Below are 55,800 nucleotides of genomic sequence, written 5' to 3' on the forward strand. Positions count from 1 at the left end.
GGCGCGACGGGTGACGCCCTGCGCCGGCTCGCGCGCGAGGCCCCTGCCCGACTGCCGCGCCGCCGCGGCCACCGCCGCATGCGCGCGCGCCGTGGACCGTGGGCGGACTTGCGCCGCACCTTGCGCGAGAGCGTGCGCAGCGACGGCGAGGTGCTGCGGCTCGGGCGGCTGAAACGGCGCACCCGCCCGCGCAAAGTGCTGCTGCTGATCGACGTCTCCGGCTCGATGAAGGGCCGCACCGACGACAACATGAAGCTGGCGCATGCCGTGGTGCATGCGGCTCCCAACGTCGAAGTGTTCACCTTCGGCACCCGCCTTACCCGGGTATCCCGCGCGCTTCGTCTCAAGCGCCGCGAACAGGCGCTGTCGGCTGCCGCGCATCTGGTCAGCGACTGGGACGGCGGCACAAGGATCGGCGATGCGCTGCAGGCGTTCCTCGCGGTCCCCCGCTTCGGCGGTTATGCGCGCAGCGCCGCGGTCGTCATTCTCTCCGATGGTCTCGAGCGCGGCGATCCCTCAGCCTTGCGCGATGCCGTCGCAAGGCTGTCGCGGCGCGCCTGGCGGCTGAGCTGGCTGACGCCGCTGGCCTCCGGTCCTGGCTTTCAGCCGCAGACCGAAGCACTGATTGCGATCCGCCGCTTCGTGGATGATCTCGCCAGCGGCGAAACGACCGCCGCGATCGTCTCCCATGTGCTCTCGCTCGGACAAAGGAAGGCTGCGTGACCGAAATCATCGACGCCCATCATCATATCTGGCGTCAGGCCGACCTGCCGTGGCTGATCGGCCCGATGCAGCCACGCATCTTTGGCCCCTATGAGCCGATCCGCCGCGACTATCCTATTCAAGAGTATCTCGCCGACCTCGCGGGGTCCGGCGTGACGCGCTCGGTCTATGTGCAGACCAACTGGGCCAATGATCGCTTCGAGGACGAAACCGCCTGGGTGCAGGAGACGGCCAAGGACCATGGTTGGCCGCACGCCATCGTCTCCTACGCCGATTTCAACGTCGATGACGTCCGCCCGCAGCTCGACCGCCTGGCGCGCTATCCGCTGGTGCGAGGCGTACGCATGCAACTGCACTGGCACGACAATCCGCTCTATCGCTTCGCCGCGCGGCCCGATCTCTGCGCCGATCCCAAAATCCGCCGCAACGTCGCGCGGCTCGCCGATTATGGTTTCAGCTTCGACCTGCAGGTGTTTGCGCCGCAGATGGAAGGTGCCGCCGGCCTGGCCGAATCCTGTCCCGATGTCACCTTCATCCTGCAGCACGCCGGCATGCTGGAAGACCTGTCACCGCAGGGCCGCTCCGCGTGGCGCCGCGGAATGATGCGGCTGGCCGCCTGCCCGAACGTCGTCTCAAAATTGTCCGGCCTCGGCACCTTCATCCACCGCAACGATCCCGCGCATGTATCCGAGATCCTTGCCGATACGGTGGCGATCTTCGGCGCCGATCGCTGCCTGTTCGGCTCGAATTTCCCGATCGAAAAGCTCTGGACGACCTACCGCGAACTGATCGACGCCTATCTCGCCGCCACGGCGCCGCTTGCTGCGGATCAGCGCGACGCCGTTCTGCGAACGACTGCCTTGCGCGTCTACCGGTTGGACCGATGACGACGCGAACCGACAATTAAAAGAATATGGGAGGGAACAGATGCCGCTTGAGATCAAGATCCTAGACTATGGGGATATCGAACTGGAATCGAGCTTCCTCGTGCTCGGCCGCGATTGCGGCCGCACCCGCCGTGTCCTGACGCTCGGCTTTTTGATCGTCGGTGGCCCCTATCCTGTTGTCGTCGACACCGGCTATCGCTCTAACCAGATCATGGAAACGCTGGGCATGCGCGGCCTGCAATTCCACGAAAACATGATCGAGAACCAGCTCGCGCGCCACGGCGTGCGCATGGGCGACGTCCGTTTTGTCTGCCACACCCACCTGCATATCGATCACGCTGGCAAGGACGATCTGTTCCCGATGAACACGACGGTCGTGCTCAACCGCAAGGAGCTGGAATATTCCGTCTCCGGCCTGATGCATCCGCAATATCCGGCGCCGGACATCAAGCATCTGATCGACCGCCTGCACACCAAGAGCGCGCTGCGCTTCCTCGATCTCGAGATAACCGGCCCGATCGAATTGATGCCGGGCGTCTATTGCGATGCCGCCAACGCCCACACCGAAGGTTCGATGAACATCCATGTCCACACCGCCGACGGCATCGCCACCATTTGCGGCGACGTGATCTACGACTTCAACGACCAGATCGTGAACCCCTTCCACGAAATCCACGACTGGGAGCCACGCACCACCGGCAACCACGGCACCAGCAAACGCGCCGAAAAGGCGGCGATCAAGAAGCTGCTGAGCAGCTCGCGCTATCTGCTGCCGGTGCACGACCGGCCGGCCAAGATCGAAGGCGGCAATGTGGTCGGCCGCCTGCACGACCAGGTGCCCGGCCCGATCGTTCAGAGCCTGCCGCAGCGCCACTGGTTTCCGGCGTGAAGCCCTAGGAAAGACCGAACGATGACGCATGTCACGCTGCGCCCGGACTTCGAAACGCTGATCGATCCCTATGCGCCGGTCGGCCAGGTCGGCACCGGTTTCGATTTTACCGAGGGTCCGATCTGGCATCCGGTCCATCATTTCCTGTTGTTCTCGGATATGCCGGCCGACGTGCGCCGGCGATGGGATGCCAAGCGCGGCGTGGTCGAGGTCAAGCGCCCTTCGAACAAATGCAACGGCATGACCTATGATGCCGAGCTGAACCTGATCGTCTGCGAGCATGCCACGTCGTCCTTGATTCGCGAGCGTCCCGACGGAAGGCGCGAGGTGATCGCCTCGCATTTCGAGAACCAGGAACTCAACAGCCCGAACGACGTCTGTGTCCATTCCAGCGGCGCGATTTATTTCTCTGACCCCTGGTATGGCCGCATGCCGGTCTATGGCGTCGAGCGGCCGCGCCAGCTCGGCTTCCAGGGCGTCTATCGTGTTCCGCCCGGCGGCGGCCCGCCAAAGCTCGTGGTCGACCGACACCTGTTCGACCAACCGAACGGGCTCTGCTTCTCGCCCGACGAGCGCCTGCTCTATGTCAACGACACCGTGCAAGCGCTGATCCGCGTCTTCGATGTCGAGGCCGATGGCTCGCTCGCCAACGCGCGCGTCTTCGCCAGCGGCATCCGGTCCGAGCTCGAGCCCGGCCTGCCCGACGGCATGAAGTGCGACCAGCGCGGCAATGTCTGGGTCACGGCACCCAGCGGCGTCTGGGTCTATTCGCCGGCGGGCGATTTGCTGGGCAAGGTGCGCGTTCCCGAACTCGTCGCCAATCTCGCCTGGGGCGGCCCTGATTTCCGCACACTCTATCTCACCGCAACCCACTCGGTCTATGCGATCCCGGTCAAGGCCGGGCCGCGTCACGAACCCTATATGAGCGGACGGATCTCGACTGAGCCCACGACCGGCTCCGCTCCGGCCGCCCCGCCGCAGCTTGCGAGCGGCGACATCCAGCTCGATCCCCGGCGCTGCGCCATGATCATCCAGGATTTGCAGAACGACGTCATCATGGAAGGCGGCGCATTCGCCGATTCCGGCTCGCCCGGCCATGCGCGCCAGCAGCGCGTGGTCGACAATGTCCGCCGCCTCGCGGAGGCTGCCCGCGCCCGCGGCGTGGTCATCATTCATGTCTGGTTCGTCGTCGAGCCCGGCGCGCCCGGCGTGACGCTCAATGCGCCGCTGTTCGAGGGCCTCGTCGACAGTGGCGCGATGGTGCGTGGAAGCTGGGGCGCCGCACCCGTGCCGGGGCTCGAGCCGCGTGCTGGCGATTTCGTCGTCGAGAAGATGCGGATGAGCGCTTGGGAAGGCACAAGGCTGGAGACCATCCTGAAGGCGACGGGCCGCGACATGATCATCAATACCGGCGCCTGGACCAACATGTCGGTCGAGCACACCGCGCGCACCGGCGCCGACAAAGGCTATTTCATGATCGTGCCTGAGGACTGCTGCTCGACCATGAACGCCGACTGGCACAACGCCTCCATCAAATTTGCGATGCAGAACGTTGCCGTCGTCACCAACGCCGATGCCGTCATCAGGGGGCTGGGATGATCAGGGCTTGGCCGTGCCAAAACTCTTTCACCTGAGTTGCTCGCCGCGCACGGATGCCGAATCTTCCGCCGGCGCCCGGGTCTTCATCGAGCGCTTCCGCGAGGCGCGGCCGGATTGGGATATCGACGTCATGAATCTCTGGAAGGACCACCTTCCGGAATTCGAGGGCTATGTCCTGGAGGCAAAATATGCCCGCATCGGCGGGCACGCTTTCACCGATTCGCAGCGCGATGCCTTTGCGGTCGCCGAGCGCATCGCGCTACGCTTCGCGCTTGCAGACCGCGTGCTGATCTCGACGCCGATGTGGAATTTCGGCATTCCCTACAAGCTGAAGCAATGGATCGACGTGATCACGCAGCCCGGGCTGACGTTCCGGTTCGATCCCGCGCTGGGCTATCTGCCGCTCGTCAAGGATCGGCCGACGATCGTCATCCTGGCGAGCGGCAGCGATTTCGTCACCGGCATGAACCGCGGCCGCATCGACATGGCGACGCCCTATTTGCGGGAGGCGCTGCGCTTCATCGGCGTCCGCAACGTCCGCTTCGTGCCGATCGGCCCGACGACCGGACCGGCTGAGCCGATCCGCGCCGCGCGTGAAAGCGCGCATCGGCGGCTGGCCGAGATGGCTGCGAGATTCTAGCCGGGCGTGCTGGCAGCATCGGAACCTTTGCGGCAATATGCGCTTACGATTGCGAAGGAGATTTCCGTTGAAATCTTATGAGCTGCAGGGACCGGGCGGAATCGACGGGCTCGCTCTGTTGGACAAGCCTATGCCGGAGCCCGGCGACGGCCAGGTGCTGGTACGGCTGAAAGCCGCCACGCTGAACTATCGCGACCTCCTCACCGTCAAAGGCGGCTACGGCTCGCGTCAGAAATTTCCGCTGGTGCCGGTCTCTGATGGTGCCGGTGTGGTCGAACGGGTCGGCCCGGGCGTCAAGGAATTCGCTACAGGCGACCGCGTCATCGGCAGCTTCTTCGAAAGCTGGCTTAGCGGCGGACCCAGCACAGCCAAGATGCGTGCAGCGCTCGGCGGGTCCGTTGACGGCGTATTGACGGAGTACCGGATATTTCCGGAGCATGCGCTGGTCAGAACGCCGGAGCACCTCAGTGATGTCGAAGCCGCCGCGCTCCCCTGCGCCGGCGTCACGGCCTGGAGCGCCGTCGTCAAGCTCGGTGGCATCAAGCCGGGCCAGACCGTTCTGACGCAAGGCACCGGCGGCGTATCGCTGTTCGCCCTGCAATTTGCGAAGATGTGCGGCGCGCGCGTCATCGCGACTTCCTCCAGCGACGCCAAGATCGAACGCCTCAAGCAGCTCGGCGCCGACCACACCTTGAACTATAGGGCGACGCCCGATTGGGGAAAGAAAGCGCGCGAATGGAGCGGGCAAGGCGTCGATCTCGTCGTCGAAGTCGGCGGGGTCGGCACGCTGAACGAATCGATCCGCGCTGTCAGGATCGGCGGCACCATCGCCTTCATCGGCGTGCTCGCCGGGCCGCCAGCGTCGGACCTGCGGCTCCCCTTGATGGTGATGCAGCAACAGCGGTTGCAGGGCGTCACCGTCGGATCGGTCGAGGATCTCCAGGCGATGGCGGATGCCATTGCGCTTCACCGGACGAAGCCGGTGATCGACAAGACTTTTCCGTTCGATCAGGCGAAGCAGGCGTTTTTCCACATGGAGAGCGGCGCGCATTTCGGGAAAGTGGCGATCGCGATCGGCTGAGTGCGCGGGGTGGCCGGTTCCTCTGCAACAATTTGCCCGGTTTTGAGTGCATTCTTGGCCGATGTGTTTCCTGAGCAAGACAGTCTTGCTGCCAATGGCCACAACTGGCAGCACCAACGCTGCAACTCTTGCTAGTTCCAGCGATTGCCTCCGTCACCTTTAGGCTTTAAATTCGTGTCATTCGCCTCGCCGATGAACGGGCGCCGTCTGGCGCTCGCGAGAGCTGAACGGGATCTGCAACCGAGCGGGGATGCTGCCTTGGGCGCCGGGGGCTGCCCCGTTCTGTAGCGAGACATGTAGACCGGCTGTGAGTGGGGACCGCCAGCGCGAGAATGATGCCGTTCGCGCAGGGGCTGCAGCGAGCCGCCGGATGGAAATGAGCAATGACCAAAGACAAGAGCGAACTCTTGAGATCGCTGACCATCGATCGCAGCGCCGGCAAGGCGGAACGACCCGGCCGTCGCTGGGTGCCAATCGCCATAACGGCTGCCGTCTGCGTCGTTGTCGCATTCGCCGCCTTTGGCGCCTACGAGTTCAGCCGTCAGGACGCGCCCAAGGAGACCGCATCGCAGAGCACGCCTCAGCCCGCCGCGCAGCCGCAGACACCACCGCAGCAGCAGGCCGCAGCGAATAACAAGGCCGCCGGCAGCCTCGCCGCCTCCGGCTATGTGGTGGCGCGCCGCAAGGCGACCGTGGCCGCCGAGATCACCGGCAAGGTCGTCGAGGTCTTCATCGACGAAGGCATGACCGTGACCGAAGGCCAGGTCGTCGCGCGGCTCGACAGCGTGCTCGCCGAAAAGGACTATGAACTGTCCCGGTCGCGGGTCGAAACGGCCGATGCCGCGATCGCGGCAATCACGGCCGATCTCGAAGACGCGACCCGCATCATGACGCGCATACAGACGCTCTCGCAAAAGAATTTTGCGACCGAGGCCGACCTGACCAAGGCGCAGGCCCGCGTCGGCGTGCTCAGCGCGCAACTGCGCCAGGCACAGTCGCAATTCGAGACCGCAAAGATCGACGCCAAGCGCTCGGGCTCGATGCTCGAAAAGCACCAGATCAAGGCGCCGTTTTCCGGCGTCGTCATCGACCGCAGCGCCCAGCCCGGCGAGATGATTTCGCCGATGTCGGTCGGCGGCTACACCCGCACCGGCATCTGCACCATCGTCGACATGGATTCGATCGAAATCGAGGTCGACGTCAACGAGGCCTTCATCGGCCGCGTTGTCCCAGGCGGCCCCGTCAACGCGGTGCTGGACGCCTACCCAGACTGGACCATTCCCGCCTCGGTGATAGCCATCGTGCCAACCGCGAACCGCGAGAAAGCCACGGTGAAGGTTCGCATCCGCTTCGAGAAGAAGGATCCGCGCATCCTGCCCGACATGGCGGTGAAAGTGAACTTCATGCGCGAAGCCAGGGCGAATGGCACCGCTGAAGCCACTGCCGCGAACTAACTCCCCGCCGATATGGAAGAGGACACACACGTGACAGCCGAACATCCGATGGTTCGCCTTGCCGGCGTAGACAAGCGTTTCACCAAGGGGAAAGAAACGATTTCGATCTTCGATCATCTCGACCTGGCGATCCCCCGCGGTGATTTCATCGCCGTGATGGGCCCGTCGGGTTCGGGCAAGACGACGCTGCTCAACCTGCTCGGCGGCATCGACCGCGCTGACGCTGGTGAGATTTCTGTCGCCGACCAGCGCATCGACGGCCTTTCCGAAGGCGAACTGGCGGCCTGGCGTGCGGCCAATATCGGCTTCATTTTCCAGTTCTACAATCTGATGCCGATGTTGACCGCGGCGCAGAATGTCGAGCTGCCGCTATTGCTCACCAAACTGCGCAGCAAAGAGCGCGCGGCGCGTGTCGAGACCGCGCTTTCCGTAGTGGGCCTTGCCGACCGCATGAAGCATCGGCCGCGCGAGATGTCCGGCGGCCAGCAGCAGCGCGTGGCGATTGCGCGCGCCATCGTTTCCGATCCGAATCTCCTGCTTTGCGACGAGCCGACCGGTGACCTCGACAGGCAATCCGCCGACGAGATTCTATCTATCCTGCAACTGCTCAATAGCGATCTCGGCAAGACCATCGTGATGGTGACGCACGATCCTGCGGCGGCGAACTACGCCAAGCGCGTGCTGCATCTCGACAAGGGCCGCTTCGTCGAACGGGAGCTTGCCGCGTGAACGGCTTCGACCTGGTACGGAAGAACCTGTTCCGCCGCAAATTGCGAGCGAGCCTGATGATCGTGTCGATCCTGATCGCCTTCATGATCTTCGGCGTGCTCGCTGGATTCCACCGCGCCTTCACCCTCGGCGAGGATCGCGCCGCCGCGGATCGCATGATCACGGTCAACAAGATCAACTTCACCCAGCCGATGCCGATCGCCTACTTCAACCGCGTCAAGGCGGTGGAAGGGGTACGGCAGGTGACCTTCGCCAACTGGTTCGGCGGCTATTATCAGGACCCGAAGAATTTCGTGATGGCGCTCGCGATCGAGCCCAGCACCTACTTCGATGTCTATCGCAGCGAATTCGATGTTCCGCCCGAGCAGCTACAGGCCTTTGCTCGCGACCGCAGCAGCGCGCTGGTCGGCGAGAAACTGGCGCAGAAATGGGGCTGGAAGATCGGCGATCGCATTCCCATTCAGAGCAACATCTTCAGCCAGAAGAGCGGCGGCCACACCTGGGACCTCACCATCGCCGGCATCGTCAAGGGCAAGCTCGAGCATGTCGACACCAACTTCCTCCTGTTCCAGTACGCCTATTTCGACGAGACCCGCAGCTTCGGCAAGGACACCATCGGCTGGATGATCCTGCAGACCACCTCGCCCGAAAACAACGATCGCGTCGCCAAGTCGATCGACGCCATGTTTGCCAATTCCACCGCGGAAACCTCGACCGATACCGAGAAGGCGTTCGGCAAGGCCTTCGTGGCGCAGTTCGGCAACATCGCGCTGATCGTGCTCCTGGTGGTGGGCGCCGCCTTCGTGACGATCCTGATGATCGTCGGCAATACCATGGCGCTGTCGATCCGGGAGCGCACCCGCGAGATCGGCGTGCTGAAGACGCTCGGCTTTTCAGGCCCGCGGATTTTGGCAATGGTGCTTGGCGAATCCGTGTTGCTGGCGCTGCTCGGCGGAATTCCTGGATTGGCAATTGCGGCGCTGATCGCCATGGCGCTGCGCGCGAGCCTTACCAACGTCGCGCCGGCTTTTGCCGTATCGCCGACCATCGTGCTGCAAGGGCTGGCGCTGATGATCGCGCTCGGATTGATCACCGGGATCATTCCGGCACTCAACGCCATGCGGCTCAAGATCGCAACTGCACTCGGACGGGGTTAAGGCATGCGTTCGCTCTGGCTTCAAGTGGCTGCGGTCACTTCGATTAATCTCAAAAGCATTACGCAGCGGCGCTGGCTCTCGCTCTCAACGGTGATCGCGATCGCGCTGGTGGTGATCGTGCTGCTTGCCTTCCTCGCCATGGCCAATGGCTTCCAGCGCACCATCGCCGGCTCCGGCGCCGATGACATCGCGATCGTGCTGCGGGCCGGCTCGCAGGCCGAGATCAACAGCACGGTGAGCCGTGATCAGGTGCGGCTGATCGAGGACGGCCCCGGCATCGCGCGCGGCAGCGACGGCAAGCCGCTGATCTCGCCCGAGCTCTATCTTGTGGTCGACGGCATCAAGCGCACGACCAAGACCAAGGCCAATCTGCCGCTGCGCGGGATCGGCGAACAGGGTTCGGAGCTGCGCAAGGGCATCACCATCACCGCCGGCCGCATGTTCAACCGCGGCAGCAACGAGGTGGTGGTCGGCAAGGCGCTGCTGCGGGAGTTCGAAGGATTCGATATCGGCTCGACCGTATCGTTCGGCGCCACGCGCTGGAACGTCGTCGGCGTGTTCGAGGCCGGCGGCAGCGTGTTCGAATCCGAGATCTGGGCCGACCTCAACGTGGTGCAGAGCCTGTTCAACCGCAACAACATCGTTCAGACCGTGCGCGCCCGTCTCACCGGGCCGGCCGCGCTCAGTGATCTGAAGAGCTACAGCGACAACGACCCGCGGCTGAAGCTGGACGTCAAATCGGAAGCCGCCTACTTCGCCGAACAGGCGTCGCAGACCTCAGACCTGATCCAGAAACTCGGCTGGCCGCTGGCGATCGCAATGGCACTCGGCGCCGTCGCCGGCGCGCTCAACACGATGTATTCGTCCGTCGCCTCGCGGGCGACGGAGATCGCCACGCTACGCGCCATCGGCTTCGGCGGCTTTCCCGCTTTCGTCGGAACGCTCGCGGAATCGCTGCTGCTTGCCGTGATCGGCGGGCTGCTCGGCGCCGCCGCCACCTACCTGATCTTCGACGGCGTCACCGCATCGACGCTTGGCGGCAACTTCACGCAGGTGGTGTTCGACTTCAAGCTCAGTCCCTGGCTGATCGCCGAGGGCGTTGCGCTGGCGCTGATCGTCGGCTTGATCGGCGGATTGTTTCCGGCGCTGAGGGCGGCGCGACTGCCGATCGTCGAGGGCCTCTACGCGCACTGAAGGTGTTAATCTCGCAATCCCGCGCGCCACCCCATCTCCCAGAAATCAGCCTCGAGCCGGGTGGCTTCCCTGAAGATGGCGATCAGCTCCGCCTCGCGGGCCGGTGTGATATAGCGTTCGGCGAGATCATCGAGGTGCGCCCGTGCGTGCGCCGCGACCTCCTGGTATGGCGCACCGGCATATTCAGCGATCCAGACATGATAGGGATTCGCCGCAGCCATCGCTTGGGGCTTTGAGGCAAGCCGCGTGGCGATCTCCGCATAGCCGATCACGCAAGGCGCCAGTGCCACCTTGAGCGCCAGCAGATCACCGCGCATGCCTGCGTCGAGTACGTAGCGTGTGTAGGCCAGCATCTCGCTCGCCGGAGGCGCTCGTTCCAGATCATCCGGCGACAGGCCCCACCCTGCGCAGAGTTTTACGTGCAGGTTCATCTCGACATCGAGGATCGCCGACAGGCCTGCCGCCGCTTCACGCATGTCGGCGAGCTCTGGCGACTTGTAGACGGCGAGCGCGTAGGCGCGGGCAAACTCGATCAGGAACAAATAGTCCTGAACGAGGTAATGGCGAAACGCCGCCTCAGCGAGCGAGCCGTCCGCCAAGGCGTCGGTGAACGGGTGCTCGGTATAGGCCCGCCACTCCGCTGGCGCTTCATTTTTCAGACGCTCGAAGAAACTCACGGTCCCTCGCCAGATCCGCCGTCATATTTGTGCTGCTACATCAATAGTAACTCGATGTGGACTTGGCCATAGGTCCTCATGGCGCGATCTGACTATTCTCCCTTAAGGCCGGTGGCGCGGATCAGGTCGCCCCATTTACGCGTCTCGTCGTCGACGAACTTGCCGAAATCGGCAGCGGTGCCGGGCGCGCTTCCAGCCCTTGCGCCAGCAGCCTCTGCTTCACCTCGGCATCACCGAGCGCGCGGATGATCTCCTCCTGCATCCGCCCGACGATCGGCTGCGGCGCCATGAAGCCGAACCAGCCGGATGCGACCACGTTGGGAAAGCCCTGCTCGCGCAGGGTCGGCGCGTCCGGATAGATCGCGCTGCGTTCGGCCGAGGCAACGCCCAGCACGCGGAAATCACCGCTCTGGATGTGCGGCAGCGCGGTACTGATCGCCGTCAACGTCGCGTCGACGCGGCCGGCGAGCAGTTCGGTATAGGCCATCGCATCGCCGCGGTACTGCACGTTGAGCCCCTTGACGCCGGCGTCCCTCAGCCACAGCTCGGCCGCCAGATGCGGCTGCGAGCCCGCGCCCGGAGAGGCGAAGGTCAAGCCATCGGGCTGCGACTTGCCGCGCACGATTAGCTCCTGCAGGCTGGTGACGCCCGCCTTGGCGTTGGCGATCAGAAACAGCGGCGCCATCACCGCCATCGCCACCGGCTGCAGATCCTTGCGCTCGTATTTCAGTTTTCCGAACAGCGCTTCGGCGGTCGCATAGGGCGCGGCTGCGTAGAGGAAGGTGTATCCATCGGGCGCAGCACGCGCTACCATCTCATTCGCAATGCGCGTGCCCGCTCCCGGCCGGTTCTCGACGATGAACTGCTGATTGAAGCTGCGGCCAAATTGTTCGGCGAGAATACGCAGCGAAATGTCGTTGGACCCGCCGGCGCCATAGGGCGAGATCAGCCGCACCAGGCGCGACGGCCAGTCGCCTTCGGCGACAGCCTCGAAACCGGCGCTTGCGGCGAAGCCCGCGGCGATCGTTCCCAGCAGCGTTCGGCGCGTAACGTTCATGAATGCCTCCCGGGAAAGGCCCGACGTTGCCGGCGCGTCCGTCCCATTTTCATTGAGCCGCACTGCCGAGAAAGATCGTTGGGCCCTTCATTATGGGCCGCAACGATAGTGAGGCGGCTTCTATCGAACAATGTGTATTTTTTGACGGATTGATAAGCTCCCTCTATGAATGGCGAAGGAAGATCGGGAGGCGCGTGATGGCGATGGATGTGACCCTGCGGCAGCTCCGCGCCTACCTGGCCGTGCTCGACGCCGCGAGCTTCTCGGAAGCCGCCAAGGCCATGCACCTGTCGCAGGCGGCACTCTCCGGATTGATCAAGGAGCTAGAGAGCCGCGTCGGTGTGCGCCTGCTCGACCGCACCACCCGCAAGGTTGCGGCGTCCGCGGTCGGCGAGACCTTCGCGCCGATGGCGCGGCGCGTGCTGTCGAACCTCGACGAGGCGCTGGAGAATCTCACCCATCTCAAGGAGCTGCGCCGCGGATTGGTGCGCGTCGCCGCGCCCGAGACGCTGTCCTGCACGCTGCTGCCGGAGCTCATCTCCGCCTACAATGGCAGCCACCCCGGCGTGGATGTCCGGTTCGACGACGTACCGATCCACGAAGTGCTGGCGGGTCTGCAGAACGGCTCGACCGATATCGGCTTCGGGCCGGCCGGCGTCGTTCCGGATCAATCCGTCGAAGTGCACATGGTCTGCGCCGATCCGCTCTGGGTGGCGCTGCGCGGCGACGACCCTTTGGCCAAGGGCAAGTTGGTCAGTTGGAAGGAGCTGCGCGAGCGGCCGCTGCTCAATTACATGCCCAACATCTCGGTCAACGTATTGAGCCAGGTGCCGCCGCGACGTCATCCAATGCATTTGGTGCCGGTGCATCGGGTAAACACCGCGCTCTCGATGCTGCGCGTGCGGCAGGGCGCGGTGATCTGCCCGTCGATGGCGGAGCCACTGGTCCACGGCTTTGGGCTGACATTCCTGCCGCTCACGCAACCAACCGTCAAATGGAGGATCGCGATGTTCGTGCGCAATAGCGCCTCGCTTTCGCCGGCCGTGGAAAGTTTTCGTGATTTCACGCTCGATTTCAGCCCGAACTGGGCGAAAGTCGGAAGTGAACGCCGCCACCCAAGCGAGCGGCGAAAGCGCGCGTAGCAGAAGCACACACACTTTCAGCGTCGTCCCTGCGAACGCAGGGACCCATAACCACCAGCAGAGGTTTTGCGAAAGGCGTCTGCCAGGCTGCCATATTGAGAAATCACGCGGTATGGGTCCCTGCGTTCGCAGGGACGACAGAAATTTGCAAAATCGGACGCGGCAGCGCATGGCTGCTGCAATCATCCGGCGATTGCATTTGTTCTGATGACAAACTGAACACCCGGGCGTAGCCTCTCCCAAAACATAAAGCACGGGAGGAGTGGCATGCCAGACGCAGCGGTTGCAGCACGTTCTTCTGAAACGACCAACAGCGGCGCGACGCAACAGGTCGATGTCGCCGTGGTCGGTGCCGGATTTGCCGGCCTTTATCTTCTGCATCGCTTGCGCAAGGCCGGATTCTCGACTGTCGTGATCGAGGAAGCCGGCGATGTCGGCGGCACCTGGTACTGGAATCGCTATCCCGGCGCACGCTGCGACATCCAGACCATCGATTACAGCTACACCTTCGATCCCGACCTGGAGAAGGCCTGGCAATGGTCGGAGAAGTACGCGACCCAACCGGAAATCCTGCGCTATCTCGGCTTCGTCGCCGACCGCTACGATCTGCGGCGCGACATTCGCTTCGGCACCAAGGTCACATCGGCTAGTTGGAATGAAAGCACCCAGCGCTGGCAGCTCACGACCAGCAATGGCGCTGGCGTCTCCTGCCGCTATTACATCATGGCGACCGGCTGCCTCTCCGCGCCCAAGCCGCCGGAGATCGACGGCGTCAAGGATTTCAAGGGAGAGGTCTATTTCACGGGACGCTGGCCACACGAGGAAGTCAAGCTCGCCGGCAAGCGTATCGCCGTGATCGGCACGGGATCGTCGGGCATCCAGTCGATCCCGCTGCTCGCCGAGCAGGCCGCGCATCTCACCGTATTCCAGCGCACGCCGAATTTCGCGCTGCCCGCCCATAACGGCCCGGCGCCGGCGGACCGGCTCGCGATGCTTCAAGGCGACCGCGCCGTCTATCGCGAGCAGGCGCGCTGGTCGCTCGCCGGTGTTCCCTATCCGCAGCAGATGGCGGTGAGCTGGCAGCTCAGCGATGCCGAACGGCGCGAGCGCTTCGAGCAGGCGTGGGCCACCGGCGATCTCGTCTACATCCTCACCCAGCTCTGGGCCGACCAGGGCGTCGACGTCGACGGCAACAGGCTGCTCGCGGACCTGATCCGCGAGAAGATCCACGAGATCGTCAAGGACCCCGCGACGGCCGAAGCGCTGACGCCGCACGACCATCCGTTCGGTGCCAAGCGACCCTGCCTCGATACCAACTACTACGCCACCTATAATCGATCGAATGTCACGCTGGTGAATTTGCGGCAGGAGCCGATCACCGAGATCACGGCGACCGGCATCACAACCGACAAGCGCAGCTTCGACGTCGACGTCATTGTGTTCGCCACTGGCTTCGACGCCATGACCGGCGCGATCCGCGCGGTGCACCCGATCACCGGCCGTGACGGCAAGTCGCTGTCTGATGTCTGGGCCAGCGGCCCGCAGACCTATCTCGGACTCACCGTCGCCGGCTTCCCGAACCTGTTCCTGATTACCGGCCCCGGCAGCCCATCGGTGCTGTCGAACATGGCGGTTTCGATCGAGCAGCATGTCGACTGGGTGGTCGACCGCCTGGCGGCAATGCGCGAGGCCGGTTTCACCGCCATCGATGCGACCGACACGGCGCAGGCCGGCTGGGCGCAGCACATGGCCGATTGCTCGATGATGACGCTGCATCGCCTTGCCAACACCTGGTACACCGGCGCCAATGTCCCCGGCAAGGCGCAGGGCGTGATGCCCTATTGCGGCGGCGTCGGCCCCTACCGCAGCATCTGCAACGAGGTCGTCGCCCGCGGCATGCTCGGTTTCCGCATGACCGGCCCCGATGTCGCCGAGCAGTGCAATGACGGCAGAGTCGTGCATTTGCAGCCGGACGTCCGGCTGGTGCTCGGCATGCTGGCGGAGATGAACCTTCCCATCATCGAACAGCTTGGCGCGCAGGGCGCGCGCGACTTCCTGACCGAATTCAATAAGGGCCGTCCGGCCGGACGTCCGGTCGGCGAGGTCGGCGACGGCGTGCTGCACGGCGCCGAGGGTCTGCTGCCCTATCGTCTCTACAGGCCGGCAACGCCGGGGCCGCATCCAATCGTGGTCTATTTCCACGGCGGCGGCTGGGTGCTCGGCGACGAGCAATCCGACGATCCGTTCTGCCGCGATCTCTGCCGCCGCAGCGGCATGATCGTGGTCAGCGTCGGCTATCGCCACGCGCCCGAGCACCGATTCCCGGCGGCGGCCGAGGACGGCTATGCGGCGACGCGCTGGATCGCCGAGCATGCGGCCGAGCTCGGCGGCAGGCCGGGACCGGTGCTGGTCGCCGGCTGGAGCGCCGGCGGCAATATCGCCGCCGTCACCTGCCAGCTCGCGCGCGACCGCGGCGGCCCTGACATCGCGGGCCAGCTCCTGATCTGCCCGGTCACCGATTGCAGGTTCGATCGTCCCTCCTATGCCGAGAACGCCGACGGCTATTTCGTGACGCGTTCCATGATGTTCTGGTTCTGGGACATCTATTGCTCGCCCGCCGACCGCACCGATCCGCGCGCCTCTCCTCTGCGCGGTAATCTTGCTGGGCTTCCACCTGCATTCATCGCCACCTGCGAATTCGATCCGCTGCGCGACGAGGGCATCGAATATGCACAAGCGCTGGCGGCTGCCGGCAGCCCGGTCGAGCAGCTGCAGGCCCGCGGCCACATCCATACCTCGCTGATGATGGTGGACGTGGTGATCACCGGCGTCAGCGCCCGCGTGAAGATGGCGGAGGCCCTGCGCGGCTTTGCGGGTCTGCCGAAGGCGCTGGAGGAAGCCGAGCAGGACGTCTCGCCGATCACGGTGAACGCGGCGGCGGGGTAGATATGCCGCAGCCGTGTTTACCTCTCCCGCTTGCGGGGAGGTCGGCGCGTAGCGCCGGGTGGGGCTCTCTCCACTCGGGCAGTGTCGCCCGCGGAGGCACCCCCACCCCCGCCCTCCCCCGCAAGCGGGAGAGGGGGCGCACCTTCTCCGTGGTCGCGATCATTCCGCCGCAGTCGCAGAGCGCGCGGTCCGCCTCTCCCTCTCAAACACAATCCCCTCATACCCCTTCTGCGCCACCTCCGTGATCGCCGCGACATATTTGGGCGTGCCGCCGTTGTAGACGAGATAGCGGGTCTTGCCGTATTCGTGGCCAGGGACGTTCGAATTGTAGCCGGTGAACCAGGACTTGGCTTTGCGCATCAGCATGATCGCGTACATCTTGGTGACATGCGCGGTCCAGCGCGCCTGTGCCTCTGGCGTCGGCTCGGCGCGCGTGTAGCCGTGGCGCCAGATGTGCTCGAGCAGGCCCATGCACCAGCCGACGCCGTTCTCGATGCCGCGCGGGAAATTCGTCGAGGCCGAACCGCTCTGCGGCCCGGTCGGCATCAGCAAATTCGGAAAGCCGTGCGCCATCATGCCGAGAAAGGTCGAGGGACCGTCGCGCCAGTCATCCGCCAGCTTCACGCCGCCGGCGCCGGTGATATCGATCGAATCGAACGCGCCGGTGATGGCGTCGAAACCGGTGGAATAGACGAGGATATCGAGGTCGTAGTCGCGCGCGCTGGTGCGCAGGCCTTTCTCGGTGACGCGCTCGATCGGGGTCTCGCTGATATCGACGAGATGCACGTTGTTGCGGTTGTAGGCTTCGAAATAGTTGGTCTCCAGCGGGACACGCTGCACGCCGAAGCCATGGTCCTTCGGGATCAGCTTCTCGGCAGTCACCGGATCTTTCACGCGCTGCCGGATGCGACCGGCGATGTACGCTGAGAACTCGGCATTGGCCGCCTCGTCGGTGAATATCTCGCGGAAATTGCTCAGCCAGATGCCGAAGCCGGGCTCGTCATAGAGCTTGTCCCACAGTGCGATCCGCTCCTCGTGCGTGACCTCGTAGAAGCCGCGCCTGTCCGGCTCGTGCTCGAAGCCGCCGGGCGTGCGGGTGCAGGCGGCGAAGATCTCATCATAGCGCGCGCGGATGTCCGCCATCTCCTGTTCGGAGATCTCGCTGTTGTTGAGCGGCGCGCTCCAGTTCGGCCGCCGCTGGAACACGGTGAGCTCGCCGACCTCATCGGCGATCTCGCCGATGATCTGGATCGCGGTGGCGCCGGTGCCGATGATACCCACCTTCTTGCCGGCGAGTTCGACCGGCTCATGCGGCCAATAGAAGGTGTGAAACGAGCGGCCCTTGAACGTCTCCATGCCTTCCAACCGCGGCAGCGTCGGAATGGACAATAACCCCACCGCGAGAATGAGGAAGCGGCAGCTCAGCTCCTGTCCATCCTCTAGCCGGAGGCGCCAGATATGACCGGCCTCGTCGAATTCGGCCGCCTTGAGCTTGCGGCCGAAGCGCATGTATTTGCGAAGACCGAACTTGTCGGCGACGTAGTTGAGGTAGCGCAGATTCTCCGGCTGCGCCGAAAACCGCTCCTTCCAGTGCCACTCCTCGAGCAGCTCTTTCGAGAACGAATAGCCGTAGGTGTAGCTTTCGGAATCGAAGCGCGCGCCCGGATAGCGGTTCCAGTACCAGGTGCCGCCGAGATCGGGCGCGGCATCGAGCACGAGGGCATCGATGCCGCGATCGGCCAGCCGCTTGATCTGGTAGATGCCCGAGACGCCGGCGCCGACGACGACAACCTCATAATGCGGCTTGATCTCCCCGGTCATGCACGGCTTCCTCATGTGTCGTTCTTGCTGCCTGCGGTCTCTGCGCGGCCTGGCCGCACTATAGCAAGTCTCAGGTGGCGTGCACTTGTGTCAGCAAGCCGGCCTGCGTTGCGGAAACGACGGTGGGCGCATCCTACGGGGTTGCGCGGTAGGCGCACCAAACACCGGTGTCATCCTCCGCGCAGGCGGAGGATCCAGTACGCCGCGGCTCATCGGTTCAATCACTGGCGTCTCTGGGATACTGGGTCACCCGCCTGCGCGGGTGACGACAAGGGAGTGTGAGGCGGCGTTCTCGCGACATGGTTTGTCCGAGGTTTGCTGAAACTTTCCGCCCTCTCTAATAAGAGGGCGCAGGGAAGACCGGGTGCGCGCCGCACCCGCGGTCTCGTGTGCTGCTTGCGCATAACAAAAAATGCACACGAGCATACAGGTTCGGCGGGAGCATCCCGGCCTTCCCTGCGCAATGGCTCTACGGCTTACTTCGTGCTCTTCCCGGAGAACGGCTCTTTTGCCTCCGTCGCCCGCGAGATGCTTTCGCTTCTCGAAGACTTAACGCCAGCACCACGGCGCCAGAACCACACGACTTCACCGTACGCCTCAGCCACATTCGTCAGTCGTGACATCCGCGTCCATCGCATCTCCCCGCGCGTCAGTGACGATGGCCAACGCCCCTCATCCCCGCGGTGAGACGGGCGCAGTTATGCCGCTGATTTGGGGGAAAACGGAAGCGGAATATTTCTGATTTACAGAAATTCCTGGCTTGACGTGATTTCTGAAAACCGGAAGTGATTTGCCCGTCGGGCAGTCACAAGCCGGAAAAGCTTACCCTCCCCCTGGAGGGCCCTCCAGGGGGTGAGCCCTCATGCGCATCGATCACCAACGCGTCAAGCGGCCGAGTCCGCATCGATCTGTGCATGCAACGCTTCGACATACGGATCCTCGATCCCCAAGGCCTGTAGCTGCATCGCCAGTTGCACGAGGTAATCCCGGTTGGTGCCGAGAACGCCCTTCCCGCTGGCGATCATCGCGGCGGTCTCGGCGAGCGGCAGTTCGCCGACATAGCTCGGATGCGAGGTGTTCGAGGTAAACGCCAGCGCGGTGATCGGCCCCTGCGGCGTCGTCATCGGCACCATCGCCGGGGCATAGCCGCCGCGTATCATCTCGCGACGCCACAATATCGCAGTCTCGGCGTGGACGGCGTCGGCGGCGATACGAAACGCCAGGCCGTGGCAGCGGCCTGGCTGCGGCTCCAGCGATAACATCAAGGCCGGGTAATCATGCGAGCCGCGGCCGAGATTGATCTTCAGTGTGAAGCGGCGCTGATAGTTTTCGACATCGGCAAGCCGCACCTCGGCGAAATGGAATCCGGGGTCCCACATCAAGGAGCCGTAGGAGAAGATCCAGAGGTCGCGGCCATCAGGGTAATCGCCGAGCACGAGCAGCCGCGACGCTTCGATCTCATCGTCCGACAGGCGCCAGCTCGCCGGCCATCCCGCCGCCCGCGCCCGCTGCTCCCACATCGAGAACATCTCGGGTGTCAGGCGCAGCAGCGACTTCGCGGGATGAGTGACCCGCTCCCGCAAGTCCGGCAGATGAATGAATGCGTCCGCGGTCAAGCCTGCCCCCTGTTGCAGATGCTCCGTTCATCCGCAATGTGCCATCGCAGGGCCGTGGCGCCAATTTCAAACCGCGCGACTTAGCAGGTCTTTATTTCATGACCTGGCCAACATTTTTGAGGTGACCGGGGGCGCTGGCCGACGCCGGGAGATCGCGCGGCCGATCATTCGATGCTGCGTGGCGCGCCGTGACGTGGCCCGCCTCCGGATGTCTCGTCCGGCTAAGCCTCTGCCGAAAACCCCTCATGGCGGGGTGGCCCCTCTGGTCCCCCCCCGCGCTGACGTCGGCGAACAGACATTCGTAGCATGGTTTGAGATCATCATCGCAGACCTGGATGCGCCAGTCGCCGGTTTCGTTTTCCCTGTTACGCATGAGTTCCTGCGCGACGGCGTGCGCATGCGCCCGGGCAGTCGCAACATCGGAAAATTCCTGGCCTTCGCTATCCGGGTAAGTATGGGTGCCCGCTTTCAGAATGAAATAAAACAGCGGCATGATACCTCCTGTTAATGGACGTTCGGCTCTCCCATCGGAATTGTGGTTTGACTTGAATTCTGTTTTGACAAGACGACCGGCATCCTCGATGCCCGAGAACACACGCAACTTTGCCATCCCGTGCAGTCCCACAAGGAGGTCAAATTCAAAGGCTGCTTGTCGTTCCCGTTGAGGCGTAAAAGTTCTGATAGCTCGCGTTCGACAAACATACATGCCAAGGGCCGCCCGAACGGGTCAAGATCCCAGGCGCCGTGCGTCAGCCCCGGAATCAAGGGGCAGAGCCTACAGGTCAGCGAAGACAAGCGGAGCCCGATAGACGGCGCGAAGCGCAGCAATCGGGAACTTCGGTCGGTTGCGGACAGTTCATCCGCTCACGCATTTATCTTTTAGCTTATCGGTCGCCGCCGCCTGGAACAGCCGCCCATAGTTTGAGCGGACAACCTCATCGCACTCGCAGGCCCGCTTCCTTAGTTGCGCGATGTCGATGATGTGCAGCCGTCCGCGGACGTACGAAATCAATCCGTCGGCCTGCAAGGCGCCAGCCACGGTCGTAACGCTGGTGCGGCGGACGCCCATCATCCGGGCGAAGAGCTCCTGCGTCAGCGATAGATCGGGCCCGACAAGGTCGTGCATGCGCGAAAGCCATTTGCAGGTCCGCGCCTCGATGTCATGCACGGCATTGCAGGCGGCGGTCTGCTGCACCTGGGCCAGGAAGAACTGCTCGTATCTTATCAGCAGCGCCTTGAGATCCGGCAGTTCCGCAGCGAGCACACACAACCTGTCCGGGCCGATCACCGATGCCCGGCCGGCAATCTGCACCGCCACCAGGTTGAGCGAAACCTTGTCGTCAAGCGCCTGGCTCGCGCCAAACACGCCGTCATTTCCGATCATGCCGGTTTCGATGGTGGAGCCGTCAGCCAGCTCGACGATGCAGGAGAGGATGCCCGAATGCGGAAAGTAAACCCGCTGGATGCGCTGATAAGGTTCGGCTAGCACCTCTCCCGCGGCCAGCTCGATGATCGAAAGATGAGGCGCAAGGCGCGCGAGGCTCGTCTGCGCAAGGCGGCCGAGCAGGAAGTTCGAAGCGTGAGGCATTTTTTACCCCCTACGGCGCGCCAATTCGCCGTTTCCAGCGAGCCACGCACCAAGCCAACTTCCATTTCCAGAAAGATTGCGACGTGCGCAGAGCTTGCGCAAGCCAAAACTGGCCGCCCGCATACGACTTCCGAATGAGGCCCTGCGCCCGGAGCCCCTATCGGCATTGCGGGATTTCCCTTAAGAGCGGATGGAACCGCCCCTCGTCGCTGGGCCGGCGCAGCAGCAAGTCCGCTGGAGTGCTGCCGGACCCTCAAGCCACCGCACCGATAACGAGAGCAACCCGATGCGCGACCAGTTCTCCAACAATCAGCAAACCCGAAAGCCTGCCGTCAGTTCCAAAGGCGGCATCGTCGCCGCGCAATCGCGCCGGGCGGCGGAGGTCGGCGCCGAAGTGCTGGCCGCGGGCGGCGACTGCGTCGATGCGGTCATTGCAACGACGTTCGCACTCGGCGTGCTGGAGCCCTGGATGAGCGGGCCCGGCGGCGGCGGCGCGATGGTGCTCTACCGCGCGCGCGAAGACCGTTATGAGGTGATCGACTACGGCATGCGCGCGCCGGCGAGCCTCAACCTCGCGGATTATCCGCTCGCCGGCGGCGGCGCGGCTTCCGATATATTTCCGTGGCCGCGGGTGAAGGATGACCGCAACATTCACGGTCCCGGCTCGATCGCAGTGCCCGGCGTGGTCGCCGGCATGGAGGAGGCGCATCGCCGCCACGCCAAAATGCCGTGGCAGGAATTGCTGGCGCCGAGCGTCAAGCTCGCTGGCGAGGGCCTTGCGGTCGATTGGTGGACCACGGTGATGATTTCGAGCGCGGCTGCGGATCTCCGCCGCTATCCCGCGAGCGCCGCCGCCTATCTCGTCGACGGCCTGCCGCCGAACCCGCAATGGGGCGTCCGGTCGGTGATCCGCATGCCGCAGGACAAGCTCAAGGCCGCGATGGCGCAGCTCGCCAGCGCCGGCGCGCGCGACTTCTACGAAGGCGATCTGGCGAACAGCCTGGTTGCCGACATCAAGGCCGCCGGCGGTGCGCTCTCTCTCGAAGACCTCAAGCCGTTCCGCGCCACGTTGCGAGAGCCGCTGGCGATCTCCTATCGCGGCGGCAAAGTGTTCGCGACGCCTGAGCTCACCGCCGGGCCGACGCTGTCGCGCGTGCTCGGCCTGCTGCAAAAGGATTTTTCCCCGGCGCGCGGCGGGCCGGATCCCGCGGCCTACGCCGCCTATGCATCGGCGCTGCAGGCCGCGTATCGCGAACGCCTCAAGGACATGGGCGACCAGGACGGCCGGCGCTCGCTCGGCACTGAGGCGCTGGCACCGGCCTGCACCACGCATTTCTCGGCGGTCGATCGCGACGGCAACATGGCCGCGGTGACGCAGACGCTGCTCTCGACCTTCGGCTCGAAGATCGTCACGGAAGCGACCGGCATCACCATGAACAACGGCATCATGTGGTTCGACCCGACGCCGGGCATGCCGAATTCGCTCGCGCCCGGCAAGCGCTGCCTGACCAACTACACGCCGGTGCTGGCGCAGGCATCCGATCGCCGCCGCGTCGCGGTCGGTGCCTCCGGCGGCCGGCGCATCCTTCCCGCCGTCAGCCAGCTATTGTCCTTTGTAATGGATTACGGCATGGACCTCGACGCCGCGATCCATCAGCCGCGCATCGACGCCAGCGAAGGCGCCGTCGTGATCGGCGACAAGCGCCTGCCGCAGGCCACGCACGATGCACTCGCCGCGCGCTTCGACTATGAGCGCGCGGGCACGCAAACGCTGCCGATGAAATTTGCCGTGCCCAGCATCGTGATGCGCGACGGCGACACCAACAGCGGGGCCAGCGAGCCATTCCACGCCTGGAGCGAGGCGGTGGCGGAGCGGTGAGCTATTGCCCTCACCGTCATGCCCGGGCATAGCCGTCTGAAGGACGGCGTCGCTTCCGCTCGCCTATGTGCCGGGCATCCACGTTCTTGTCTCGAGTAGCAAGAAAGACGTGGATGGCCGGGACGAGCCCGGCCATGACGAGAGAGTATTTGACTTGAAGCAGGCAGACTTACCTTGTCTGCGCTTCGATCGTTACGGTGCAATCCGCGCCGCTCTGACCGGAGACCACGATCTGTCCATCCGGTGAGCCCATCGGAATCGGCGGGGTCGTCGCACCGCCGGGCACCTGGACCGTGACACTGATGGATTGCTGCTGCGCCGCGGCTCCGACCGTCTGCGGCGTGAGCTCGGTGACGTTGCCGGCGGTATCGCGCCGCATGATGCGGCACGGCGAGGCGCCACCGGCGGCAGCCGTCGTGCCGGTGTACCCGGCTGTGCCGGTGGTGCTGCCACCAGCGCTGCTGCCAGTGCCCGCCGCATGGATGCGCGAGGCGTCGCGCGGGATCTGGCTGACGATCCGGTGCGTGCGCGGCTCGACGATCACGATCTCCTCCTCGGTCGTGAAGTAATCATAGCCGCGATATTCCGGCTCGATTGACACGATGGTGTCGGGCAGCCGGTGGAACCGGACGCGATCCGGGGCTCGCTCGCCGACACGGATCGAGATGTTCAGGTTGCGCTCGGGCTCGGCCAGACGCTCGCGGGTCAGGGTCTGCGAAATCCGCACCTGCTTGTCGGTCGAGAGATTGGACTGCTGCGTGGTCTGCGTCTGGCCCGTCTGGCTCTGCGTGGTCTGGTTGGTCGAGCCGGTGGGCGCGTTCTGCGCATTGTTGGAAGGCTGCTGCCGCGTGGTATCGGTCGCGGTCGACGGCCGGTTCGCATCCTTGCCCGGTTCGGTCTTGCCCTGCTCGGCGGCATTCTTCGAGCTGTCGCGCTGGTCGCGGCCGGAATCCTTCTGAGTGTCCTTCTGCGTCGCAGCCGTGCCCTCGCGCTCCTTCTGCGCGCTAGTTCCTTCCTTGGACTTGTCGGATTCCGCGCGCGACTTTTCGCGGTCGCTGTCGCGCTTCATCTCGGCGCTGCCCTTGCCGCTATCCTTCGTGTCCTTGCCTTCTCGCGCGGTCTGATCGCGGCCGCCCTGGCGGGAATCCTGCGCGCGCTCGGTGGATTTCGCATCGTCGCCACGGCCGCGCTTGTCATCGGCTGCGGTTGCCGGACGGTCGCTCGATGGCGAGGCCTTGCCCCGCTCCTCGGTCTGGCGGGAACCGGCGCCTCTTTCCTCATGGCCCGCAGCGCCTTTTTGTTCCGCGGCATGCCCGCGTTCCTGCGCCCGCTCGGCGCCGCGTTCTTGCGATGCACCACCCTTGCCGGTATCCGCCGGCCGCATCTGTTTCTGCTCTTCGCCTCTTGCGCCCGGCGCCTGGCCATAGGAAACGGCCGGAGCCAGCATCAGGCATATGAATCCCGTCGATAACAGCAACTGCTTGCGCATATGGACCTCCTCCAGATCGGCGTTACGCAGGCGAACGTTCGCCGCTGCCGGAGGTTCCGTACAGGCCGGTTGGAATCGCAGACGAGCTCCCGCGCTGCCATCTGCCGGCGCCCGCGCTTACTGCGCCGCCTTGTTGGTCGACACGATCTCGCGCACCTTGACGCGCTGCTCCTCGATCGCGCCGGCAAACTGCGCAGAGTTGAGGATACGAACCTTGACGCCGGCCGCTTGCAACCGCGAATTGATCTCCGCATTTTTGCCAACGGTAGCGATATCGTCAGCGATCCCATCGCGGACCGCGGTTGGCAAATCGCGCCCGCCGAAGAAGCCCACCACGCCATCGAAGGTGAGTTCGGGGAATCCGGCTTCCATCGCGGTCGGCACATCAGGCGCGATCGGCGAGCGCTCCTGATTGGTGACCATCAGCAGCCGTGCTTTGCCGCTTGCCACCGCCGGCATCATGATGGGGGGCGCCGAGACCAATATCTGAATGCGGTTTTCGGCGAGGTCCTGCAGCGCCGGGGCAAACTCGCGGTACGGCACCTGCGTCAATTTCAGCCCGTTCTTCTTCTGCAGCGCCAGAAAAATATAGTGCGGCAGGCCTGCGGTGGCGGCCCAGTTGAAGCGCTCTGGCGTCGCCTGCGCCGCCGCGATGAACTTGTCGATCGATTGCACGCCGGTCTGCGCCGACACTGCGATGGCAAAGAAATTATCGATCACTGCCGCAATAGGAACGAGGTCGCGAACGGGATCGTAAGGCAGCTTGTCGTGTATCAGCGGGTTGATCGATATCGGCGCCGCGAACGAAAACAGCAGCTTTGGTCGTCGTGGGCATTCACGAAGGTTGTGACCCCTGCGATGCCGTCAGCGCCGGGGCGGTTTTCCACGACCACGGCTTGGCCCCAGCGCTGAGATAACCCCTCGGCGAACAGGCGCGCAGCCAGATCGGTGGCACCGCCGGTCGGAATCGGCGCAATGATCTTGACCGTGCGGTGCGGCCAGGCGCCGGCGGCGGCCGGCTGATAGGTGCTGACGATCATCGCGACCAACGACGTAAGAAGCAACATCGCTCTACGGGGCATGGCTCGACCTCCCTGGCGTCACGGATGATTTGACGGAACCACGCTTGCGCCGTCCGCCGCCTGGGCGCGCATGGATGCGATTGCCCTCCACCACGCGCACCAGCATCTCCAGAAACAGCTCTTTTTCCTTAGCCGTCAGCGCCGTCAGGATTCGATCGTTAGCCTGACGAATTTTTGGTCGGTAGGCGCGCCACAGCTTCCTGCCCGTCGGGGTAATATAAAGCTCGCGGGCGCGGCGATCGGCGCCATTCACTGCCCGCTTCAGAAGCCCGCGCGCTTCAAGCTTGTCGGCGATCAGGCTGACATTGTTGCGGTCGATCCCGAGCGCCTCCGACAGCGATTGCTGGCTGATGCCGGGCACGTCGTCGACGAACACCAGCAAGGCATATTCGAGCTGCACCAGGTCCGCCTCTTTCAGGACAGAGGCGATCACGCTCGCGCAGATCTGCTGAAGCCGCCGGACCAAGGGGGCCAATACGCGCCGGATGGGTACGCCGTCGGATCCGAGGATCACGACCGACCGATCGTCTCCTGAAGGGTTTTTGGCAGCGGCGCGCATGCTTTCCCCATCATCAAACTTTTGATGATCATAATTATGAGTATTTGGATTGTCAATCGGCGCTCGGCGCGCCCGGTAACAGGGTTTGATGGCGGTCCATCCGTAGTCGCTGAGCTCGCCGCGCCTGCTTCGAGGCTGCGGTTTCGGAGCTTTGAATCATGTCTGGGGTCGCGAATGACCCGAAGCCGGCTTCGTTTGCAGTACAGGTGGAAAATAGCAAAAAGTGCGATACTCTAACTTATCGCTTTCCAGTGGCAGGGGATCGCATGTTCGTTTCGCGCAGACGGTTGCTTCAGGGTTCTTTGCTTTGTGCTGTAGGATTAGTCGGGAGATCATCGCCGGCTCTTCCTCAAGAACTCGCCTCACCACCAACTTCGGCTGAGCGCAATAGATTGGCTCGGCTTGCCGCTAATTTTATGGACACTTATGATGTTCCAGGTCTTTCAGTTGCGATCTCAATCAAGGGAAAACCTGTCTTTGTCGAAGCGTTCGGTGTTGCCGATCGAGAAACCGGGGAAACATTAACGCCGCAACACAGATTTAGAATTGCAAGTGTAGCTAAGCCGATTACGTCGACCGGGATTTTTACACTGATCGAGGCAGGAAAGCTAAAGCTTGATAGTCACATTTTTGGACCAAATTCTATTCTCGGAGATGACTATCCGACCCCGCCTGATCGCTCCATTGTTGAGCAAATTACAATTGAGCATCTGCTGACTCACACGATCGGCGGCTGGGGAAACAAAGTTAGTGATCCGATGTTCTTGAACAAGGAAATGAATCATCGGGAACTCATAGCTTGGACCTTAAAACACATCACTCTGAATGATCCTGTAGGAAAGTCCTTTGCATACTCTAATTTCGGCTATTGCATCCTTGGACGCGTGATTGAAAAGCTTACTGGTCAGACGTACGAACGGTACATCAAAGACAATCTTCTAAAGCGATGCGGCATAAACGACATGCAGATCGCAGGAAATACGTTGGAGGATCGAGCGGCCAATGAGGTCAAATACTATAATCAGACTCCAGGCGATCCGTATGGAATGAACGTGACCCGGATGGATTCTCACGGCGGTTGGATCGCAACACCAAGCGATTTGACGGCGTTCTTCGTCCACATCAACGGATTCAAAGATGCCGAGCAGCTGCTTAACGACGGCACCATCCGTACAATGACCATCGCTTCCGCTGCGAATCCTAACTATGCCAAAGGTTTCTTTGTCAACGCGCAGAACAATTGGTGGCATCCCGGTCTATTGGATGGAACTCAAACCATCGCTGTACGAACGCATAGCGGTTTCTGCTGGGCGGCGTTTACTAACACGCGAGCGAAATTTCGGGATATGGGCTCCGCTCTTGATCGGCTTGTGTGGCACATGGTGCTTTCTGTGGCTGATTGGCATCCATGAGGATTGTGCCTGAGCGACCTTCCGTCTTCCCCGGTGGTGCGGCTTTTTATCTCAACTGCGGATGTCGGCCCATCGCATCATTTCGCTGCGATGCCGAATTTGATCGCTACCGGGGCATAGGGCCCTCGCGCACCGTCAGCCCGGCCGATTTATCGTTCACGGACTAAATCCCGAGCCGGTCCCGCACCCGCCCGGTCATTACGGCGGCGGTGACGCCGAGCGGCCAGAAGGCATGCAGCGCCATCGGCTTGATGCCGGTGATGGGCATATCGATGGCGGCGCTGTTTCCGCCGGCGAGGCGGCGCGCCAGTTGCGCGCCCATCGCGGTCGAGAGCGCGACGCCGCGGCCGTTGCAGCCGAGCGAGATCAACAGATTCTCCGCGGGCTCATGCACATGGGGATAGTGATCCGGCGTGATCGCGAGGCGGCTGTTCCAGCCGTGGGTCCACTTCACGCCCTTGATCTGCGGCCACAGCCGCTCGGCATAGCGGATGAGATAGGCGACATCCGCCGGCTTATCGATCCAGCGCATCGGCCCGCGGCCGCCCATCAACAGACGATTGTGCTGATCGATGCGGTAATAGACCGTGACGTGCCCGCTTTCGTAGAGCACCGGCCGCGTCGGCATGATCGATCGAGCGACATCGTCGGACAAGGGCTCGGTAGCGGTGATCGAAGAAAACACCGGCACGATCGAGCGGCGCAGGCCGGGCCACAGATTATCGGTAAAACCATTGGTCGCCAGCAGCACCTTCTCGGCGCGCACGACCGCGCGCGGCGTTTCGATGCGCCAGATAGCGCCCTCGCGGCTGAGCGACAGCGCCGGCGTCTTGCCATGCACGACGGCGCCGGCCGAGATCGCGGCGCGCACGAGGCCGCGCGCATAGCTTAGCGGATGCAGATCGCCGCCGCGACTGTCCAGCATGGCGCAGAGATAGCGGTCGGTGCCGGTCATCTCGCGCATCTGCTCGCGGTTCAACAGCGTCACCGGCATGCCGCGGCGGACGCATTGCTTGGCCGTGTTCTCGATTGCCGCGGCGCTTGCTTCATTGTAGGCCGCGCGTAACGTGCCGTTCTGCCGCGCCTCGCAGGGGATCTGGTAGCGGCGGATCAGGTCGAACGTGTAGTTGGTGGTGCCGTAAGCGAACGCGATCATGCGGCCGCCGAGATCAGTGCCGAAATCGGCCTCGATCTTATCAGGGTCGTGCTTCAGCCCCGGATTGACCTGGCCGCCATTGTTGCCCGAGGCGCCCCAGCCAGGCTCGCGCGCTTCCAGCACGGTGACGTCGATACCCTGCTCGGCCAGATGCAGCGCGGTCGACAGCCCGGTGAAGCCGCCGCCGACGATCGCGACCGCGACCTTCTTGTCGGCCGTGAGCGGCGGCGTCGGTATCGGCGCGACCGCCGTATCGGCATAGAGGCTTGGCGGCAGCGGCTGTAGGGCGGGTGTATTCATGCTTGATAACTCAGAGCGGATGCAGCACGCGCCGCAAAAAGTCCTGCGTGCGCGCATGCTGCGGCTGGTTGAGAACCGACTTCGCCGGCCCCTGCTCGACGATCACGCCGCCGTCGATGAACAGCACGCGGTCGGCAACGTCACGGGCAAATCCCATCTCGTGGGTGACGACGACCATGGTCATGCCGTCATCGGCGAGCTTTCGCATCACCGAGAGCACCTCGCCGACCAGTTCCGGGTCAAGCGCCGAGGTCGGCTCATCGAACAGGATCGCCTTCGGCTGCATGGCGAGCGCCCGCGCGATCGCAACGCGCTGCTGCTGTCCGCCGGAGAGTTGTGGCGGATAGCTATCTGCCTTCTCGGCCAGCCCGACCTGCACCAGCAGCGCCCGGCCCCGCTCCAGCGCCTCGGCGCGCGACTCCTTCTTCACATAGATCGGCCCCTCAATGACGTTCTCGAGCGCCGTGCGGTGCGGAAACAGGTTGAAACGCTGGAACACCATCGAGACCTGGGTGCGGATCGAAACGATCGACCGCGCGCTGCGATCGACGCGCGCACCCTCGACGCGGATGTCGCCGCTGTCATAGCTCTCCAGCCCGTTGATACAGCGCAGGATGGTGGATTTGCCGGAGCCCGACGGGCCGATGATGCAGACCACCTCGCTCTTCGCAACCGACGCCGTGATGCCCTTGAGCACCTCCACTTTGCCAAAACTCTTGTGGACGTTGGACAGCTCGATCATTTCTGGCCTGCGCGCTTTTCGAAATGGCGGACCAGCAGGATGAGCGGAATGCTCATGGTGAGATACATCAGCGCGACCAGCGTGAACACGCTGGTGTTCTTGAAGGTCGACGATGCAATCAGCTTGCCCTGCAGCGCCAGCTCGGCCACCGTGATAGTGGAGGCCTGCGAGGAGTCCTTCAACATCATGATCATGATGTTACCGTAGGGCGGCAACATGATCTTCACCGCCTGCGGCAGCACCACCCGCCGCATGGTGAGCCACCAGCCCATGCCGATGGTCTGCGCGGCCTCGATCTGCCCCTTGTCGATCGCCTCGATACCGGCGCGGAAATTTTCCGACTGATAGGCCGAATAAGCGATGCCAAGACCCAGAATCGAGGCCTGCAGCGCCGTCAGCGCGATGCCGAAGTCCGGCATCACGAAATACAGATAGAACAGCAGCACGATGATCGGGATGCCGCGGATCACATTGATCAGGCCGGCACTCAACCCGACCAGCACACCGATGCCGGATACCCGCATCAGCGCCCAGAAAAGCCCGAGCACGGTCGACAATGCCAGCGACCCGATGGTGACGACGATCGTCAGCCAGACGCCCTGCAACAGGATCGGCACGAACTCGACGGCGTCGCTGAAAAACTTCTGCATCGGCTCAGGTCAGGGTTGCGTCCTGCCAAGGGAATGTTGCGTCCTGCTTCAGGGCATCAGGAGGCGTCGGCCTTCTGTCCCCATTTCTCGAGAATTTTGCCGATCGCGCCGCTCTTCTTGAGCTTGGCGAGCGAGGCGTTGATCTTGGCGAGCAACTCGGTGTCGCTCTTGCGCACGCCGATCGCGACGGTACCAACAGTGACCGGCTTGTAGGAATCGACCAGACGCACCTCGGCGAAATTGCCCTGCTTGAGATTGTAGGCGAGGATCGGGTAGTCGGCGAAGCCCGCCTTGAGGCGGCCCGCATTCACATCGCGCAGGATGTCGGGAATGGTGTCGTAGACCTTGACCTCGTTGAACAGCCCGGTTTTTTTCAGTGCGTCGACAAAGGCCGTTCCCACCTGGGCGCCGACGGCCTCGCCCTTGAGGTCGTCCTGCGAGGCATAGTTCTTGGAGTCGGTCTTCGGCACCACGAGCCCCTCGCCATAGGTGTAGACGGCGTCGGAGAAATCGATCACCTCCTTGCGCGCGGCCGTTGCGAACATCGCGGCCGAAATGATGTCGATCTTGTTCGAGGTCAGCGACGGAACCAGCGCCGAGAACTGCATCGGCTCGATCTGCACCTTGAAGCCCGCGTCGTTGCCGATCTCGGTGATGAGATCGACCATGATGCCCTGGATGCTGTTGGTCTTGGTGTCGAGGAAAGTGAAGGGCACGCCGGTCGGCGTCGAGCCCACCTTCAGCACCTGCTGCGCGGATGCCGGCATCGCGGCCGAGAGAACAACAGCCGCCATCGCGGCCTGAACGTAACGCTTCAGAGCCATCGCACCACCTCCCGAATTGAACGCCGGCCGGAGCGTTTCGCCCGCGTTAGACCAAAGAGTTGCGGGACAAGCCGTTCAGGCCTATTTTCACCAATATGAAATTGTGGTCACACTTCCCCGGCCATTGCAAGCCATTTTCATGCACATGAAGGAAGCAGCCTGACGTGAGCGGCGGCAAAAGGATCAGGAAATCGGCCCCGAAAGCGCGGGTGAAGGCCGGCAAGGCAAGCACTCGGTCGAAGGCGAAGACCGCCGCCAGGCCGGCCGAGCCGGCGATGGATGTTGCGGTCGGCAGCCGCATTCGCGAGCTGCGCCGCGAGCACAGGCTGTCGCTGGAGACGATTGCCGCACGTACCGACCTCTCGATCGGATTTATCAGCCAGATCGAGCGCGGCCTCTCGTCGCCGTCGCTGCGCGTGCTGGCAACGCTCGCCGACGTGCTCGGTGTCGGCATTGCCGCGCTGTTCGGCGCTCAGCCCAGCGGCGATGCCGCGTCCGGTGGCGTGGTCACGCGCCAGTTGCAGCGCGCTGAGCTCAAGCTGTGGCGCACCGGCATCTCAAAACAATTGCTGAGCCCCGCGGGAACGGAAAGCCGCCTCAACCTGTTCCTCGTCCACATGGAGCCCGGCGGCAACACCGGCGACGAGCTCTACACCCATGATGGCGAAGAGGCTGGCCTGGTGCTGGAAGGCGAGATGACGCTGACGGTCGACGCCGAAACCTGGACGCTGAAGACCGGCGACAGTTTTCGTTTCGCCAGCCGCCGGCCGCACCGCTTTTCAAATCCGGCGGATGATGCGAAAGCTGTGGTGCTGTGGGTGAACTGCGTGACGCAGGCGGGATGAGCCGCCATCTGGAGTAATTCATGGATCAGGCCGCAGACGATTGGGTTCCGCACAGCGCCCACTGGGGCGCCTTTTCCGCGCGATGGAATGGCGCGACCCTCGACGTCACCCCTTACGCGGGCGACCCGGCACCCTCCCCGCTCCTGCAGAATTTTTCCAATGCAATGCGCCACAAGGCGCGCATCCTGCGGCCGATGGTGCGCAAGGCATGGCTGGATCGGCGCGCACGCAGCGAGCGCACGTTCGATCAGAAATTCGTCGCCTGCCCTTGGGACGAAGTGCTCGACCTGCTCGCCGGCGAATTGTCGCGCATCAAGACCGAGCATGGCGGCGCGGCGGTCTATGGCGGCTCCTACGGCTGGTCCAGCGCCGGGCGTTTTCATCATGCGCAGAGCCAGGTTCACCGCTTCCTTAACATGGCGTTCGGCGGCTATGTGCGCTCAGTCAACAGCTACAGCGCCGGCGCTTCGGCGGTGATCTTGCCGCATATCATGGGCGGCTATGAGGCCATCTCGCGCCACAACGTGACCTGGGATCAGGTCGCCGAGCATAGCGATACGGTGCTGGCCTTCGGCGGCATGGCCGTGAAGAATTCGGATGTCGCCAGCGGCGGCGTCAGCCGGCATATCGAGCGCGCCGCGATGCAACGGGCCGCGCGCCGCGGCGCCATCTTCTATAACGTTGCGCCATTACGCGACGACATGCCGGAAGAAGCCGGCGGGCGATGGGTGCCGATCAAGGTCGGCACCGATGTCGCGCTGATGCTGGCGCTGGCGCACACCCTCCTCGTCGAAAATCTCTGGGACAGCGGCTTTGTCGCGCGCTACTGCACCGGCTTCGAGATCTTCGAGCGCTATCTGCTCGGCCGCGATGATAGCATCCCAAAGGACGCGGCGTGGGCAGCCAATGTTGTCGGCCTTCCCGCGACTGCGATCGTCGACCTCGCCCGCCGGCTGCCGCGCGGGCGCACCCTGATCACGGTCTCGCATTCGCTGCAGCGCGCACAATATGGCGAGCAGCCGGTGTGGATGGGCGCGGTGCTTGCGGCGATGCTCGGCCAGATCGGCCTGCCCGGCGGCGGCTATCATTACGCGCTCGGCGCCCTCGGCCACACCGGCCGCCGGCCCAATGCCGTTCCGATCCCGACGCTGCCGCAAGGCAAGAACGGCGTCGCCGACTTCATCCCGGTCGGGCGTGTCGCCGACATGTTGCTGCATCCCGGCGAACGGTTCGACTATAACGGCCGCGCGATGCGCTACCCTGATATCAAGCTCGTCTATTGGGCTGGCGGCAACCCGTTCCACCATCACCAGGACATCAATCGGCTGCGCCGGGCTTTCAATGTCCCTCAAACCATCGTCGTGCACGAGAGCGCCTGGACGCCGATGGCGAAATTTGCCGACATCGTGCTGCCGGCGACGATGACGCTGGAGCGCGACGATATCGGCGCCGCCGCCACCGATCCGAGGCTGGTCGCGATGCGAAAGGCGGTCGATCCGATCGGCGAAGCCCGCGATGATTTCGATATCTTTGCTGACCTATCGCGGCGCTTGGGCGTCGAACAGGCTTTTACGGAAGGGCGCAGCAGCCGGCAGTGGCTGACGCATCTTTACGAGCCGACGCGGCGTGCGCTGCTCGACGCCGGCTGGGATGCCCCTGACTTCGAAGCGTTCTGGCGGCGCGGCGAACTTGAATTGCCGTCAGCGCCCGACGACGGCGGCTTTCTCAGTGCCTTCCGCAACGATCCCGTCGGCAAAAAACTGCCGACGCCAAGCGGCAAGATCGAGATCTATTCGAAAGCCATCGCGGGCTTCGGTTACGACGACTGCCCGCCCCACCCGGCATGGCTGCCCTCGACCGAACCGCCGGATGTACGCCATCCGCTGACGCTGATCGCCAACCAGCCGGCGACGCGGCTGCACAGCCAGCTCGACTTCGGCGCCTACAGCCAATCAAAGAAGATCGCCGGCCGCGAGCCGGTCCGCCTCCACCCCGCTGATGCGTCGCGTCGCGGCATCAAGAATGGCGACATCGTCCGCCTCTTCAACGATCGCGGCGCGTGCCTAGCCGCCGCCACGCTCTCGCACGACGTCATGCAAGGCGTGGTGCAACTATCCACCGGCGCTTGGTACGATCCGGAAGTCGGCGCGGCAGACCGTCCGCTCTGCGTCCACGGCAATCCGAACGTGCTCACCCGCGACATCGGCACATCGCGATTGGCGCAGGGTTGCTGTGGTCAGGTGACGGTGGTCGAGTGCGAGAAGTATCAGGGAACGCTGCCGCCGATTAGGGCCTTTGATCCGCCCGAACAAGCGTGATGCCAATGCAAGATACGCCGCATTTAGCGCCGTCATTGCGAGCGGAGCGAAGCAATCCATCGCGCCGCAAGCGGAGACATGGATTGCTTCGTCGCTTCAGCGCAAAATTGCTTTGCAATTTTGTCGCGAGCTCCTCGCAATGACGGCGGCGAGAGGTGCGTCGACCTTACCCAAACCTGGAATCGTACCGGCTCCCGCTGAGTTCGCTCACATCGATAGCCGGCTTCCGTCCCGAAAATCACATCCGCCAGCACCCGCCCCGAGCCGCAGGCCATTGGTCCAGCCGAGCGAGCCGTGGCCGGTGTTGAGATACAGATTGCTGGAGCACGTCGCGCCGAAGCTCAACGAGCGAAGGCGTTCACCACACCGGCTGTCCGGGTGCGGGGAACAACATCGAAGAATTTAGACTTACCCGAATGAAATCGACAATCCGAATTTAGGACTGTCGATTCAGACGCCGTCAATCCCTGCGACCTACGCTTGCCAGAGTTCGCATTGGTACACGAGGAGCCGAGCATGCCGAACCGAGGGAAACAGGAGAAGGCACGAGCCGCCGCCGCCGAGGAGCGTGAGGATATCATGAGCTCGGCTGCGTTAAGCGCCATGAGCGCGGGCGCTGTAAATGCCATGGCAGCGGTCGGCGCCGCCGTCATCAAGCTGCACAAAGCGACGATGGACAAGAAGCCGGAATGGTTCTGGCACCTCTTTTCGAAGTGCGAGGCCAAGGCCGCACGTATCGCCGACCAAGCCGCGCAAGCGCCTCGCTCGAATGGCGACGCCACATTCATTGAGGTCTACGCCAGGACCTTACCGGAGCTGGTGAGGAAGGCTCTAAGCGCGCACGAGCAGGCGTTACACTAAGCGAACCTGCGCGACACGCGTACGTGGAGGGTCTGCCTCACCCGTCGCTTCGCGCTGGGCATCGCCTCACCCAAACCGCTGATCATAGCGGCTCACGTTGAGCTCGCTCACATCGATATCCGGCTTCCGCCCCGAAATCAGGTCGGCCAGCACCCGTCCCGAGCCGCAGGCCATGGTCCAGCCGAGCGTGCCGTGGCCGGTGTTGAGATGCAAATTGCCATAGCGCGTCGCGCCGATCACCGGCGGTCCGTCCGGTGTCATTGGGCGCAGGCCGCTCCAGAACGTCGCCTTGCCGAGATCGCCGCCGCGCGGGAACATGTCGGTCAGCGAATGATCGAGCGTCGCGCGCCGCGCTGCGTCGAGCGTATTCGAATAGCCCGAGATTTCCGCGGTGCCGCCGACGCGGATGCGCATCCCGAGCCGGGTGATCGCGACCTTGTAGCTCTCGTCCATCACGGTCGAGACCGGCGCGCCGTCGGGATCGATGATCGGCACCGTGATGGAATAGCCCTTCACCGGATAGACCGGAACGGAAATGCCGATCGGCTTGAGCCATCGCGGCGACCAGCTTCCGAGCGCGGCGACATAGGCATCGCCCTGAAACAGCCCTTCGCTGGTAACAACGCCTGATATCTTGTCGCCGTCCGCGACCAGCCGCTCGATCGTGGTGTTGAAACTGAACTGCACGCCGAGCTTTGCCGCTTCCTGGGCCAGCGCCTGCGTAAACATGTGGCAATCGCCGGTCTCGTCCTGCGGCAGCCGCAGGCCCCCGACGAACTTGTCCTTTACGCCGGCCAGCGCTGGCTCCGCGCCGATGCAGCCGTTGCGATCGAGCACCTCATACGGCACGCCATATTGCTTGAGTACCGCGATATCGTCGCCGGTGGAATCGAGCTGCTTCTGCTTGCGGAACAGCTGCAGCGTGCCCTGGCTGCGCTCGTCATATTTGATGCCGGTCTCGGCGCGCAGCACGCGCAGGCAATCGCGGCTGTATTCGGCGATCGGAATCATCCGGCTCTTGTTGACGGCGTAGCGCTCTGTCGTGCAGTTGCGCAGCATCTTCAGGCCCCAGATCCACATGACTGGATCGAGCTTGGGCCATATCACCAGCGGGCCGTGCCGCATCAGCAGCCATTTGATCGCCTTGACCGGCACGCCAGGGCCGGCCCAGGGCGAGGAATAGCCGGGCGAGACCTCGCCGGCATTGGCAAAGCTGGTTTCCTGCGCGGGCGCAGCCTGGCGGTCGACGACGACGACTTCATGGCCGGCGCGCGCGAGATAATAGGCCGTGGTGACGCCGATCACGCCACTGCCGAGAACGATGACTTTCACAATGCCTCACAGATTTGCCGCGGCAATATTGCCGCGGCTACTGGAGTCCCGTTCCGATTAAATCGGAACAGGGCTCCAGATCTTTTTTGACGCGTTTTCTTCACGCGAACCGGGATCCACTTCGCTCGAAAACGCTATGCCTTGCCAGCAAGGATCAGGCCACCCGCTTGATCGCGTCGCCGAGGATCGAGACGATGTCGTCGATGTGGCTCTTCTCGACGATCAAGGGCGGCGACAATGCAAAGCTGTCACCGCTCATGCGCAAATAAAGCCCGTTGTTGAAGCAGTCGACCATCACGTCGTAGCCGCGCAGGCCGACGCCTTCCTTGCGCGATGCGACTTCGACCGCGCCCATCAGGCCGACATTGCGGATATCGACGACGTTCGGCAGGCCTTTAAGCGAATGCAGCCCGTCACGCCAGTAGTCGGCCATCGACGCGCCGCGGGTCAGAAGCTTTTCATCCTTGTAGATGTCGAGCGTCGCAAGGCCGGCGGCGCAGGCGGTCGGATGCGCCGAATAGGTGTAGCCATGGAACAATTCGATCGTGCCTTCCGGCCCGGTCATCAGCCCGTCATGGATCTTGCGGCTGGCGAACACCGCGCCGCAGGGCACGGTGCCGTTGGTGATGCCCTTGGCGGTCGTCATCATGTCGGGCGTGACGCCGAAATAATCGGCGGCGAACGGCGTGCCGAGACGGCCGAAGCCGGTGATGACCTCGTCGAAGATCAGGAGGATGCCGTGCTTGTCGGCGATCTCGCGCAGGCGCTTCAAATAGCCCTTCGGTGGCGGCAGCACCGCGGTCGAGCCCGGCACCGGCTCGACGATGACGGCAGCGATGGTGTCGGCGCCATGCAGCGCGACCATCCGTTCGAGATCGTCGGCGAGGTCGGCGCCATGCTCGGGCAGGTCCTTGGCGAAGGCGTTGCGGGTGAGGTCATGGGTATGGCGGATATGATCGACGCCGGGCAGATGGGTCGCAAAGGCGCGACGGTTCGCCACCATGCCGCCGACCGACATGCCGCCAAAACCGACGCCGTGATAGCCGCGCTCGCGGCCGATCAGGCGCGTGCGCGTGCCCTGCCCGATGGCACGCTGATAGGCCAGCGCGATCTTCAGCGCGGTGTCGACCGATTCAGAACCCGAATTGGTGAAGAAGACGCGATCGAGCCCCTTCGGCGCGATCTCGGCAAGCCGCTCCGCGAAATCGAACGCCAGCGGATGGCCCATGTTGAAGGAAGGCGCAAAGTCGAGTGTCATCAATTGCCGCTCGACGGCTGCGGCGATCTGGCGGCGGCCGTGGCCGGCATTGACGCACCACAGGCCCGCGGAACCGTCGATCACCTTGCGGCCGTCGACGGTGGTGTAGTGCATGCCCTCGGCGGAGGCGAACAGGCGCGGCGCTTTCTTGAACTGCCGGTTGGCCGTGAAAGGCATCCAGAACGAGTCGGTCTGCAGGGTGTTCGGCTTTTGGTGGACGGTCACGGGCTTAGCTCCTTTGCTGGCAGCTCAAGATGCCACCGGGCCATGGTCGGGAAGCCATAACAAGTCCTTTTCTTCGCTCCTGCAACTCATTGATTTTGCTAGCCTCGATGGGGCATATTTGTTCGATCCGAAACACCTGCAACAGGGATTTCCCATGAGCGTCGATATCGGCGGGCGACTCCGCTTTATCAGGGCCCGGCACAAGCTGTCGCAGCGCGAGCTGGCCAAGCGTTCCGGGGTGACCAATTCGACGATCTCGCTGATCGAATCCAACCAGATGAACCCCTCGGTCGGGGCGCTGAAGCGCATCCTCGACGGGCTGCCGATGGGGCTTGCCGAGTTCTTCGCGATCGAGCCGGAGCGGCCGCGCAGGGCGTTCTACCGCTCGGATGAGCTGACCGAGATCGGCAAGCAGCCGATCTCCTACCGCCAGGTCGGCGACAATCTGTTCGGCCGCGCTTTGCAGATCCTCAAAGAGCGCTACGAGCCCGGCAGCGACACCGGGCGGGTGCCGCTGACCCATGACGGCGAGGAAGGCGGCATCGTGGTCTCGGGCCGGCTCGAAGTCACCGTCGACGACGAGCGCCGCATCCTCGATCCCGGCGATGCCTATTATTTCGAGAGTCGACGCCCCCACCGCTTCCGCTGCGTCGGCGCCAAGCCGTGCGAGGTAATCAGCGCCTGCACGCCACCGACGTTTTGAGCGAGGATAAATTTCTACAAATCCGCTGTGGCGCCGTGATGGGGCGCTGCGCTTGCGCGGGTTGCAAAAAAGCTGAATAGTTTGCGTGATCCGACCGAGAGATCGGAAGCGTGCGGCTGCTCGCATGCAGCCGCTTGTTGGAGCTTTTTTCGCATGTCGAAGCTCACCGAGCATGGCGCCGGCCTGCTGTGGAAGCCGGAATTGGTTTGGCTGAATGTCGTTTCCGATGCCGTGGTCGCCATCGCCTTTTTTACCACAGCGTTCGTCCTGGCATTCTTTGTGTGGCGGCGCCATCGTGAACTGATGTTCCGCGGCGTATTCCTGATATTCGCGGTCTTCGTTGCGGTCTGCGGGGTGACCCGCCTGCTATCGATCTACACGATGTGGGTTCCAGCCTATGAAATCGAAGCCGTCGCCAAAGCCCTCCTGGCGCTGATCTCGGTTCCGGTCACGGCCGCGCTGCTGCTGGCGCTGCCGCGAATCCTGGTGCTGCCGACGCGCATTCAGCTCGCCCATGCCTATACCGCGCTCGAGGAAGAAGTCAGGCAGCGCCGCGAGGCCGAGGCCATGCTCAAGCGTTTTGAGGAGAAAGAGGCCACCGAAGCCAAAGTTCGGCAAGCGCAGAAGATGGAAGCGATCGGCCAGCTCACCGGCGGCGTGGCGCACGACTTCAACAATATTCTGACCGTGATCACCGGCACCATCGAAATCCTCGCCGATGCCGTCAAGGATCGCCCGCATCTCACCCAGATCACCAATCTGATGGGCGGGGCCGCAGCACGGGGGGCCGAGCTGACCAAGCATTTGCTCGCTTTCTCCCGCCGGCAGCCGCTGCAGCCGCGCAATACCGACGTCAACGCGCTGGTGATCGAAGCGGCACGTCTGCTGCGCCCGACGCTGGGCGAGCACATCGAAATCGAATCGATGCTGGCGTACGATTCCGCGCCGGCGCTGATCGATCCGAGCCAACTCTCAACCGCGATCCTGAACCTCGCCCTGAACGCGCGCGACGCCATGCCTGACGGCGGCAAGCTGACGTTGGAGACCAAGAACGTCGTGCTCGACGAGAACTATGCCCGCCAGAACAGCGAGGTCAAACCGGGCAACTACGTCATGATTGCCGTGAGCGACACCGGCGAAGGGATTCCAAGCAACTTGCTCGAAAAGGTGTTCGAACCGTTCTTCACCACCAAGGAGGCCGGGAAAGGATCGGGGCTCGGCCTCAGCATGGTATACGGCTTCGCCAGACAGTCGAATGGACACATCAAGATCTACAGCGAAGTCGGCCATGGCACGAGCGTGAAGCTATATTTGCCGCAGGCCGCGACTGTCGGCGCGGAGGAGCCCGCCAGCGCGACGGGCTCATATGCCGGCGAACATAGCGACGAGACGATCCTGATTGTCGAGGACGACCCGCTGGTCCGCCAATACGTTCTGGCGCAAATCAACCGCTTCGGATTCCGCACGCTTGCGGCCGGCAATGCCGCCGAGGCGCTGGCGCTCATCGATGGAGCTCAACGCATTGACCTGCTGTTCACGGACGTGATGCTCCCCGGCGGCGTGAACGGCCGCCAGCTCGCCACCGAGGCGGTGAAACGGCGCCCGGGCCTCAAAGTGCTGTATACCTCCGGCTATGCCGAAAACGCCCTCGTCCATCACGGCCGCCTCGACCCCGGCGTGCTGCTGCTGCCAAAACCTTACGTCAGCGCCGACCTGGCGCGGATGCTTCTGACCGCGCTGGCATCGTGAGTTCTCGTGGATAGACCCATGCGCGGCGTCGGCATCACTTCTCCAGCGCGCCCGCGAGCACCAGCTCGAGCTCCTGCCTGACATCATCGAGCGGCTGGGCGCTGCGGGCGGCGCGGCACATCGCGACCGTTCCTTCCGTCGATGCGATGACGAGCGCTGCCAGCCGCCGGGCGCGCGCCGGCGCGACGCCTTCACGCCGCAGCGCCGTGAACATGATCTGCTGCCAATCGGCGAACACGCCGTTGGCGAGATCGAGCAGATGCTCCTGCGCCGCTTCGTCCGGCTGGCCGTCCTTTTCCGTCGCGTCGTTGACATATTGCTCAACCGCAACCGCGAGCACCGGACAGCCGGCCTGAAATTTCGTCCGTTCCAGCGTCTTGCGCCACAATGCGATGAAGCTGCGCAGGCCGGCGATCGCGCCGCGCGTCTCGGTGAGGTGCCTGAGCGGCCCGCTGACCTGCTTACCGGCGAAGGCCAGTGCATCCTCGATCAGTTGCTGCTTGCCGCGCGGGAAATGATGCCCGATCGAGCCGCGCGGCGTGCCGGTGTGGCGCACCACCTCGCGCATGCTGGTGGCGTTGACGCCGCGGCGGCTCATCAGGTCGGCAGCGCCAGCCACCATCCTGGCGCGGGTATCAGATGTCATTGGGTTCCTCGTCTGCCGGATGGCGCGCATTCTAGACTATGACGCTTGACATAGCCAGCTCCATGTGAAGTTATGACGCCCGTCATAGTCGGCAGGGCCGGCACAGAAGAGGTATGAGATGACGTTTATCCACGTGATGACGCCGCAGGGGCGGCTGAATACCGACCAGCGGCGCGTGTTGGCCAAGACCTTGACCGACGCCGTGCTGGTGCCGGAAGTGGGTAAGCTCACGGCCGAAGCCCGCCGCGGCTATCAGGTCCACTTCGCCGAGCGTCCGCTCGACATGATCGCCCATGGCGGCGAGCTATTGTCGGACAAGCCAAGCGACGTCATGCTGATCGATGTCGTGGTGATGGACTGCTGCTGGACGCGCGAGGATCGCGCGGCCGTGATCCGCAACATCCATGCAGCGCTGGCGGAAGCCTGCGGGATGAAGACGCCCTCGCCGGCCTGGTGGATCAATTTCCGCATCATCGAGGAAGGAAGCTGGGGCTCGCGCGGCGGCGTGCTGTCGTTCCTCGACCTGCTCGAGCACGGACCGTCGCATTTCTCGCCGGAACGGGCCGCTGCGATCCGCACCGCGCTCGCGGTCAAATACGAGCGATAGCGCCACGACTGCATCAAGAACCATCAGGACGGAGAGGCAAGCATGAGCACCGAGGGAAAGATCCGCACCGAAACCCATGATCGCATCTTCAAGATCATCATCGACAATCCCGCCAAGAAGAATGCGTTCTCGCCGGCGATGATGGAGCAGCTGTCGGACGCGCTGACGGAACTGCACAACAACGACAGCTACTGGGTCGGCGTCGTCTGCGCCGAGGGCAAGGATTTCACCGCCGGTCTCGACATGCCGAAATTCTTCGGCCCCAACGCCGAGAAGCGCAATTTCAGGGAAGGCAATGTCGACGTGTTCGGCCTGCAGAAGCGCTGCAAAAAGCCGATCGTCACGGCCGTGCAGGGCATCGTCTTCACCATCGGCATCGAATTGATGCTGGCCGGCGACATCGTCGTCGCTGCCGACGACGCCCGCTTCTGCCAGATGGAAGCCAAGCGCGGCATCGCCCCGCTCGGCGGGGCGCATTTCCGCTTCCTGTCGCGCGCCGGCTGGGGCAATGCGATGTATCACCTGTTCCTGTGCGACGAGTTCACGGCCGCGCGCGCCCGCGAGATCGGCCTGGTGCAGGAGGTGGTGCCGGCGGGCCAGCAAATCGAGCGCGCGATGGCGCTCGCAAAAATCATCGCCGGCAATGCGCCGCTCGGCATCCAGGTCACCAAGGAAGCGGCCCTGAAATATGTCGAACAGGGCGAGCAGGCGGCGATCGCCTATATCCCAAAGGTCCGCGAGCGTGTTCTGAACAGCGCCGATGCGCGCGAGGGCATTCAATCCTTCATCGAGCGTCGCGCCGCGGTATTCCAAGGCAAGTGATCGGATCTCCCTCGCCCCGCTCTTGCGGGGAGAGGGAGACTGCTGCCTGAATCATCGGCGGCCGGCCAGTCTGCCCTCCTCACCCGGTCAGGATCGGCTTCAGCGCGTCGCGCTGCTCGACGATGTAATCGAAGAAGGCGGCGATGCGCGGCACACGGCGGATGTCCGGATGCGTGAGCAGCCGCCAGCTTCGCGTCAGCTCCGGCACCGGCCCGAGCACGCGAACCAGATCCGGCTCGGCGTCGCCGAGCGCCGTCGGCAGCGGCCCGATGCCGGCACCCGATTTCACCGCGGATACGAGGCCGAGCACGCTGTTGTTGCGCACCGGCATTTTGGCGTCGGGTGCGACCTCCTTCAGCCACTTCGCAGCGCGGTGACCCGCCAGCGTCTCATCGAAGCCGACGAGCGGATGCTGTGCCAGATCCTCGACACGGTCGGGCTTGCCGTGACGCACGACATAGTCACGGCTGGCATAGACCGCCCAAAGGGAGTCGGCAATCTTGCGCCCGATCAACTCATCGTCGGTATCGCCTGAGCGGAAGGCGACGTCGACCTCGCCCTTCGACAGGTCGAGATAGCGGTCGCTGGTGATGAACTCGACGCGCAGATGCGGGTGGCGAGCATGAAACCGCTCGATCAGGCCCGACTGCGTCATGCGGATGACGATCGGCTCGGGACAGGTGACGCGGATCGTCCCTTTCATGTCCTGCTCGGCATCGGTGGCCCGCCGCTGAAAATCCCCGACTGCGGCCTCGATGCGTTCGGCGAAGGGCAGCAGCGTCGTGCCGTATTCGGTGAGGCGATAGCCCCTGGCTTGCCGTGTCACGAGCGCCTGGCCGATCCGGCGCTCTAGTTCCTCGAGCCTGCGATGCACGGTCGACTGGCTGGTGCCAAGCGCCTTGCCGGCAGCGATCGTGCTGCCGTGGCGCGCGACGGCCAGAAAGTATTTCAGGTCATTCCAGTCAAACATCCGGCCATTATGCACTTTTGGAGCGGTCCCTCGCAATCTTGCGGCTCCCGCGACATGGCCGCGCCGCCTTACGGTCTTGAACCGAAGCAGCGGCCAAGACGAACAAAGGAGCGATATATGCGCAGCCCCCTCATCCCCTGCATCGCCCTGATTGCCAGCCTTGGCAGTCCGGCTTGGGCGCAACAGCACGGCGCAGCCGACCCCAATATCGCCAAGCCGAACATGGTGCTGCAACAAGTCGTCGAGGGATTGCCGACGGACGGCAAGCAGACCGTCCGGGTGATGACGGCGACCTTCAAGCCCGGCGACAAGACCGTCTATCACACCCATCGTTTTCCGGTAACGGTTTACGTCCTCGAAGGCGCCTTCACGCTCGAGCTCGACGGCCGCCCGCCGCTCACGGTGAAAGCCGGCGAAGCGCTGGTCGAGCCGCCCAAAGTGCCGATGACCGGCTATAACCGCAGTGCCACCGAACCGACGAAGGTGGTCATCTTCTATGTCAGCGCCAACGACACGCCGTTTCTCGATCTGATGGGACACTAGGGCGTCGCATCGGCATGGCCGGGCCTGTCCCGGCATGCCGCATGTTGCCAAGCCAGTCGTGATTTGCGCGCATGTCCGGCCGTGTGTAACCTTGGCGCGGTCGGACTGACGCGAGAAGCGGGAGTGTGCCGTGCGCGCAATCATCTTGATCGTCGCAATCCTGCTCGGCCTTTCCGCCCCTGCCCGCGCCGATGACGTCGCCGAGGCGCAAAGCGTGATCCGCGCGCAGGAGCGGGCGTTCAGCCGCGACGACGCCGTGGCCGCTTACTCCCATGCGGCGCCCGAGATCAGGCAGCTGTTCCCGCAGGCCAACATCTTCATGCAGATGGTCCGCCAGGGCTACGCGCCGGTCTATCGCCACAAAAGCTTCGAGTTCGGCGAGGCACGCGCCGCCGGCGGCCATATCGCCCAGCGCGTCCACATCGTCGACGACAATGGCGAGGTGTGGGAGGCGATGTATACGCTGGAGCAGCAGAGCGACGGCAGCCTGAAAATCACCGGCTGCTCGCTCCTGAAGGCCGGACAGTCAGTGTAGGGTTACGCCACCGCCAGCCGCCGAAGCTCGTTTTTTTGCGCGTATTCAAGCCGCAAAACCGGTACCCACTTTTGCGGAATACGCGCGCGCGCGCATCAACAGCAGCAGCATGATGCCGATGTTGAGTGCGTTCCACGCCAGGCCATTGGCAAACGCGGCGGTGTAGGAGCCGGTGGCGTCGAAGATCGCGCCGGAAATCCAGCCGCCGAACGACATGCCGAACACGGAGGCGAAGATCACGATGCCGACGCGGGTCGCGGCTTCCGCGGCCGGCATCGCCTCGCGGACGATGATGGCGTAGCTCGGCACGATGCCGCCCTGGAACAGGCCGAACATCGCCGAGATGACGTAGAGCGAGGTCAGGCTGTCGAAGAACAGATAGAACAACAGCGCGGTGCCCTGCGCCACCGAGCCGATCAAGAGCGTGCGGATGCCGCCGATCTTGTCGGCAAGAAAACCGGAGCCGATCCGGCTGATGATGCCGAATCCCAGCATCAGCGAGAGCATCTCGGCGCCGCGCGCCACGCCATAACCGAGATCGCCGCAATAGGCGACGATGTGAACTTGCGGCATCGACATCGCGACGCAGCAGGCGATCGCGGCGAGCGAGAGGATCGCCGTCAGCGCATTGGTGGATATCCGCAGGTCGACGCGCGGCGGCGCCGCGTTCTGGTGGTCGCGCTGCCCACCTGCCCCCATCAACAGGCGCAAGACGACCAGCGCCAGCGTCATGGCCACCGCCGTGAAGATACCGAGCACGATATGGGTGGTGCGCCAGCCCATCGTCTCGATGCCGTAATTGACCAGCGGCGGCCAGACCGCGCCGCCGATATAATTGCCGCTGGCAGCGACCGCGACGGCAAGCCCGCGGTAGCGGACGAACCAGTGCGAGGCCTCCGCCATCAGTGGGCCGAAAGTGGCCGACGACGACAGTCCGATCGCGAAATGCACCAGGATGAAATGCCAGATCGAGGTCGACATTCCCGCGACCACATAGCCGAGGCCGAGAATGCCGATGCCGAGCCCGATCGCGGTGACGATGCCGTAGCGATCGGTGATCTTGCCGGTCAGCACCGCGCCGGAACCGAAGCCGAGCATGATCATGGTGAAGGCGAGCGAGGCGGTGCCGCGGCTGGCCGCGAACTCGGTCTGCACCACCGGCAGCGCGACCACCACCGACCACATGCCGACGCTGCCGAGCGAGCCGATCAGCACGGCGACGGCAAGGCGTATCCACGCCCGGCGCGAGTCGGGAATGAACAGGTCGGAATCTCGGGAAAGTTCAGAAGAAATGACCACGGCGGACGCAACTTCGGCGGCAAATCGCCTAACGTCAAGCCACAATGCCGCGATATTGGGCATGCAGATGTGTTGGGGGTACTCCGTCATTCCGGGGCATGCGCAGCATGAACCCGGAATCTCGAGATTCCGGGTTCGATGCTCTCGCATCGCCCCGGAATGACCAAACCCAACCGCCTTGGCTCAATCGTCCATCGGTACTAATTTCCCATCATGTTCGTTCGCCTGACGAGACCTGCGCGCGCCAAAGCAGGGTGGTTTGCCGCCCTGCTCTATCTGTTTTGCGTGCTTACGCCGGGCGCGGCGCTGGCGCTCGGCGATGCCGCATCCTGCCTCATGCACCTGCCCTGGACGGCGGCCGGTGCGCACGTCCACGGGGATGTCCAGGCCGGACAGGTAGCCGCGCATCAGCATCACGAGGTGCAGGCCGATCAACATGCGATGCATGCCGATGCGGGCCGCGTGATGCCCGAGCCGGCCAAGCACGAGCACGACGGCAAGGGTTCTGCGGGCCCGTGCTGCGCCATGCTCTGCGTCTCCGCAATCACCGCCGATCCGCCCATCCTCGCAATGCCGTCGCCGCCGATATCGCTGTACGTCTCCGAGATTTCCCAGCGCCTGCCGGGCAAAGCACCGCCGCTGCTCTTCCGTCCTCCCATCTCCTGCTCCCTGACGTAAACGACGTGGGCGACCGCGCGATGCGCGCGCATGCCCATGCTTACTGCAAGATTATGGATCAGCGCTGGCGAGCCGCGCATCGCGGCGACGCTCGCTGACAAGGAAAGAGAGAGAGAGAGAGAGAGAGAACAGAGATGAAGAAGATCATGACGGTCAGCCTCGCCCTGATCGCGGTTTCGGCATGGACGCCACTGGCATTCGGCCACGACAAGCACGCCCATGAAGCCTATTCGGCAGGCGAGCCCGGCGACCCCAGGAAACCCTCACGCACTGTCGAGATCGACATGAGCGAGATGAAGTATGCGCCCGCAAGCATCGAGGTGAAGCGCGGCGAGCAGATCCGCTTCGTGCTTCGCAATGTCGGCCAGGATGATCACGAGTTCCTGCTCGCCACCACGGAAGAGAACCTGAAGCACGCCGAGGACATGCAAAAGCACCCGCACATGGACCACGAGGAGCCGAACGCCGTGCGGCTCACGCCGAAGAAATCCGCCGAGATCGTCTGGAAGTTCAGCAAATCAGGCACGTTCGAATATTCGTGCCTGATCCCCGGCCACCGCGAGAACGGCATGATCGGCCAGGTGACAGTGAAGTAACGATACAGACACTGCAGCCTCGCAGGATGGGCGGAGCCAATGGGTCGCGCGAATGCGCGCGCTATTGGCTCTACTCATCCTACATTTCCTTTTCATCCTGGTCGTGCGACAAGCGCTCAGCAGCCGCCGCCTTCGATGAACGCCAAGGAACAGGACACCCGTGCGACGAATCGACGACCAGACGTTCCTGCTTCTGCTGTTTGTCGTCACATTGGCGTTCGGCTGGGTTTTGTACCCGTTCTACGGCGCGGTGCTGTGGGCGATCATCGTCGCCGTGATCTTTGCGCCGGTGAACCGAAGGCTGCTCGCATCGGTGGGAGGCCGGCAAAATCTCGCGGCGCTGCTGACCGTCCTTCTCGTCATCGCCATGGTGATTCTGCCGCTTGCGATCGTCGCGACCTCGCTGGTCCAGGAAGCGACCGGCCTGTTCGGAAAGATCCAGTCCGGCGAATATGACCTCGCCGGCTACATCCAGCGCGTGTTCGATGCACTGCCGGCCTGGGCGGTCGGCTGGCTGGAACGCCTCAACCTGACCAACTTTGCCGGGCTTCGCGAGACCCTATCGTCCAGCCTGATGAAGGGCGGCCAGATCCTGGCACCGCAGGCGCTCAGCATCGGCATGAACACGTTCGAGTTCATGATCAGCCTCGGCATCATGCTGTACCTGCTGTTCTTCCTGATGCGCGATGGCGGCAGGCTTGCCGAAAGCATCAAGGCGGCGGTGCCGCTGCGGCCCGACCGGAAGTCAGCGCTGTTCAGCCGCTTTGCCGATGTCGTCCGCGCCACCGTCAAGGGCGGCATCCTGGTGGCGATGGCGCAGGGCGCGCTCGGCGGCCTCGCCTTCTGGTTCCTCGGCGTTCACGCCGCGCTGCTATGGGCCGTGCTGATGGCATTCCTGTCACTGGTGCCCGCGATCGGCGCCGGCCTCGTCTGGGTCCCCGTCGCGATCTATTTTCTCGCCACCGGCGCGATCTGGCAGGGCCTTGGCCTGATCGCCTATGGCGTGCTGGTCATCGGCCTCGTCGACAATCTGCTGCGGCCGTTCCTCGTCGGCAAGGATACCAAGCTGCCGGATTACGTCGTGCTGATCTCGACGCTCGGCGGCATCGACGTGTTCGGCCTCAACGGTTTTGTGCTGGGGCCGCTGATCGCCGCGATCTTCATGGTGAGCTGGGAAATTTTCGTCGCGTCGCGGCGGACGCCGCAGGATGAGGCGGCGGGTGAATAGTTCACGCGCAGCTATCCCAATTCGAAGCTGGTAACCCCGAACACCCGCTCCAGCCGCAATGGCGCGATCGCGCCGGTATACATGCGCGCGGTCTCGAACACCGGCGCAAGCCCAAGACTTTCCGCCAGCGCGATCGCCTCGCGGTTGACGCTGGGCACATCGAGAAAAATCTCACCGCCGCCCGTCCTGGCGAGCAGCGCCGACAGCACCGCTTCGGCCGTCGCGCGGTCATCCGCCACCAGCGGCCCGATCTTCCGTCCCCTGCGGCACGGGCGGATCACGCCCCAGCCCGCAAGTTTCCCGTCCCGCATCAGCGCGCTCCCGACATGTCCTGATGCGCCGATCCACGCGCGCAAAAAGGAAGATCGCGGCGCTGGAAACACCGTTGCATCGTCCGCAGCGACATCTGCGAACGGCACGTCGCCGAGCGCGACGACATCGCTCCGCGGCGCATGCGGCGCTATGGCCACGCCGCCATAGCGGATGTTGGCGTAAGCAAGTGCAAAACCAGACTTCCTGTAATTGTCCTGCTGCGCCACCACGCCATCGAGCCCGATCACGCGCGATCCTGCATGCGCGATCGCCGCATTCCATATTTGCAAGCCAAAGCCTTTGCCGCGCAAATCAGGCCGCACGATATAGAAGCCGAGGAAGGCAAAGCGCGCGTCGTAATTGATGCAGGAGACGGTGGCCGCCGGCTGGCCGTCGAGCTCGCCGATCAGAAAACCTTGCGGATCGACGGTGGCAAAACAGGCGGCATCGCCAAGGCCTGGATTCCAGCCTTCGGCCGCGGCCCATTCGATTGCGATCGGGATTTCGTCGGGTCGCATGGCGCGGATGGTGAAGGTGTTCATGGACGACGATCCTCGACTACGCGTCAGCGTCATTGCGAGCCAACGGGTCGCGCGAATGCGCGCCCGATGACGGGCGCCGCGAAGCAATCCATAGCGCCGCAAGCAGACAGATGGATTGCTTCGTCGCGAACGCTGCTCGCAATGACGCTGCTCGGCCGCGGAATCACAACACGCCATTGCGCCTGACTCCTCGATGTCATCACAGTTCCCAATTCACAATCCGCATACACTGTGGGCAGTCCAGAAATGGCACACATCGACGCACAAAATATCATTGCGCGCCGCAGATTGTTTAGCGAAAATTAACCGTGCTGGCTGGCGCGGCTCGAGTTTGTTGGAGGCTTCACACATGTACCGATCATCGCTCACGCTGGCCTTTGTCGTCCTTTGTTCGGCGACTGCTTCAGCCAGCGACCTGTCGTCCGTCTACGTCGCACCGGGCGGAATCTATGCGCCGTCGGCCAACATCCAGGTGCGTCCGCGCGCCGATCACCGGCCGTATGCAGAACCCGGCTACGGCTATCGCTCTTACGGCGCGCCGCCGGCCTATCGCGCACCGGCGGCGGTGTACGGCGATTACGGTCCGGCCTACGCCGCGCAGCCGATCTATGTCGAGCGCACGCCCGCCTATCCCGAGCGCTACTACGCCCAGGACTACGAATACGCGCCGCGGCCGCCGCTGAGCGTACCTTACCGCACGCGGGCGCGGTGCGACGACGGCTATGGTGGCTGGACCTATTGCAACTGAGCCGCCCCGTGCGGGTTTGTTGCCGTTGATGACGGCCGGGCAAAGGCGAGCGAAGCGACGCTGTAATTCAGACGGCAATGCCCGGCCACAGAACGCCCGATCGATGGGTCACACCTGCTGTCGCTGATTCCGCCGAGCGTCTGTTCACTATCGGACAGACGGAACACGAGGTGACTTCCTACAAGAAGCCGGGGCGTTGTCGTTCAACAGGGATCCGGCCAGATGGCTCACCAGCGTACACGGATCAATCATATCAAGACTTTTGCGGAGCGGCTGGAAGAAGAAGCGCACAAATTCAGGGAAGCTGCGGAACAGCAGCCGCCCGGTAGCATGGCCCGGGAACTGCTGTTGCGGCGGGCGCAGATGATAGAAGCCTCACAGGTCAATCCGTGGCTGAAAATCCGCCGGCCCGCCGGCGAAGCACCAGCCATCCGCCCGAAATAGAAATACCGCTTTCGCCAATTTGACGAACGGCTACCCTTCGCCGGGAGAAAGCCCGCGGCGCCCATGCGACCCGCTGATCTTCCGCGAGGATTGGTAGATTGTGGACGCGCTTATCGATGCGCGCAACTTTCCACCAAAAGCTGCCAAATGCGCTGCGCCTCGGTGCGTTGCGCTTCTGCCTTTCTGTGGATTTCCACTACCCGCTCCGGGCTCGGCGGCTGCGCGGCCGATGAGTTGTCGGAAAACGAAACGGCTTCACGCGGCACGAACCACCGTTCCGAAATAGGGTCATACCATTTGCCAATCTTCATTTCGACGCACTAGCCCGGTTCGCATTGTCCATGTGCTCGAACCAGGTAGTGCAAGACGATTGCAGAGTTCCGATACCCAACAATACTTACCGTTCTCGATTCGAGCCGCTCGCGGGATTGCAACCAAATCTCGATGCGAGTGTTCCTGCCGAAGATCTGTCGGCATAGCTCCCATTCATCTGCATCAGGCAATGACGACGCGCGCTAAGCGGCGGAGCGGACCTGTTGCGATGGGCTGCCCGTTTGCTGCTCGATCTCCAGCGTTTTGGCTTGCGCGCGGCATTGGCTTGCGAAGAGCTGAAGCCGTTCGACCGTCAGCGTGTCGAGAATGGCCTTCGAGAGCCGCTCGGCGCGGGCCGCCTGCTGCAAAAGATGTTCGAGCTTGCTCATGAACCCCAGCCCTCAATTGTCCGGAATAATTTGAAACGAATTGCTTCGTTCCAGCGTTGCTCCATTCTTGCTTAATGGCCGGTAAATTCAGTGAAGTAGGTCACGCAGCCAGGAGTCACAAAGTTGTCAGCGCGCGGCTTGCTGAAGGCCGAGCTACCGTGGCTCGCGACAGCGCGCAGGCATCCCTGCCTGCTCGCCGCGGCATGCCTTCATTTGAGATGGCGATCGAGAAACTGCTGCAGGCGGCGGCTTGCATCATCGGCCGCCTCGCCATTGTATTCCAGCCAGTGATCGAACATGGTCCTGCCGGGCTGCAGGTGCAGGTAATAGAATCCGTGATACACGCCGGGATAGACGATCAGCTCGATCGGCGGCCCGTCCTTGCCCCAGCTCGCGACCTTGTCGGTGCAGCCCGCTGCCGGCGTCCAATCGTCGAGGGCGCCGATGAAGATGAGCGTCGGGATTGCCGGGCGCGCGGTCCATGGATCCTTGCATGGCGGATAAAACGCTGCGGCTGCGCGGAACCGCAACTCGCTTGGCGGAAGGAACAGTTCGAACGAATTCGGCCCCGCCACCGAGAGGGTCACGCGAGCGCCCGCCGAGAAGCCGACCACCGCCACGCGTTGCGGATCGACGAAAGCCTGGCCGCCCAGGAAGAGCAGTGCCCCATAGGCATCCGGCCTGCGTTTCAGGAAGGTGGCAAACGCGGTTAAGGTGCAGGCCTCAACGATGCGGCGCGTCGCATAGCTGTCGACCAGCAGGACGACATAGCCGCGGCCGACAAGATCATCGGTCAGCTTTTGCCTTGTCGTGTCATGCATGCCGGCGCAGCCATGCAGGACGACGACGGCGGGAAAAGGACCCGCCCCATCCGGCCTCGCCAGATAACCCTCGATGCGCTCGCCTTCGATGACGTTGCCGGAAAGGAGCCGCTGAGAAGCGTTGGCGAACTCGACGCGTTGCAGGGATGCAGCTCGTGCATTAGCCGTCAGCGCGCCTATGGCGCAGCCAACGATCAGCATTCGCAAAGCACGCCTGCGCAAATGCCGCGCTCCCTTATTTTCAGTGAAGCATTCCTTCCTTGCGGCGCTGCTTGCCGATCTCGTGGATGATACGCGTTCGAATTCGCACCGTCGGGCGGTGTCCAGATTACGGCTGCAGCAAGACGGTGCGATGGCACCAAGCAAGTTCCCGCGACTTTGATCCTCCCGGATAGAAACTCAAGCAGACCAACCACTTAATGAAAGACGGAACTATTCCCCCGGCGGCGGAACTACACCAAAATTTGATGGGATTTTGCTGAAAAACGGGGACAAACCCGAATCCAGCCTTGATTTGGCTCTCTTGTTTTATCGGGGCGATCGGTGAGTAACGCGTATGACCGACCAACAATTGGCTATTGCCGCGATTGGCGAGGCGCAACTGATCCTTGAAGAATATCTGCAACCCCGTCCCCAGAACAATGAGCGCATCCTCGACAAACTCGTAGAGGTTCTAGAACGCCCCGATGTGATGGCGGCAGTGAGTCGCTTGCAGCAACGTGGTTGCTCGGGGGCGCTCAAATGACCAAGCAGCTTTCATCAACGACTCTGACGGCTTCCGTTGCTGCGCTGTTGTTGTTGGGAATGCCCGAGGTAGAAGCAAAACAACAATGCAGCGCCGCGATGCCGTCCAGCCAGAACGGCAAATGGTGGTCCTATCGTCTGATCGATGGGCGCAAGTGTTGGTACGAAGGCAAGCCAGGACTTTCGAAAGCCTTGCTGGAATGGCCGAAGACCGCTTCAGTGGAGGTATTGCCCAAGGATTCTTCGCAGCCCTCGCGCAAGCATGTTGTCGACGCGATCTCGGCGAAGCGCCGCAGTCCACTGGATGCACAAGCGTGGTCGCCGAAGGAAGCCGTGCAGCCCTGGGTGCCGGAAGAGGCCGTGCTGGCACGGGCACCGAACTACATTCCCGACACCTTCGATGCGCTGTGGAGCGCACGAATCTGGCTGTTGGACCGCTAATAGGCCGACCTCTGGCTTCGCCGTTTCTTCCTAACGAGGTCTGTCGCTGAACTTGGACGCTGATTTGATCCGGTCGTCTGCTGTTCCCATGACAACGGCTGTCTTTGATCAATAGTTACTCGGCGCGTGCTGAAACGGGTGTTTGGGTCTTACGTGAGTGTCGCCCTTTAGAGGAGGGTGCCGTGAGTGATTGGTTGCGTGAGAGTGAGGCCGGGCGGCACCAGCCGCCTCATCATCATACGTGTAATCATTGCGGCGGCACCGCGCGGCCCATTGAGATTCTGGACAGCCGCCAAGGCAAGAACGTTCGCTTCCTGCGCTGCCTCAGTTGTGAAAAAACGAGTTGGATTGAAGAGCAGTGACCGCAGCCGTTGGAGTTGGGCTGAGGCCGGCCTTGCTCTCAAAGTTCTGAAGACAATTCGAGTGAGAAGCACCCGAGCCGTTCCGATGCTCAGATTTCGCAATCGGCTGAATTCAAGGCCTTGCGCAACCCGCCAAACGCACTCAGCCGACAGGACTCGGTATTGCTGGCCGCCTTTCGCCGCTCTGGAACGGTGACGCGCTTGATAACGGCGATCTTTCGCTTCGACTGAGGACGGTAGGCGGCATTGACCTTCTTCGGACGGGCAGCGGCGGCGTTCTTGGGCTTGGAATCGTGCCGATGGCGGACGATCACGCTCGGGGGCTCCGAAGAACCGACACTGATGTCTTCCGAAGAAGTGCCTGCGTCAACCAGCGCTGGCTGTTCCTCGACCGGTGCAGCCTGCGCCGGTGTCTCGCTGCTCGCAGCGGCAGTTTCAATCCGGTCAGCGCGTGTTGGCGCAACATGTGAATCGGAAATGCCTACCGTCGTCTCGGCAACGGGCTGGACGGCCACGGCTGCAGTACGCACTGAAGCTCTGAGTTCCATCGTCGCCAGCACTCCTACCCCCAACGGGATGAGGAGGCCCACCAACATCATTCTGAGCATGATGCTTCTCCGGCTGGTTCAGTGTCGGTGAAAATTCTCCGATCGAATGCGGCAGCTTGGCGGCGGCTCACCGCCCGTTTGCCGGCAGGGTTAACGCCGGCCCGGATGCGCGCGCGCAGATGTTGAATGCAGATGTTGAATGCAGATGTTGAATGAAGGGCGCCGCCGAAGGATCGACTCCGGCGTTCGCCGACGGCCATCAATTTCGTTCCCGCGTCAATCGCGCAACAGCACGGCTTCTCGAACAGTTCGGCTCGAGCCCAAGACGAAGGCGAGTCCCAGCGCCACCAACAGCACGCCAAGCCAGGTAGCCGTCCAGCCCGGCCGGTCATCGGCCGCCTCGGCGATTGGAGAGACGACCGGCGCGGCCGGAGGCACGGAGACGGCAACAGCGTCGCTTGGGGCCGGTGCGGCTGCCAGAAGCGTCTTCTCGTCGAGCTGGCGCGGCGTGGGCTGGTCAGGCGCGGGTTGGTCGGTCGCCTGGTTGGCGACTGCGACGGGTGCCGCCGGCACGAAAGCCGCAGCGCCCGGGGCCTGACCGGGAGCAACGTCAACCACCTTGAACTCGGGCGCCGGCCGGGTCGGCTCAGACATTTCCGCCGGCGCGGAGCGCAGCATCTCGGCGCGCGCATCCATGACCGCCTCCCGCTTGCGCCGCGTGTCCTCGTTCTCCGCGGCAGCGACCCGAGCTTTCGCGGTGCGAACACGATCACGAACCTGCTTCACCGTCGCGGTCCCCTCGGCTGCCTGGAACCAGCATTTGCGGCCTCCCTCAGTGCGATAGACCCAGCGTTGACCGTCCGCCGTCGACGTACCGGGCCGCGGCAAGCACTCCCTTTCCTTTTCTGCCGGAGCGGGCTCAGCGGCTGTCTGGGGAGGAGAGGCACCGAACATTTCGGCAAGAGGACTCGAAGACGCAGAAGTCGGAAGGCTTGTGAGAAGGACGAAGGCGGCGATGCACAATCGCAAATGACCCGACATGGAAACTCCAGCGTTGCGCCCCACGCCGCACGAGCTTTGGCCGCGACATCGTTCACAATGCGGCTCAAATCTGGCAAGGCGGCGGATTCATTCTGGCTCCGCAAACGAGATTGCGGCTCGATCGGTCATTGCAGTTCGGTAAGTCACGTTGCTGACAGCAACGATGTCACGCGGAAGACGGCGAAGCAGATCGTTCTTGCGCGGTCGGCAAAGCTCTCATCGTGCTGCATCACATCGCGGATCGGCGAGGTACCCGAATTCGTGTCTGCCGCGAAAGTCCGCGATCGTTAAAAATCGAGCTTTCGGCTTAGCGCAGCCGTCAACTTTTGATTGTAAATCGCGTTCGTCGCCAATGACACGAGTCTGTCGATGACCTGCGGAATGATCGCGCGAACTGCCGTCGCACTGGCGGTGCTGACCATCTGGAATCAATCATCATCGGCCGACCCGCTTCGAAACTTCAGCGGCAACTGCCTCCTCATGGGCAATCTCAGCATTCCGGACGATCGCGCGTGCATGAGTGTCGCGACGGACGTCCCTGTTGGACAAAGCGACTTCTGTTTCCGCTCGGCGGCCGCGGCCGCGAGG

At 63.4% G+C, this 55,800-nt stretch carries 56 protein-coding genes and 2 pseudogenes (2 of these 58 only partly in view); 32 read left to right on the forward strand and 26 right to left on the reverse strand.

The window, feature by feature from the left end; all coding sequences use genetic code 11:
• The 10 genes from QA643_RS33450 to QA643_RS33495 all read left to right on the forward strand — a co-directional run.
• On the forward strand, nt 1-723 hold the 3' portion of the coding sequence (locus QA643_RS33450; protein WP_283029916.1) for a VWA domain-containing protein. It extends 396 nt beyond the left edge of the window; only the last 723 of its 1,119 coding nucleotides appear in the window; its start codon lies off the left edge, out of view; its stop codon occupies nt 721-723.
• Nucleotides 720-1,610, forward strand: coding sequence for an amidohydrolase family protein (locus QA643_RS33455; protein WP_283029917.1), 891 nt, complete (start codon nt 720-722; stop codon nt 1,608-1,610). Before QA643_RS33450 ends, QA643_RS33455 begins: the two co-directional genes overlap by 4 nt.
• A 40-nt stretch (nt 1,611-1,650) precedes the next feature.
• Nucleotides 1,651-2,499: an MBL fold metallo-hydrolase gene (locus tag QA643_RS33460; protein ID WP_283029918.1), complete on the forward strand. Its 849-nt coding sequence runs from the start codon at nt 1,651-1,653 to the stop codon at nt 2,497-2,499.
• Nucleotides 2,500-2,520: 21 nt separating this feature from the next.
• On the forward strand, nt 2,521-4,098 hold the full coding sequence (locus QA643_RS33465) for an isochorismatase family protein (RefSeq protein ID WP_283029919.1): 1,578 nt from the start codon (nt 2,521-2,523) through the stop codon (nt 4,096-4,098).
• Between the two features lie 13 nt (nt 4,099-4,111).
• On the forward strand, nt 4,112-4,738 hold the full coding sequence (locus tag QA643_RS33470) for an NAD(P)H-dependent oxidoreductase (protein WP_283035014.1): 627 nt from the start codon (nt 4,112-4,114) through the stop codon (nt 4,736-4,738).
• A gap of 67 nt (nt 4,739-4,805) precedes the next feature.
• Entirely contained in the window at nt 4,806-5,819 is a 1,014-nt protein-coding gene (locus QA643_RS33475) for an NAD(P)-dependent alcohol dehydrogenase (protein WP_283029920.1), read from the forward strand.
• 383 nt (nt 5,820-6,202) lie between these two features.
• Nucleotides 6,203-7,273: an efflux RND transporter periplasmic adaptor subunit gene (locus tag QA643_RS33480; protein ID WP_283029921.1), complete on the forward strand. Its 1,071-nt coding sequence runs from the start codon at nt 6,203-6,205 to the stop codon at nt 7,271-7,273.
• A 48-nt stretch (nt 7,274-7,321) separates the two neighbouring features.
• Nucleotides 7,322-8,002: an ABC transporter ATP-binding protein gene (locus QA643_RS33485; protein ID WP_283035015.1), complete on the forward strand. Its 681-nt coding sequence runs from the start codon at nt 7,322-7,324 to the stop codon at nt 8,000-8,002.
• Nucleotides 7,999-9,159: an ABC transporter permease gene (locus QA643_RS33490; RefSeq protein WP_283029922.1), complete on the forward strand. Its 1,161-nt coding sequence runs from the start codon at nt 7,999-8,001 to the stop codon at nt 9,157-9,159. Before QA643_RS33485 ends, QA643_RS33490 begins: the two co-directional genes overlap by 4 nt.
• Before the next feature lie 3 nt (nt 9,160-9,162).
• Complete coding sequence (locus QA643_RS33495) at nt 9,163-10,353, forward strand: ABC transporter permease (protein WP_283029923.1); 1,191 nt, start codon at nt 9,163-9,165, stop codon at nt 10,351-10,353.
• 5 nt (nt 10,354-10,358) lie between these two features.
• Here QA643_RS33495 and tenA read toward each other — a convergent pair whose 3' ends face one another.
• Nucleotides 10,359-11,030, reverse strand: a complete 672-nt coding sequence (tenA, locus tag QA643_RS33500; protein ID WP_283029924.1) for a thiaminase II — start codon at nt 11,028-11,030, stop codon at nt 10,359-10,361.
• A gap of 92 nt (nt 11,031-11,122) precedes the next feature.
• Nucleotides 11,123-12,087: pseudogene (locus QA643_RS33505) on the reverse strand (tripartite tricarboxylate transporter substrate-binding protein).
• Nucleotides 12,088-12,284: 197 nt separating this feature from the next.
• Here QA643_RS33505 and QA643_RS33510 point away from each other — a divergent pair.
• Complete coding sequence (locus QA643_RS33510) at nt 12,285-13,229, forward strand: LysR family transcriptional regulator (RefSeq protein ID WP_283029925.1); 945 nt, start codon at nt 12,285-12,287, stop codon at nt 13,227-13,229.
• A gap of 267 nt (nt 13,230-13,496) precedes the next feature.
• A complete protein-coding gene (locus QA643_RS33515) occupies nt 13,497-16,175 on the forward strand; it encodes an alpha/beta hydrolase fold domain-containing protein (RefSeq protein WP_283029926.1) in 2,679 nt (892 codons plus the stop codon).
• Nucleotides 16,176-16,334: 159 nt separating this feature from the next.
• Here the strand turns inward: QA643_RS33515 and QA643_RS33520 are convergent, their stop codons facing one another.
• The 4 genes from QA643_RS33520 to QA643_RS33535 form a co-directional block, all read right to left on the reverse strand.
• The gene (locus QA643_RS33520; RefSeq protein ID WP_283029927.1) at nt 16,335-17,996 is read right to left on the reverse strand and encodes an NAD(P)/FAD-dependent oxidoreductase; all 1,662 of its coding nucleotides are present in this window, start codon (nt 17,994-17,996) and stop codon (nt 16,335-16,337) included.
• An 884-nt stretch (nt 17,997-18,880) separates the two neighbouring features.
• Nucleotides 18,881-19,612, reverse strand: coding sequence for a gamma-glutamylcyclotransferase (locus QA643_RS33525; protein WP_283029928.1), 732 nt, complete (start codon nt 19,610-19,612; stop codon nt 18,881-18,883).
• Nucleotides 19,613-19,703: 91 nt separating this feature from the next.
• Entirely contained in the window at nt 19,704-20,222 is a 519-nt protein-coding gene (locus QA643_RS33530) for a hypothetical protein (protein ID WP_283029929.1), read from the reverse strand.
• A gap of 246 nt (nt 20,223-20,468) precedes the next feature.
• Complete coding sequence (locus QA643_RS33535) at nt 20,469-21,200, reverse strand: Crp/Fnr family transcriptional regulator (RefSeq protein ID WP_283029930.1); 732 nt, start codon at nt 21,198-21,200, stop codon at nt 20,469-20,471.
• Nucleotides 21,201-21,486: 286 nt separating this feature from the next.
• On the opposite strand from QA643_RS33535, the gene QA643_RS33540 reads away from it, so the two are divergent.
• Complete coding sequence (locus QA643_RS33540) at nt 21,487-23,079, forward strand: gamma-glutamyltransferase (RefSeq protein ID WP_283035016.1); 1,593 nt, start codon at nt 21,487-21,489, stop codon at nt 23,077-23,079.
• 169 nt (nt 23,080-23,248) lie between these two features.
• On the opposite strand, the gene QA643_RS33545 is transcribed toward QA643_RS33540, so the two are convergent.
• The 4 genes from QA643_RS33545 to QA643_RS33560 all read right to left on the reverse strand — a co-directional run bounded on the left by QA643_RS33545 (nt 23,249) and on the right by QA643_RS33560 (nt 26,209).
• Nucleotides 23,249-24,568: a DUF1236 domain-containing protein gene (locus tag QA643_RS33545; protein ID WP_283029931.1), complete on the reverse strand. Its 1,320-nt coding sequence runs from the start codon at nt 24,566-24,568 to the stop codon at nt 23,249-23,251.
• 117 nt (nt 24,569-24,685) lie between these two features.
• On the reverse strand, nt 24,686-25,384 hold the full coding sequence (locus tag QA643_RS33550; RefSeq protein ID WP_349253305.1) for a tripartite tricarboxylate transporter substrate binding protein: 699 nt from the start codon (nt 25,382-25,384) through the stop codon (nt 24,686-24,688).
• Nucleotides 25,342-25,650, reverse strand: coding sequence for a tripartite tricarboxylate transporter substrate-binding protein (locus QA643_RS33555; RefSeq protein ID WP_283029932.1), 309 nt, complete (start codon nt 25,648-25,650; stop codon nt 25,342-25,344). The genes QA643_RS33550 and QA643_RS33555 overlap by 43 nt, the downstream gene beginning before the upstream one ends.
• Nucleotides 25,640-26,209, reverse strand: coding sequence for a MarR family winged helix-turn-helix transcriptional regulator (locus tag QA643_RS33560; protein WP_283029933.1), 570 nt, complete (start codon nt 26,207-26,209; stop codon nt 25,640-25,642). Before QA643_RS33560 ends, QA643_RS33555 begins: the two co-directional genes overlap by 11 nt.
• A gap of 158 nt (nt 26,210-26,367) precedes the next feature.
• Here QA643_RS33560 and QA643_RS33565 point away from each other — a divergent pair, with 158 nt between their 5' ends.
• Nucleotides 26,368-27,621, forward strand: coding sequence for a serine hydrolase domain-containing protein (locus QA643_RS33565; protein ID WP_283029934.1), 1,254 nt, complete (start codon nt 26,368-26,370; stop codon nt 27,619-27,621).
• A 163-nt stretch (nt 27,622-27,784) separates the two neighbouring features.
• On the opposite strand, the gene QA643_RS33570 is transcribed toward QA643_RS33565, so the two are convergent.
• From QA643_RS33570 to QA643_RS33585, 4 genes are read right to left on the reverse strand one after another with little or no spacing between them, the layout of a single operon-like run.
• Nucleotides 27,785-29,077 carry an FAD-binding oxidoreductase gene (locus QA643_RS33570; protein ID WP_283029935.1) on the reverse strand — a complete coding sequence of 431 codons (1,293 nt, stop codon included), beginning with the start codon at nt 29,075-29,077 and terminating at the stop codon, nt 27,785-27,787.
• A gap of 10 nt (nt 29,078-29,087) precedes the next feature.
• Entirely contained in the window at nt 29,088-29,819 is a 732-nt protein-coding gene (locus tag QA643_RS33575; RefSeq protein WP_283029936.1) for an amino acid ABC transporter ATP-binding protein, read from the reverse strand.
• The gene (locus tag QA643_RS33580; RefSeq protein ID WP_283029937.1) at nt 29,816-30,469 is read right to left on the reverse strand and encodes an amino acid ABC transporter permease; all 654 of its coding nucleotides are present in this window, start codon (nt 30,467-30,469) and stop codon (nt 29,816-29,818) included. The genes QA643_RS33575 and QA643_RS33580 overlap by 4 nt, the downstream gene beginning before the upstream one ends.
• A 56-nt stretch (nt 30,470-30,525) precedes the next feature.
• A complete protein-coding gene (locus QA643_RS33585) occupies nt 30,526-31,293 on the reverse strand; it encodes an ABC transporter substrate-binding protein (protein WP_283029938.1) in 768 nt (255 codons plus the stop codon).
• Between the two features lie 164 nt (nt 31,294-31,457).
• On the opposite strand from QA643_RS33585, the gene QA643_RS33590 reads away from it, so the two are divergent.
• On the forward strand, nt 31,458-32,138 hold the full coding sequence (locus QA643_RS33590; protein ID WP_283029939.1) for a cupin domain-containing protein: 681 nt from the start codon (nt 31,458-31,460) through the stop codon (nt 32,136-32,138).
• Nucleotides 32,139-32,158: 20 nt separating this feature from the next.
• The gene (locus tag QA643_RS33595; RefSeq protein WP_283029940.1) at nt 32,159-34,456 is read left to right on the forward strand and encodes a molybdopterin-dependent oxidoreductase; all 2,298 of its coding nucleotides are present in this window, start codon (nt 32,159-32,161) and stop codon (nt 34,454-34,456) included.
• Nucleotides 34,457-34,622: 166 nt separating this feature from the next.
• On the opposite strand, the pseudogene QA643_RS33600 reads toward QA643_RS33595, so the two are convergent.
• A pseudogene (locus QA643_RS33600) lies at nt 34,623-34,792 on the reverse strand (D-amino acid dehydrogenase); the annotation flags it as partial.
• Between the two features lie 180 nt (nt 34,793-34,972).
• Here QA643_RS33600 and QA643_RS33605 point away from each other — a divergent pair.
• Entirely contained in the window at nt 34,973-35,317 is a 345-nt protein-coding gene (locus QA643_RS33605) for a hypothetical protein (RefSeq protein ID WP_283029941.1), read from the forward strand.
• 66 nt (nt 35,318-35,383) lie between these two features.
• On the opposite strand, the gene QA643_RS33610 is transcribed toward QA643_RS33605, so the two are convergent.
• Both QA643_RS33610 and QA643_RS33615 read right to left on the reverse strand, forming a co-directional pair.
• A complete protein-coding gene (locus QA643_RS33610) occupies nt 35,384-36,649 on the reverse strand; it encodes a D-amino acid dehydrogenase (RefSeq protein ID WP_283029942.1) in 1,266 nt (421 codons plus the stop codon).
• Nucleotides 36,650-36,803: 154 nt separating this feature from the next.
• Nucleotides 36,804-38,132: an aspartate aminotransferase family protein gene (locus QA643_RS33615; RefSeq protein ID WP_283029943.1), complete on the reverse strand. Its 1,329-nt coding sequence runs from the start codon at nt 38,130-38,132 to the stop codon at nt 36,804-36,806.
• Nucleotides 38,133-38,286: 154 nt separating this feature from the next.
• On the opposite strand from QA643_RS33615, the gene QA643_RS33620 reads away from it, so the two are divergent.
• Together QA643_RS33620 and QA643_RS33625 are read left to right on the forward strand one after the other, a co-directional pair.
• On the forward strand, nt 38,287-38,835 hold the full coding sequence (locus tag QA643_RS33620; RefSeq protein ID WP_283029944.1) for a cupin domain-containing protein: 549 nt from the start codon (nt 38,287-38,289) through the stop codon (nt 38,833-38,835).
• Nucleotides 38,836-38,988: 153 nt separating this feature from the next.
• Nucleotides 38,989-40,584 (forward strand): ATP-binding protein, encoded by a 1,596-nt coding sequence (locus QA643_RS33625; RefSeq protein ID WP_283029945.1) that lies wholly within the window; start codon nt 38,989-38,991, stop codon nt 40,582-40,584.
• Nucleotides 40,585-40,618: 34 nt separating this feature from the next.
• Here QA643_RS33625 and QA643_RS33630 read toward each other — a convergent pair whose 3' ends face one another.
• Nucleotides 40,619-41,230, reverse strand: a complete 612-nt coding sequence (locus QA643_RS33630) for a helix-turn-helix domain-containing protein (RefSeq protein WP_283029946.1) — start codon at nt 41,228-41,230, stop codon at nt 40,619-40,621.
• Nucleotides 41,231-41,348: 118 nt separating this feature from the next.
• Between QA643_RS33630 and QA643_RS33635 the strand changes: the two genes are divergently transcribed.
• Entirely contained in the window at nt 41,349-41,837 is a 489-nt protein-coding gene (locus QA643_RS33635; RefSeq protein ID WP_283029947.1) for a tautomerase enzyme, read from the forward strand.
• 42 nt (nt 41,838-41,879) lie between these two features.
• The gene (locus QA643_RS33640; protein WP_283029948.1) at nt 41,880-42,659 is read left to right on the forward strand and encodes a crotonase/enoyl-CoA hydratase family protein; all 780 of its coding nucleotides are present in this window, start codon (nt 41,880-41,882) and stop codon (nt 42,657-42,659) included.
• 79 nt (nt 42,660-42,738) lie between these two features.
• On the opposite strand, the gene QA643_RS33645 is transcribed toward QA643_RS33640, so the two are convergent.
• Nucleotides 42,739-43,629: a LysR family transcriptional regulator gene (locus QA643_RS33645; protein ID WP_283029949.1), complete on the reverse strand. Its 891-nt coding sequence runs from the start codon at nt 43,627-43,629 to the stop codon at nt 42,739-42,741.
• A gap of 117 nt (nt 43,630-43,746) precedes the next feature.
• Between QA643_RS33645 and QA643_RS33650 the strand changes: the two genes are divergently transcribed.
• Together QA643_RS33650 and QA643_RS33655 are read left to right on the forward strand one after the other, a co-directional pair.
• Nucleotides 43,747-44,172: a cupin domain-containing protein gene (locus QA643_RS33650; RefSeq protein WP_283029950.1), complete on the forward strand. Its 426-nt coding sequence runs from the start codon at nt 43,747-43,749 to the stop codon at nt 44,170-44,172.
• A 130-nt stretch (nt 44,173-44,302) separates the two neighbouring features.
• The gene (locus tag QA643_RS33655) at nt 44,303-44,707 is read left to right on the forward strand and encodes a DUF4864 domain-containing protein (protein WP_283029951.1); all 405 of its coding nucleotides are present in this window, start codon (nt 44,303-44,305) and stop codon (nt 44,705-44,707) included.
• 45 nt (nt 44,708-44,752) lie between these two features.
• Here QA643_RS33655 and QA643_RS33660 read toward each other — a convergent pair whose 3' ends face one another.
• Entirely contained in the window at nt 44,753-45,970 is a 1,218-nt protein-coding gene (locus tag QA643_RS33660; RefSeq protein WP_283035018.1) for an MFS transporter, read from the reverse strand.
• 249 nt (nt 45,971-46,219) lie between these two features.
• Between QA643_RS33660 and QA643_RS33665 the strand changes: the two genes are divergently transcribed.
• From QA643_RS33665 to QA643_RS33675, 3 genes are all read left to right on the forward strand, one after another.
• The gene (locus tag QA643_RS33665; RefSeq protein ID WP_283029952.1) at nt 46,220-46,684 is read left to right on the forward strand and encodes a hypothetical protein; all 465 of its coding nucleotides are present in this window, start codon (nt 46,220-46,222) and stop codon (nt 46,682-46,684) included.
• 134 nt (nt 46,685-46,818) lie between these two features.
• Complete coding sequence (locus tag QA643_RS33670; protein WP_283029953.1) at nt 46,819-47,280, forward strand: cupredoxin family protein; 462 nt, start codon at nt 46,819-46,821, stop codon at nt 47,278-47,280.
• Nucleotides 47,281-47,440: 160 nt separating this feature from the next.
• Nucleotides 47,441-48,508 carry an AI-2E family transporter gene (locus QA643_RS33675; RefSeq protein ID WP_283029954.1) on the forward strand — a complete coding sequence of 356 codons (1,068 nt, stop codon included), beginning with the start codon at nt 47,441-47,443 and terminating at the stop codon, nt 48,506-48,508.
• Nucleotides 48,509-48,519: 11 nt separating this feature from the next.
• On the opposite strand, the gene QA643_RS33680 is transcribed toward QA643_RS33675, so the two are convergent.
• Complete coding sequence (locus QA643_RS33680) at nt 48,520-49,362, reverse strand: GNAT family N-acetyltransferase (RefSeq protein WP_283029955.1); 843 nt, start codon at nt 49,360-49,362, stop codon at nt 48,520-48,522.
• A gap of 349 nt (nt 49,363-49,711) precedes the next feature.
• Here QA643_RS33680 and QA643_RS33685 point away from each other — a divergent pair, with 349 nt between their 5' ends.
• On the forward strand, nt 49,712-50,110 hold the full coding sequence (locus QA643_RS33685; protein ID WP_283029956.1) for a hypothetical protein: 399 nt from the start codon (nt 49,712-49,714) through the stop codon (nt 50,108-50,110).
• Nucleotides 50,111-50,332: 222 nt separating this feature from the next.
• The gene (locus tag QA643_RS33690) at nt 50,333-50,554 is read left to right on the forward strand and encodes a hypothetical protein (protein WP_283029957.1); all 222 of its coding nucleotides are present in this window, start codon (nt 50,333-50,335) and stop codon (nt 50,552-50,554) included.
• A gap of 110 nt (nt 50,555-50,664) precedes the next feature.
• On the opposite strand, the gene QA643_RS33695 is transcribed toward QA643_RS33690, so the two are convergent.
• From QA643_RS33695 to QA643_RS33705, 3 genes are all read right to left on the reverse strand, one after another.
• Nucleotides 50,665-50,865 (reverse strand): hypothetical protein, encoded by a 201-nt coding sequence (locus tag QA643_RS33695; RefSeq protein ID WP_283029958.1) that lies wholly within the window; start codon nt 50,863-50,865, stop codon nt 50,665-50,667.
• Nucleotides 50,866-51,069: 204 nt separating this feature from the next.
• Nucleotides 51,070-51,255 (reverse strand): hypothetical protein, encoded by a 186-nt coding sequence (locus QA643_RS33700; RefSeq protein ID WP_283029960.1) that lies wholly within the window; start codon nt 51,253-51,255, stop codon nt 51,070-51,072.
• A gap of 209 nt (nt 51,256-51,464) precedes the next feature.
• Entirely contained in the window at nt 51,465-52,277 is an 813-nt protein-coding gene (locus tag QA643_RS33705) for a dienelactone hydrolase family protein (RefSeq protein ID WP_283029961.1), read from the reverse strand.
• Nucleotides 52,278-52,632: 355 nt separating this feature from the next.
• Between QA643_RS33705 and QA643_RS33710 the strand changes: the two genes are divergently transcribed.
• The 3 genes from QA643_RS33710 (at nt 52,633) to QA643_RS33720 (ending at nt 53,623) form a co-directional block, all read left to right on the forward strand.
• Nucleotides 52,633-52,821, forward strand: a complete 189-nt coding sequence (locus QA643_RS33710; protein ID WP_283029962.1) for a hypothetical protein — start codon at nt 52,633-52,635, stop codon at nt 52,819-52,821.
• Nucleotides 52,818-53,261: a hypothetical protein gene (locus tag QA643_RS33715; RefSeq protein ID WP_283029963.1), complete on the forward strand. Its 444-nt coding sequence runs from the start codon at nt 52,818-52,820 to the stop codon at nt 53,259-53,261. Before QA643_RS33710 ends, QA643_RS33715 begins: the two co-directional genes overlap by 4 nt.
• A gap of 182 nt (nt 53,262-53,443) precedes the next feature.
• Nucleotides 53,444-53,623, forward strand: coding sequence for a hypothetical protein (locus QA643_RS33720; protein WP_283029964.1), 180 nt, complete (start codon nt 53,444-53,446; stop codon nt 53,621-53,623).
• Nucleotides 53,624-53,712: 89 nt separating this feature from the next.
• Here QA643_RS33720 and QA643_RS33725 read toward each other — a convergent pair whose 3' ends face one another.
• A complete protein-coding gene (locus tag QA643_RS33725) occupies nt 53,713-54,231 on the reverse strand; it encodes a hypothetical protein (RefSeq protein WP_283029965.1) in 519 nt (172 codons plus the stop codon).
• 216 nt (nt 54,232-54,447) lie between these two features.
• Nucleotides 54,448-55,059, reverse strand: coding sequence for a hypothetical protein (locus QA643_RS33730; RefSeq protein WP_283029966.1), 612 nt, complete (start codon nt 55,057-55,059; stop codon nt 54,448-54,450).
• 522 nt (nt 55,060-55,581) lie between these two features.
• Between QA643_RS33730 and QA643_RS33735 the strand changes: the two genes are divergently transcribed.
• Nucleotides 55,582-55,800: the 5' portion of a hypothetical protein gene (locus QA643_RS33735; RefSeq protein WP_283029967.1), read on the forward strand. 105 nt of this gene lie beyond the right edge of the window; 219 of the gene's 324 nt are visible here — the first part of the coding sequence; it begins with the start codon at nt 55,582-55,584; its stop codon lies off the right edge, out of view.

The organism is Bradyrhizobium sp. CB3481 (assembly GCF_029714305.1).
Classification (GTDB): Bacteria; Pseudomonadota; Alphaproteobacteria; order Rhizobiales; family Xanthobacteraceae; genus Bradyrhizobium.

What these genes read in the sequence shown, in the direction of transcription:
- QA643_RS33460 (WP_283029918.1), top strand. Translation starts at nt 1,651, where the DNA reads ATGCCGCTTGAGATCAAGATCCTAGACTATGGGGATATCGAACTGGAA.
- QA643_RS33465 (WP_283029919.1), top strand. Translation starts at nt 2,521, where the DNA reads ATGACGCATGTCACGCTGCGCCCGGACTTCGAAACGCTGATCGATCCC.
- QA643_RS33480 (WP_283029921.1), top strand. Translation starts at nt 6,203, where the DNA reads ATGACCAAAGACAAGAGCGAACTCTTGAGATCGCTGACCATCGATCGC.
- QA643_RS33485 (WP_283035015.1), top strand. Translation starts at nt 7,322, where the DNA reads ATGGTTCGCCTTGCCGGCGTAGACAAGCGTTTCACCAAGGGGAAAGAA.
- QA643_RS33495 (WP_283029923.1), top strand. Translation starts at nt 9,163, where the DNA reads ATGCGTTCGCTCTGGCTTCAAGTGGCTGCGGTCACTTCGATTAATCTC.
- QA643_RS33510 (WP_283029925.1), top strand. Translation starts at nt 12,285, where the DNA reads ATGGCGATGGATGTGACCCTGCGGCAGCTCCGCGCCTACCTGGCCGTG.
- QA643_RS33515 (WP_283029926.1), top strand. Translation starts at nt 13,497, where the DNA reads ATGCCAGACGCAGCGGTTGCAGCACGTTCTTCTGAAACGACCAACAGC.
- QA643_RS33520 (WP_283029927.1), bottom strand. Translation starts at nt 17,996, where the DNA reads ATGACCGGGGAGATCAAGCCGCATTATGAGGTTGTCGTCGTCGGCGCC.
- QA643_RS33530 (WP_283029929.1), bottom strand. Translation starts at nt 20,222, where the DNA reads ATGGCAAAGTTGCGTGTGTTCTCGGGCATCGAGGATGCCGGTCGTCTT.
- QA643_RS33535 (WP_283029930.1), bottom strand. Translation starts at nt 21,200, where the DNA reads ATGCCTCACGCTTCGAACTTCCTGCTCGGCCGCCTTGCGCAGACGAGC.
- QA643_RS33540 (WP_283035016.1), top strand. Translation starts at nt 21,487, where the DNA reads ATGCGCGACCAGTTCTCCAACAATCAGCAAACCCGAAAGCCTGCCGTC.
- QA643_RS33545 (WP_283029931.1), bottom strand. Translation starts at nt 24,568, where the DNA reads ATGCGCAAGCAGTTGCTGTTATCGACGGGATTCATATGCCTGATGCTG.
- QA643_RS33555 (WP_283029932.1), bottom strand. Translation starts at nt 25,650, where the DNA reads ATGCCCCGTAGAGCGATGTTGCTTCTTACGTCGTTGGTCGCGATGATC.
- QA643_RS33560 (WP_283029933.1), bottom strand. Translation starts at nt 26,209, where the DNA reads ATGCGCGCCGCTGCCAAAAACCCTTCAGGAGACGATCGGTCGGTCGTG.
- QA643_RS33565 (WP_283029934.1), top strand. Translation starts at nt 26,368, where the DNA reads ATGTCTGGGGTCGCGAATGACCCGAAGCCGGCTTCGTTTGCAGTACAG.
- QA643_RS33570 (WP_283029935.1), bottom strand. Translation starts at nt 29,077, where the DNA reads ATGAATACACCCGCCCTACAGCCGCTGCCGCCAAGCCTCTATGCCGAT.
- QA643_RS33575 (WP_283029936.1), bottom strand. Translation starts at nt 29,819, where the DNA reads ATGATCGAGCTGTCCAACGTCCACAAGAGTTTTGGCAAAGTGGAGGTG.
- QA643_RS33580 (WP_283029937.1), bottom strand. Translation starts at nt 30,469, where the DNA reads ATGCAGAAGTTTTTCAGCGACGCCGTCGAGTTCGTGCCGATCCTGTTG.
- QA643_RS33585 (WP_283029938.1), bottom strand. Translation starts at nt 31,293, where the DNA reads ATGGCTCTGAAGCGTTACGTTCAGGCCGCGATGGCGGCTGTTGTTCTC.
- QA643_RS33595 (WP_283029940.1), top strand. Translation starts at nt 32,159, where the DNA reads ATGGATCAGGCCGCAGACGATTGGGTTCCGCACAGCGCCCACTGGGGC.
- QA643_RS33605 (WP_283029941.1), top strand. Translation starts at nt 34,973, where the DNA reads ATGCCGAACCGAGGGAAACAGGAGAAGGCACGAGCCGCCGCCGCCGAG.
- QA643_RS33620 (WP_283029944.1), top strand. Translation starts at nt 38,287, where the DNA reads ATGAGCGTCGATATCGGCGGGCGACTCCGCTTTATCAGGGCCCGGCAC.
- QA643_RS33625 (WP_283029945.1), top strand. Translation starts at nt 38,989, where the DNA reads ATGTCGAAGCTCACCGAGCATGGCGCCGGCCTGCTGTGGAAGCCGGAA.
- QA643_RS33630 (WP_283029946.1), bottom strand. Translation starts at nt 41,230, where the DNA reads ATGACATCTGATACCCGCGCCAGGATGGTGGCTGGCGCTGCCGACCTG.
- QA643_RS33635 (WP_283029947.1), top strand. Translation starts at nt 41,349, where the DNA reads ATGACGTTTATCCACGTGATGACGCCGCAGGGGCGGCTGAATACCGAC.
- QA643_RS33640 (WP_283029948.1), top strand. Translation starts at nt 41,880, where the DNA reads ATGAGCACCGAGGGAAAGATCCGCACCGAAACCCATGATCGCATCTTC.
- QA643_RS33645 (WP_283029949.1), bottom strand. Translation starts at nt 43,629, where the DNA reads ATGTTTGACTGGAATGACCTGAAATACTTTCTGGCCGTCGCGCGCCAC.
- QA643_RS33650 (WP_283029950.1), top strand. Translation starts at nt 43,747, where the DNA reads ATGCGCAGCCCCCTCATCCCCTGCATCGCCCTGATTGCCAGCCTTGGC.
- QA643_RS33665 (WP_283029952.1), top strand. Translation starts at nt 46,220, where the DNA reads ATGTTCGTTCGCCTGACGAGACCTGCGCGCGCCAAAGCAGGGTGGTTT.
- QA643_RS33670 (WP_283029953.1), top strand. Translation starts at nt 46,819, where the DNA reads ATGAAGAAGATCATGACGGTCAGCCTCGCCCTGATCGCGGTTTCGGCA.
- QA643_RS33680 (WP_283029955.1), bottom strand. Translation starts at nt 49,362, where the DNA reads ATGAACACCTTCACCATCCGCGCCATGCGACCCGACGAAATCCCGATC.
- QA643_RS33685 (WP_283029956.1), top strand. Translation starts at nt 49,712, where the DNA reads ATGTACCGATCATCGCTCACGCTGGCCTTTGTCGTCCTTTGTTCGGCG.
- QA643_RS33690 (WP_283029957.1), top strand. Translation starts at nt 50,333, where the DNA reads ATGGCTCACCAGCGTACACGGATCAATCATATCAAGACTTTTGCGGAG.
- QA643_RS33695 (WP_283029958.1), bottom strand. Translation starts at nt 50,865, where the DNA reads ATGAAGATTGGCAAATGGTATGACCCTATTTCGGAACGGTGGTTCGTG.
- QA643_RS33700 (WP_283029960.1), bottom strand. Translation starts at nt 51,255, where the DNA reads ATGAGCAAGCTCGAACATCTTTTGCAGCAGGCGGCCCGCGCCGAGCGG.
- QA643_RS33705 (WP_283029961.1), bottom strand. Translation starts at nt 52,277, where the DNA reads ATGCTGATCGTTGGCTGCGCCATAGGCGCGCTGACGGCTAATGCACGA.
- QA643_RS33710 (WP_283029962.1), top strand. Translation starts at nt 52,633, where the DNA reads ATGACCGACCAACAATTGGCTATTGCCGCGATTGGCGAGGCGCAACTG.
- QA643_RS33715 (WP_283029963.1), top strand. Translation starts at nt 52,818, where the DNA reads ATGACCAAGCAGCTTTCATCAACGACTCTGACGGCTTCCGTTGCTGCG.
- QA643_RS33725 (WP_283029965.1), bottom strand. Translation starts at nt 54,231, where the DNA reads ATGCTCAGAATGATGTTGGTGGGCCTCCTCATCCCGTTGGGGGTAGGA.